The sequence below is a fragment of the Brucella daejeonensis genome, assembly GCF_014199265.1.
In the GTDB taxonomy this organism is placed as follows: domain Bacteria; phylum Pseudomonadota; class Alphaproteobacteria; order Rhizobiales; family Rhizobiaceae; genus Brucella; species Brucella daejeonensis.
In genome coordinates this window covers 1-52,657 of record NZ_JACIJG010000024.1, presented here as the reverse complement: position 1 = coordinate 52,657, position 52,657 = coordinate 1, and the positions used below count along the sequence as shown (strand labels likewise).

The following is a 52,657-nucleotide window of genomic DNA, read 5'->3' as shown; positions in this document are numbered from 1 at the left end:
CGAGGCCGAAGAACGATATCACGCCATGCTGGACGCGCCACCCATGGCCGCATAACTTAAACCAAACGGTCTCCGGCAAACCCGGCGCGGTTCACACCGATATGCAGCGCCGCGCCCAGATCGGCCTCAACAAGGGCGAGGCTCATCATGCACTCAAGAATGCCTTGCGGATTGGCAGGCAGGGTGAAATCCGGGATCGAACCACGGAGGGGCAGCATTACCGGATCGCCGGGCTGAACCTGCTCACAGCGATCATCATTTACTGGAACACCGTCCATCTCAGCCACGCAGTGGTCGAACGGCGAAACGAAGGTCTTGATGTGCCGCCCGAGCTATTAGCCCATATCTCTCCTCTGGGCTGGGCGCACATCCTGTTGACGGGCGAATATTTCTGGCCCATCGACGCAAACTCTTAGGGTGTCATTTCGCCCCGATCCGGAACCGACCCCTGTTGCTCTGTCGATTCCTCGGGGTTGGAGTGCCGGGAGTCCGAACTATCGGCCTCTCGTTCCTGTTGTGAGCGTCCGGTCCAGTCAGGTTCTTCAGCGAAAGCGAACGAGCCAAGAACCAAGACGCCGGACATCGCCAGTTGAACAAGCTTTCTCATATGCATGATGAGCATCCTTTTTCGCGTTGACGCAAATAGGACGGCCTACGGCCGGCTTTTATTCTGCGATGGCATGAGCGAAGCGATGGCATCGCCGCGTCAGTCCGGTCGTCACCCGCATGGGCCGAAACGGACGTGCCGGGAGCCTTGACGAAGCAGGCAAGTGACGGGCTTGCGGAGCAAAAGACCGGGAACGCCGTTGCTAAGGCTGGCGAGCGGTGCGGATGGTTCGGTGAGCCGGTAAAGCCGGCGAATAGGGCGGCGGTGCCATAGGCAGACGCAAACAATCCTGCGATACCTCACGCTTCCCTAAGTCGCCTTCTCAAAACGGAAACTCATATATCCAGTAACGCAAGCAAACCGGCCGTTAGGTTCCAAATCGCATAATTCTGCATGAAATATCAGCGGTCTAAACTGTGCGCAAAAACCGCATCAACTGGCAAATATTTCCAGCCAAAGGCCCTCACCCATCACTGTTGCAAGAGCGCTCACCAAAACTATGCTGGACGCTTCCTGAAATCGCAAACGGTGGACCAGACCAGGCGCATAGCTCAATAGCCCGCCAACGATAGCCACAGCCAAAAGCGCAAACCAACTCAAAACAGGTTTATGAAATCCGAGTGACGCAGCACCCACGAACGCCGTTGCAGCAGCATATCCAGCAATTCGTAACAAGTTTCGATCGTCAACCAGCATTAATCCCTCCAGTTATCGTTGATCATCTTCGTTCATCAGATCCTATCATTCGATATGAAAGCGTCCAATTCACACGACCTCTCATTGCCACTAGGCTTTACTTTGGATCAGGACGTCGATTTGAGGAATTGCACAGTCGAAACGGCGAGCACGATCGGCGCCAGAATAGGAGAGATAGCAAAGGTCAGTGGAAAGACGATCCAATGACCGCTTCTGGACGTGTACAACCTGTTTCGCGACCATATGGCGACTATTTCCGCAAGAAGGCCGGTAAACAGGGCTGCAAAGCACATGCCGACGATGATGACCGGAACTGTCATGGCAGTCCCGATATGCCCCTGCAGGAGGAGTAGGAAGAGCGTCGCGGCGATCAGAAGCCCGGCGAGCGCAGCGCGCCGGGCATAGATCCGCCGCGAAAGCCTGGGGCTGCTAACCGCGTTCGCAAACGCTTGCCAGCCCTCCCCTACCCGGCCGCCGGGCATTAGCCCTGGGCGGCCGCATGTTCGGCCGCGCGAGCGCGAGGGTCTATGCCCTCGTCGAGTTCTTTCTGAAGTGCGCCAAGTGCGAGTTCCAGGACCTCGGCAATCGCGTTGCATTCCAGGCGGTCGGCAAACTCATAGATCAGGTTGTTCGTCTCAACCTTCAGCTTCACGGCAAAGGGAGTATTACGATTGGTGGTCCGTTTTCTACCACGGCGACGTGCTTCGCCCTCTCCTTCTGATGCAACTGGCGCTACCGGCGCGGCCGGTGCAGGTACGGAGTCAGGTTTCGGGGAAGGTTTCGGCTCATTGCGGGTCTGTTCCGGTGCATGGCGCGTCTTGAAACCGGTTGCCTCGGCAAGCTTTTCCACGGACGCCTTTGCAGCAGGATCGGCCTTCTTGGCCTCTGGTTTAAACTCATCCAGATCAAGGCGAATATTGTGCGTGCTCATGTGCGGTGCTCCTTCAGCAAGGCGATGATTTCACCGGTGAACGCAGCGGCGTTAGCCCGAGCCTTCTCAAGTGAGGGAACCTGATCTTCGGTCAGGTTCTCCAGCGTCCTGCCGTAGTTGAAGATGCCCCTGAAGGCTTCTCGTTCGATCAAGCTGGTTTCGAGAAAGCCGATTCCTGCTTCCTCGAATTGCGAGCCGATATCGCGAGCGCTGCGCGTAATATAAGCGGCTGGCGTGCGAGCCCAAAATACCCGTGCAGGCATTGTCTTCCCACTGCTTTTACCCTGTCTGAGGATGAATTTCAGTGTTTTGGCCGCTTCGTTGGCATCGAGTTTGGACGGCTGCAACGGGATAAGTATCAGATCGCTTTGGGTCAGCGCATAGCCGGTCGATAGGTTTGCCGAGCCTTCGAGATCGACAACCACAAACATATGCTTGGCAGATTGTTCTTCGATCGTTTCGATGATGTTGTCCTCATGTACATCGCCGATCACCGTCAACGATTTAGGATGAACCGCCTCTGTTGCCCAACCAACAAGCGGCTGGTTGGGGTCGGCGTCGATCATGCATACCGAAGCGCCCTGCTCTGCGAGTACGGTCGCAAAAAGCGTGGCGCTTGTGGTTTTTCCACCGCCGCCTTTGGTGGTCATGAAGGAAACGACAGCCATACGATCATCTTCCGTATCTAGTTGCTATTCGGATAGTGGACGCATCCGAAACCATGCGAATGTCTTCACTATCGCTTTTATCATCGGATTATGAACGGATGGTAAACGCAATCCCTACGTTTCGCAAAGGTTTTATTATGGTATACCTATTTAAAACCTATGGAAAACGTTTTGCTTATATATGCCATTCGGAAATGAATGCGAAGCAAAAAAATAGCCGCTTATTCTGCGGCTAATGGGAGGCTGCCCGCCTGTGTCTCGACAGGTTCGGGCTCCGTTACTTCCGGAGCCTTCTGAGCGGGTATCGGGGGAGGGGAGGGGGAGCGGCGATATTCGAATCCGTAGTCTACTGCTTCGCGATAACGTCTCTGATAGAACGCCGGCCTCCTATGGCCGGCAAAGGTGGCCCTGATCGTCCTGAGAGCACTCGGGAAACGATATCCAGCCCGTTCAACGAGCCAGAACACAAGCATTGCTGCCAAGAGAAGAACGGCGGTCCAGACCGCAAGATGGACCGCCAGAAGCAGGAAAAAGAAGACCAGGCGGGCATCAAAGATCATGAGACGGGGTTCTCGCATGGAGTCGCGCCAATGGACCTTTCTTTTGAAGCGGTTGCCGTCTTCGAATTCCTGTTCACTCATCGCGTAGCTACCGAATTAAGCGTGCCCTGAACATTGGGTACGCCCTGCATGAATAGGACGCCAATGGTGTAGCCGCTGCCAAGCTTGACGAGCGGTCCACTCGGGGCCATGTCCTCGATTTCGCTGGCGAGCTGATCGCCAACACGGCCAGCGCCGGCATATAGCGCGTCCTTCAGCTCGGTTTCGCGATCAACGACAGTCGTGGAGTTATTGCCGATGATGATTTCCTGGCTTGGGCGCGACATGGTTTCGCCAAGGCCGGAAATGAAGGCACCGGCAAGTCGCGGCCCGTAGCGGGCAAGCCACCGATGATCTACATCTGATTTGACGGCGATGGAGCCTTTGGCACCATCAACGGCATATGCCGAGATCGGTACTTCGGTGCCATCGGCCATCACAAGGCGGCTGAATTCGACAATCAAAGCGTTCGTGTTGCGGTTTTGCTGAAATGACCCGAGCATTCGGGCACGATACAGAGGGCCTTTCTGGAAGATTTCGGCGACGACGGGACCGGGCGTATCGGAGTCGGACGCATTGACGGTGCGTGCAAAGAGGATCTGACCGGCTTTGATGAGCATGTTTGCGCCGTCAACAACGCCGCCAGTGCCTGATAGGGCGGCCTGTCGCGCTGCCTCGGCCTCGGCCTGTCGCTGTTCGGGCGACTTGTAGAGCGTCTGATTGAGAACGATCGTATTAACAGACCCCTTGGGAGACCATTGCGACGCTAGACTTGCAGCTTGGGCGGCCATCGCACCGGCAAGCGTGTTGATGTCACTGTAGTCATCCGGGGTCATGGCCTGACGGCGGTCAGGAGTGAAATTCTCAACCCGCTGCGTCGGAACTTCGTTGGCAGGAGCCACCGGACGTTGGCGAGGGTAGGGCTCCTTCGTGACGTCGCGAATATCGTCAATATTGCGCAACGGTTCGTCTGGCGTAGCGAGGAAGCTGCCCCCGCTTTGATCAGCCGTTTGCGCGCCCTGCTGGTTAACCGCATCAAGCGATTGCTGATACCGTTCGGAATCGGCCTGCTGCTGTCCGGCTGGCGTAGCATCGACATTGGGGCCACGCGAAATACGGGATGGTGCAAGGTCGCTTTGCTTGAACATGGAGTAGCCGACATAGCCGACGGCTGAGGCGAGCAAACCGATTACGACGTAGGTCTGAACTCGTGATCCGCGTTTGCGGCCCGAACGGTTGACGGTTGCTGCACCGGCCAGGTCCGGAGCGGCGTCCTCGCGCTCGGCCGAATTCTTAGCGTTTTCGTCGCTTGCGTCGCTCATTGGGAAATCCTCACTCTGGAAATCGTGCCATTGCGCGAGATCAGCACAACGGGGGAGGGCTTGATTTTCACGGCATGGACGCCTCCCGGTCCCGTCAGCATGGCTTGTGGGGACGGGGAGGTGTATGTGTCAGATGTCCGGAGATAATAGGCTCCATCGAGAAGCCAGGCCTCAACATTGCTGTCAGATGTCCGCAATTTGATTGCCGATCTTGGTAGATCCGCACCTTGTGCGAAGGCCATCATCGTCCCGTTGGAAGGCGGTTCTTTAACGGAAACTTCCGTCGGCGAGACCGCGGCATTTGGGCCGTACCCCTCAACGGTGATGTCACGGCGGAAATGCGTCTTGGTATCGCTTGTCTCGAGATTGATCACGATCGGGCGATCTTCCTCGACAAGCGAGATTATCAGGTTCGAATAGCCGTGCGTCACGAGCGGCGTGACTGCGATCTGGTTCGAACCTTCCTGCAGCGCATAGACTTGGAAAGAATCGGCTCGACCAACGACAAAGCTGGCAATCGGCCATGCTTTGCCTGTGCGGTCGTAGAAAGCCATTACCGATACCGTGTTTGGCGTCGTGTACAGGGTTTGGAGCGCCTGATTCGACTTGAGCGACATACGCACGGAATCAGATATTGGCCGTGCTCTGAAACCGCTTGGCGGCATCGCCGCGGCCTTCTGGCTTTCATCGACCCTACGCCGATAATCGCGGATGATTTCCGGAGACATCGGCATTAACGACTGAACAGTTGCGCCATAGGCCGTAATCTCTTCTGGCGTCAGGGGACGGTCCAGTTCGGAAAGTGACTGCATCAGACGGCGGGCGCCGATGATCGGGACATTCGGGGCTTGTCGTGGCTGGCGTTGCGCGGCCTGTCCGGGCATTGCTTCGCCGTATTTGGAGTATGCAGGTTGGCCTTGCCCTTGAGTTTCCTGCTCGTCGGCAGGTTGAGATACCTGCTCTTGTTGCTGAGGCTGTTGGACAGGCAGTTCGGCGGCGGCCTCTGGCGTTGGAGGCGTGTATGTTTGCGCAGGCTGAGCAGCCTGTTGAGCAAGTGCGGACCCACTCAAGGCAAGGAGAAAAGCGATATTGCCGGCGAACATTCTCATCAAGCACCTCCGGGGGCCGCGAGGAAGCGGGAGATAGCCGCGCCGCGCGGGTGTTCATAGCTTTGCAAACGCTGCAGGGTGATCGTGACCATCAAATTTTGGCCTGTCACTTCCGATGCAGACTGATAGGTGACGCGTACCGGCATCTGAACGATCCACTCGTAGACGCCATTGGCATTGACGCCTTCTCGCACGATAACTGCGCGTTGTGCGATCGCAGTCGTGTTGAGACGGCGGTTTTTCACAAGTTCGAGCGTTCCGGATTTCTGAACAGCATCAACGAATGAATTCCAGCCTTGCGGCTTGGTGAAATACTGCTGCGCGTCCTGAAAATCCTGCTGGTACGTGGCGAATGAATAGGTAAAGGACCGGGTGACGGCTTCTGCCGCATAGGTCGCTATCTCAGCGGCGCTCAAATGTGGTTGATCGAGCGGTATGAGCGGCTGAATGCGCCCGTCGGCTGTCGTTGCGAAATATCGCGGCTCCGGCCTTGTCAACGCGAGGCTAACCGCCGCCAGGACGGCGATCACGGCGACGACAAGCAAGGCAAGGGCGATGATGCTCATGCGACGATAGGCGGTCCGATAAACGTCCGCCCGCATGAGGATTGTTTCGATCTGGCCGTAATCGGCGTTCTGGCTCATTGGGCGGCGGTTCCGGCGTTGTTGGCGGTAGCGGCTGGCTGCGCGTCGGGGAGAGCGGTTGCTAGTTGTGCATCATTGAGAGCGCCAAAGGCGAACTGAGCACCTTCCTTCGTGCGATAGAGATAAAATGGGGTTCCGGGAACGCCATTGAGACGCATCCAATCGACATTGCGTTGCATAGCTGCGACCACGGCGTTGTCGAAGTTCTTCGGATCGACCTTCGGCGCTGGCTTGCCCGATCCGATCACGGATGCGAGCTGGTCACGCAAGCTCGTAGCAATATCCTCCTGATGCATGATTGAAGCCGCGATCTGCGCGGCCTCGGGCGAAAGGATCGGGGCCATGATGACGCGCAGGTCAATCGTGTTGTCATCGATCCGCTGCTTCAGATGCTCGAACGACCATGCGCAATGCGGGCAGGTGGGATCAACGAAGACGTAGACGAGAGGCGAACCGGGCTTTGGCTTATTGGCAGGGAACCACATAGCGAAATCCTGAGCCTGCTGCATAAGCTGTTCAATGCTGGCTGCCTTGGGAACGTCTGGAACGGTTTGCGAGCCCACCGATGCGAGCTGTTGCGGAGGGGTAGCGGTTTGCGCCTGCTGTTGCGGCTGAGCCTCTGGTGGCGGCGTTGCGGCGGTAGGGGCCTGCGTGGATTGAGCGGCTTGCGTTGCGGGTGCTGCCGATGCAGCGACCGAATTGTTGCTTGCTGGCCTCTCAACAGACGGGGCAGCCGAAGCAGCCTGTTGCGGCTCTGCCGTGGATGGTTGTTCAACCGGGGCAGGGGAGGACTGTCCGATTTGTGGTGCGGCGGCCGCGGCCGCTATCTGCGCGGCGGTTCCTACTCCGGGAACCGACCGGATAACATTAGCGGCAGCCTGAGAGGTCGTCGTTGATGAGGTGGCTGGCGACTGCGGATCGAACGGCGAAGGTTCCGGTGTGACGGTTGGTGTGGTCGCCAGAAGAGCGGCGGAAATGTCTTCACCCTGCGGGCCGACGATGCGACCGTAAATCGTCAGACCGTCCGGTGTGGTGAGCGCGATTTGCTGGCCGCCATCAGCAGTTGGAACCGCCCATGCGTTCATCCCGGCAATTTGCATGAGCGGGCGAACCTTCGACGCGTCCTTGAAAAGGACCTGCGTTGTATAGGGTGAAGATGAGACCGAGCAGCCCACAAAATTCTGCTGCCAGAGATTCAATTCCGCCTTGGCGGGCAGACCTGTAGCGAAAATGGCACATGACGCGAGGAGGATTTTGTAGGCATTCATTCCCGCATTTTCCTTTTGCTTTATATTGCAATATCGTCTGAATATGCCATAAAGAGTCTCATTGTCACCCCCAAAAGGCCACAATCGAAAATTGTTCGATTCGTGTTGTCGAAAGCACACGCAGAGCACAAGATGAGTATAGGCAGGCATGATGACAATCTATCTCGGCTACCTACGGAGGATAGCGACAGAGGCATGCTATTCCGGGTAGTCTTGATAGTCGGAATTTGTGCAATTGCTGGTGGCGGACTATATTTTGCTGCGGGTAGTGCGCACGGCGAAAAATCAGATTCAGTCAAAATAGAAAAAACATCTACGCCAACCCCGATTGAGCGTGAAATTATTGCGTTAAAACGTCAGGTAGCTGATTTGCGTGCCGACAACGATGCATTGCGTGCGGAGGTCACAACGCTGACTTCGCAGAACGGCGTTGTGGATACGATCATCACGCATCTGCGAGAACTCAAGGCACAGGATCAGGCAATTATCGGCCTGATCCAGCCGGGAGGAAACGGCTATTCCGCTCAAGCTGGCAATGACGGGGAAGCTCCGGCAGACGAGGCGGTTTTCGGCAATGCCCGACATCAGATTGTGACCCCGAAGGCGAAGGCACCACCCGTTCCAACTCCGAAGCCGGAAAAGGTAGCGGAAGCGAGCGCCGCCGGAGATAAACCGAAAGAGGATGCTGCGACGACGCAGTAAAATGGGTGAGCCATGGGCGGAAACGGTGAAGCACTGAATGGCTTGGTGGGATTGGTTCAGCGGCTCGCTGACCTGATCCCGCCGGCACAGGCGCTTGTTGCCGCGACATGCTTCATTATCGGTATTGTTCTGGCTCTATCATCTATCCAAGGGTTCGCGTTAGCGAGCGAACGTCGCTCGTCTGGTCAATTCATTGGGCGAGGTGATTCTGTAGTTTGGGGGCCAACGGCAGGGATCATCACTGCCGTCCTGCTAATTTCCCTGTCATCTACAATATCGGCATTCCTGATGTCGTTTTTCCAGGTGGACGAGACGGTCGCAGCCTCGGAAATTTTTGCTTACGCGCCAGAAATGCTCGCTCCGCTCGATCATGAACAAGCACGGTCTGTTCTGATCGCTCTCCTGCGGGTTGTCCAGTTTATCGGATTACTCGGATTCATACGCGGTCTGCTGATGTGCAACAGGTCTGTAACTGCGCATTCGCCGGGCCTTCTAGGCTTCGGCATCGCACACCTAATCGGCGGCACACTCGCGATGAATATCGTGATGTTCGTCGGCTATATCGAAGAACTTGTGCTCGGCTAAGAAAGGAAAGCACTTATGAAGAAGGCATGGATACAAACGGCGGCACTCTTTGCCGGGACGTTTGCTTACCAGACCATGGCGCTCGCTCAATCGAGTGGCGGCCTTGGCGAAGTTCTGACGAATGTTCGCAATGATACGCTCGGCCCTGCCGGTGACTTCCTCGGCGCGGCTTCGTTCATCATTGGTGTTGTGTTCGCCATGCTGGCGATCAACAAGCTGGTGCAGCACAACCGCAACCCGCATGATACGTCTTCAAGGCCAGCTACGGCGATCTGGTTCGGCGTTGCGGCCGCACTGTTCATTGCCGTTCCGGAATTTCTCGGCATGGGTGTGACGACGTTCTTCGGCTCTGGTGCCGATACCACGTCGGTTGACGGAACCTTGCGGTCGATCAACTGATGATGGGAGGGATCGGAATTCTGGACACGCTGGCGGCTGTTATCGGTCGGTCGGCGCTGCGGAAGTCGCTGGACGGCTATTGCCGGCTTGTGACATCTGAAGGCGAAAACATGCTTGTTGCCGATGACGGTTCGTTGGTGACGGTATTTCGGCTTGAAGGCTTCCGGTCCATGCCGGGCGAGAAGGAAATCAGCAAGGCGGTGACGGATCTCCGCCTTGCCTTCAGCTCGCAATTGGGAACTGCCGGCTATACGCTTCAGTTCTGGTTCGGGCACACCCCGGAACTAGGTGCGGCCGACATCAATCGTGCACTTGCGGTAACTGAAGGCGTTGCGGCCGATACGGGCCTCGATATTCACGATCTCATAGACGAGCGGCGGCAATTGTTGCCGAAACGTCTGACCGGCGAGCGTTGTTTCATGGCGCTGTGGTCGCGGCCTACCTTGCTCACGCGCCAGGAGCTGAAAACCAGTTCGGAAAAGGCCCGCAAAGATATGCAGGGTGCGCCGCAAATGCGGCATGCACAGTGGCCGGCGCTGGCGATCGACGCCCTCGTTACAAGGCATCGCTCCTTCTGCGAGGCTATGGTGCGAGAAGCCAACATTGTCGGTATCGAAATCGAGCCGCTGGAAGTGCATGAGGCCCTGTCGCAGATCAAAGGCGTGCTGAACCCGGAATATCTGATCGCGGGGGATAGCTGGAAGGCGATCTTACCCGGAGATTATGCGCGGGCTCGTATGCCCAAATCTGTCAAAGAACTCAAGAAAAGCGAGGTTTCGAACCTCCTTTGGCCGTTGCTTTCTCGACAGCTCATCAATGAGCATGGCGAAATCATTGACCAAACGACGGTGCAACTTGGTGAAACAGTCTTCTCCGGTTTCGACATATCGCTTGGACCGGAAGTCGTTGTGCAATTCAATGACCTGATCCGGAGGGTGCTCGACAGCAATCAACGCATTTCCTGGCGGATGTCGATGCTGATCGATTCCGGCGGTTTCCAAGGGCAGATGTTCAAGGAAACATATACGAATATCATGACGTGGACCGCACCGATCCACAATTCACGCATCAAGAAGGCTTTCGAGAAACTGCGTCTTGATGACGGCGCGGATGATACCGTCGTTCGGTGGCGCTGCTCGTTTGCAGCATGGGCGCCAAAGACGGATATAGAGACGCTGCAGCGGCATGTGGCGACCCTGCGGCGGACGGTAGAACGATGGGGCAACTGCCAGACGGACGCACTGGTCGGAGATCCCGTCCAGTGCGTGATGTCGTCGGCTCTAGCGCTCAATGCACAATCGACAGCACCGGCGGCCGCCGCCAGCCTTGCCGACGCTTTTGCCCTTGCGCCGATCGCACGACCTGCAAGCCCATGGCAACAGGGTTCCGTCATGTTCCGGACGAAAGACGGCAAGCTGTGGCCGTATCAACCCGGTTCCTCGAAACAGTTGGGCTGGGTTGACCTGATCGTCGGCACGCCGGGTTCCGGCAAATCGGTCCTGATGAATTCGATCAATCTCGGCGTGGCGTTGTCACGCCAGTCAGGTCGAAGCAGGTCTAACGAGGGCCTGTTGCCGCGTATTTCGATTATCGACATTGGTCCATCGTCGTCAGGCCTGATCAGCCTCATTCGCGATGCTCTACCGGTCCAGCGCCGCCATGAAGCCGTCTTTCATCGGCTGAAAATGTCGGAACAATATTCGGTCAACCCGCTCGACCTGCAACTGTGCATGCGTCACCCCTTCGAATATGAGCGAGCTTACCTTGTAAACCTGCTCTGCCTCATATGTACCCCGGACGGTGAGGAGGCGACCTATGACGGTATCAGTGCGCTTGCGGGCGCAACGATCGACGAAGCCTATAAGTTCTTCAGCGATAGCCGCTCACCGAAGCGCTATTCCAAATCCGATTCCTTCGAGGTTGACGCCGCGCTCGAAGAGCTTGGTTTCGAGATCGACACCGCGACGACATGGTACGAGATCACCGACTATCTGTTCTCGAAGGGGAGATATCATGAGGCTGCACTAGCGCAGCGCTATGCCGTCCCGACCTTGGCCGATCTCGTGAATGTCTCTAACTCCGAAATCGTACGAGAGCCATTCCGAGATATGAAGGCACCAACCGGCGAGGATGTGCTGAAAGCTTTCCAGCGCATGTTGACGGCGGCTTGCCGCGATTATCCGATCCTGGCCCGACCGACGCGGTTCGATGTTTCGAACGCCCGCATCATCGCGTTCGACCTTGCCGGCGTAACCGCGAAGACAGGTCCACACGCCAAGCGACAGACCGCCATCATGTATATGGTCTCGCTTCAGACCCTGACCACCGATTTCTGGATGGATGCTGACGAGATCCGTGCTCGTGATCTAAGCGACGAGGTTCGCGCCTATCATCTTCAGCGGATCGAGAACAACCGGCAGATGGGCAAGCGCCTCTGCGTCGACGAATATCATTTGACTGGCGGCCTGGACAGCTTCCGCGACCAGATGATCAATCTCGGCCGCGTCGGTCGTAAGGCCGGCGTGCAAATCACGCTTGCGTCTCAGCTTCTCGAAGATTTCGACACGAGCATTCAGAAACTCGCCAACAGCTTCTGGTTCTGTAACGTGCCGACGGAGGAATCTATCCGTCAGATTGCATCGACCTACAATCTTACCCCATCGATCATGGACATTATGCGCGGGCTTCGTGGTCCGATCGAAGGGGAGGGCGCACCGCTGCTGGCGATGCTGAACCTGCGGTCAGGCACGTATGTCCAGCACGTATTCAACCAGCTCGGCCCGATTGAAATTTGGGCGCTCTCAACGACGGCTGAGGACACCTCGCTACGCACGATGCTTTACGAAAGCCTCGGTTCGAAGGCAGCCCGGCGCATTCTCGCGCGCCGTTTCCCTTCAGGTTCGGCAAAGGACACGATCGAGCGCCGTCTTGCAGACATGGAAGATCGTGGCGTCGCAATTGATGACAAGGTTCGGGGCAACGCAATTCGCCAGCTCGCGGACGAACTGATCAAGGAGGCCTCGTGATAAAGGCAATTACAGCCGCGCTGTTGGCAAGCGCGATTGGTAGCGTTGCTCTGGCTCAGTCCAACATTGACGACCTGGTGACGGAAACCATCAATTTCGAAAAGCAGGACTCGGATGCGACGGCGACGGCGCGGAAAATGTATGGGCGTGATTTTCGTATCGTGCAGGCAAAGCGCGTCTGGCTCGAAGAACCGACAGATGGTTACGACCAGATGGTGGTCTTGCTCGGCGAGGCCCGCGGTTGTGCGACCGGGTGTTTCGTGTCCGCTTTGTACTATGACGATAAACAATGGCTTGAGGTTTGGCGGGTGCCGGGCAAGTCCGTTGGGCTTGGTCCCGTTGCAGCGACGGGCATGAAGCCGCTCTATGATGGTCATCGCCTCTGGCAATGGTCGGGAACGGCTTATATGGCTCAACCCGTACCCCAAGAGCGCAAGAACAGAACTCCGACAGAAGATGAGCTGAAGGCCGCAACCGAAGCGCTGAAAGAGCGCTTCAAGGGAGGGTCAGAACCGCTCGAGCCGTCGAATGTTCTCGCTCAAGACGTCAATATTAAGGATGGTGACGAGACCGCTATTCTGGTGCGGTCAAATTACTATTGCGGCAATTCGGCGTGTCCCGTGATCTTTCTCGATGGGAAAAAGCAGCTCATCGACGTTCTCGAAGCATGGGGACCAGATTTTTCAGTCATTGACGAGCGTGACGACAATAATCGTCATCTGATCGAAGTCGCGACGCAGGACGGCGTTGCGACCTATTCGCTTGGCGACAAAAACCCGCGCTCCGTCATCAACGCCATGAAGATCACGATAGCGGGGCAGAAGCGATGAAACGCTCGATTATGGTCATACTGTGCTTGGCATTGCTGCAGCCGTTTACTGCGTGGGCGGACTATAATGAAAACACGTCCAAGCTCGAAGGCGGCAACTCCTATTCAATCTTCAACGGAAACGGCGGTAGTGCCGTCGGTCGTTATCAGATCACGGCCGGCACATGGGAATCTCTCGGATATTTCAAATATACGGGTAGTGGTTCCACCGGCAATTGGAACAATTATGTCGCTACCGACAAGGCCAGAGCCGCAGGCGTCAATAGCCTGAATGATCTTCGCTATTCGAGCGCGGGGGCCGCTCTTCAAGATGCGGCGAATATGGAGCTCGCTTCCCGCAATTGGTCATCCCTGAGCAGTCAGGCGCGCGGCCTCGTCGGACAGACGATCAACGGTGTCGAGATCACCCAGGACGGATTGCTCGGCGCGGCTCACTTCCTCGGCGCCGGTGCGCTCAACGATTGGGTCGCCAGCGGCTTTGACCCCTCTGTCTTGCCTGCCTCGTATCTGACGGCGAATGGCTTCTCCTCCTATGCAGAGCTTCAAGCTCACTTGCTGAAACGCATGGCGGCCATGAACGGTCAATCCTTCGCAGGTTTGGAGGGCGGATTAGGCGGAGAGACTGGCGGCGGCATGTACGACCAGACCGAAGGGTTCCCCGGAATCGGCACAAAACGGCCGATTCTCATCCGAGAAATCCCACCATTCCAAGGGGAGAAAGCAACGCTATGAGAATCATCCGACTTCTATCGGTCTGTGCCGTTAGTGGCCTGGCAATGGCGACCTCGCCGGCTCATGCAGACCAAATCGAGCAGCTTTTCAAAGATAGCGGCAAAGGCTGCGTCGATACGGTGAAAATCAACCTCGTCGAGGCCATTCGCGCGGGTATCGACAAGGAAGTGAAGCGCCATGAAGCAGCCCTTCAAAAGCCACCGTCACTGGATTCGCTCGGCTGCCTCGACAATCTGATGAAGGTCAATCTTGATTTTGCAATCCAGGTTCCGGACCTGAGCCAGATTTTCAATCAGGCTTTGTCGAACGCCGAACAGCAAATCTGCTCCTATGCGCAAGAGCAATGGAACAAGGTGACTGAACCGCTCCAGTCCGCGCTTCAATTGCCATCCTTCGATTCCTTGCAGTTGCCCGGCGGTATGGGCGGCGGGTCTGTGCCGACGTTGAACTATGATTACAAGGGCGGCTCGCTAAATATGGACCAGCCCTCGGTCAACAACTCCGGGCGGCGTGAGAATGACGGCTCGCTTTTGAATAATCTCTATAACGATCTCTATGGACCGGGAGGCCTGTGATGAAGGCAGTCATCAAATCGTTGCTGTTTGCTGGAACGGCTTTCGCGTCCCTTTCCGTCGGTAATGCGGCACTGGCCGCTTGCTCCTGCGGCGGTGTTCAAAACATCGTCTACCGCGCTCAGGAGAACATCAATTCTCATACGACTGACGTTGGCAACCAGATTGCGCAAACCATTCTGAAGGGCGTCGCGCAATTGAGTGCCTATCAGAACCGCGCGATCGAAGCTAACTCCCGGACCCAGGAAGCCGCTCAGATGGCAGAAACCATCCGTGAGCGACAGAAGGCCCGAGCTGCAGCGGAAGGCGGTCGGTACGATCCGGCTACCTCGGCCTGCCTCGACTTGTCGGGCATCTTCAGCATGGGCAAGCCAGGGCAGGGGGTCGCGGGCTACGGCGGCAACGATGTTGCCAACGCATCCCGCAATTGGTCATACGGCAACGAGGATATTGGCAAACCGGTAACGGAAGGTGGGTTGGCGGTCGCAAACGCGATCATTGCAGACCGTGACGAGTTGAGGAATGTCGCCGGCTTCGCTGATCCGACTTCAGATGTTCGCCTCCTAACCGACGCGATCACTCTCGATACGTCGGATGGAGAAGTATCCAAGGCTTACGTCCGGATGATCAACAACATGGTCGATCCGATTCCGCCAAAGCCGATCACTCAAGCGGAAATGAGATCGCCGGCCGGCAGGGCGCAAGTTGCGGCTCGTCAGGTCGATGCTACCCGCCGTTCGGCAGCACATTCGATCTACAGCTATCTTGGTGACATTGCGGCTCCTACGGGTGGCAAAGAACTTGCGGATTGGGCGAAAAAAGCCGTGACGGAATCCTATCCCTACGAAGTAGGCGAGCATGTTTCCGAACTGCAGGCGGTAGATATTTTCGTCCGCTCCCGCTTTTCCAATCCAGAGTGGCACAAGGAACTGGCTGGCATGTCTCCCGCCGCTGTGCAGCGCGAACAACTGCTAACCCAGGCTCTCAACCTTCATGTCGATTGGATGAGGTTCAATCTCGAGCGCCGCCAAGCATCGGCAATTGCAGCGCTGTTGTCGAACAGCCTTGACGAGCGCGACAGTCGCACGACCGTAACGACAGCGAGCGCAGCGCAATGAGTGAGCAAGGTCGCATCCGTCGTTTCGCCTCTTGGAACCTGAAACGGGCTTTCGGCATCAAGGTCTTTTTCAACGCAGCATCACATGCTGCGGAAGATGCTGCCGACAATGTTCAGAACACGATCGACGAGTTGCGGCCGAAAGGCCGGTTGAAGGCGAGAAGCTTCGGAGATCGATATGCCGATGGCGGCATTCAGCGCTTCAAAGAACTGAGTGACGGGCTCGACGCAAAGGAAATAGATGCAGCGCTGGCGGCGTGGGACAGGGATTCCAGCATCTACATGGTAGCAGGTTGCATTGCACTCGCTGCTATCCCGGCTCTCTACGTTCTCGGCTATCGGTCCTTCTATCTTCTCATCGGCGGGTGCCTGGTGGCAGTCATCACCTTCGCTTTGGCGATGAAGGCTGACTTTCGGGCATGGCAGATCCGTCAAGGCCGGATCGGCGCTGTGCGCGATTACTTTAACGACCGTCTGCCTTCAAACATGCAGATCCTATCAAAGGACGATTAATCATGAACCGGGTGGGACTTCTCGCTACTTTTTGGATGATCTCGGCAAGCGTCGCGCACGCCGACGACATCAATATTGCCGATATCATCAAGGGCGAGGGAGACGCACGGTCCAATTCCTTCTTGAATATGATCTTTGGGCCGCTCTTCACCGGCCCTAACGACGAAACCCTCATTTCCTCGCTGATCGCGAATTTCAATGTTCTGTTCTTCGCGATTGCGGCAATCCTGTTCATCTACAATGTTGTCGTAGGCGTCACGGAAACCGCCCACGAGGGCGAGATACTTGGAAGACGGCATTCGGCAATGTGGGTGCCGTTGCGCACTATCCTCGCGGTAGGTGCCCTAATTCCCATGCCAACCGGATATAATGCCGCTCAGCATGGCATTGCCTACATGGTCAACGTGAGCACGGCCACCGCCTCATTCTTCTGGAATGAGACGGTCGATCTCATCGTTGAACAGCGATTGCCAGTCGTGGGCGGTGACTATGACGCCCTTGACGGTCAATTCTTGCAGGGATTGTGGCGGGCCGAACTTTGCCAGGCGGTGTACAATCTCGAAGTGTCCAAAGGAGGTGATGGACTAGACGGAATCTCGCGCGGGTCTTGGCGAACGGTATCAGGTGTACCGCAAATGGCATATAGCCTGCCGAATTCTTATGGTGCTTGTGGCATCGTCAGCCTGCCCGGCCAAACGACGGGTTTCCAGCGACTGGCTGAAGCTGCCGGCAAGTCCTATAACGACTACATTCAAGCCATGCAGCAAGCTGTTACCAAAACCGCTGACAGCTTCTCTGGCACTGCTGCGCAGCTCGCCCAGGCGATCAGCAAGCGTGAACAATTGCCGGCCTATCGTGATCTTCGCAAAGATCTCAACGACTGGCGCAAGCAGCACGCGGATATTCTGAAGCAATATATCGGTGATGATAAATTGCAGAAAGCCGGCAAAGACGTTGCGGAAGCAGATGATCCACTGCAGGTGACGCCCGTCGGAGATTCACAAAGCCAGGCACTAGCCGGCAATCTCAAGAACGGCGGCTGGTTGCAAGCGGGATTCTATTATCAGCTCATCGCACGGCTGTCGGCTGACTCTAATTCGGTAGCAACTGCGCTTCCGAAAGTGACGCCAGGAGGAGCGATCGGCGCCGCGTCGAATCCGGGTGGATCGGTGCGCAATGCGATTGCTTCCCAATACGCGGATAACAACTGGTACTTACTCGGCTCGGCTGACGGCGACGCCAAGAAGTTCCTCGACCAGATTTCGGCGACTTACAACGGTACCGTTGAATGGTGGAACGAAAGCGTCGCCAGAAGCGGGATCAGGGCGTTCGTAAATGAACGCGTCGCGTTCGCGGACAGCGGCGGCGATATTTCCGACTGGATGCCATCTGCTGGTTCGCTTTACGAGGCACTGGAGTTCCTTAATCCTATGAGGCCCACCAACGATCCAATGATCGGTCTCGTCACGTTTGGAACGCAGGTCACGTTCTATACGACCGCTGCGATCATCGCGTTGTCTGTCCTTGCAGTGGTGCCATACGTGGGAACCGGTATAACAGTCCTTTCGAACTTCGTCGGTTGGGTCATAAGTGGCATTGGGGCCATGGGCATGTTCCTTGCCTTCGTGCTTCCAATGGTTCCGATGGTGACATGGGTGATCGGAATTGGCGCGTTCTTCCTTCTGGTAATGGAAGCCATCTTCGCCGCCCCACTTTGGGCGATCGCGCATCTCTCTATGGAAGGGAAGGGGATGGGCGGCAGCCAGGCCCGGCGCGGTTATGTCATGGTGCTGGCGCTCACTCTGACGCCGGTCCTCATGCTTTTTGGGCTCCTCCTCGGAATGATCCTTTTCCGGATCATGGGTGTTCTCATTAATGGCGGGCTCTACTACGCTCTGACCTCTGCTCAATCACTCGTGGGAGATAGCTTTGTCAGCTTGGCATGGTTCCTCGGTATTTTTGTCGTCATGTTTTTCATGGCGGCGGTCTATCTCGTCATCATTGAGCGATCGTTCTCCCTGATCGCAGAATTTCCGGGCCGGGTGTTCCGGTGGTTCGACCATATCGGCGACGACCTCGATGCACATTCTGCGATGCGAGCTAATATTGCAGCCATGGGTACGACCAAGGAACTCGGCCGACTTTCTGAAGGGGCGAAGCATATCCCAACTACAGTCGGAAAACTCCTGCCTCGGAAGTAACAGGTGCCGGCCGAACCTTCCTATAAAAGCGGTTCTGAGTTATGGTTCAATGATGGCAACAACGGCGCGAAAGGAGCCGATATGACCTTACCGAAGTATCTGCGTCCCATTTACGACGTTGACGCCCACGGTCTGACAAAGACTGAAAAAGTGGTGCGGATGGTGATCTTCACTCCGCTGCTTATCGTTTTCTCTGTCCCGACGGTCCTCGCCGTCGTCTTCGTCTGCTTGGCCGGCTATTGGGCTTTCATGCTGCTAACGAGTGGAGTTGGAAACATCTTTGCTAATCCCGCCCAATATAGCTTCGAAATATCGATTTTTGCGGCACTTGCCGCGTTGCTGATATTCTCAAACGTGATCGCCAGGAAAATTCGGCGTCATTTCCTGCCGTTCGGCTAAGAACGGTCGTCCAAGCGCAGAAGGCCCGCCTTGCGGGCCTTCTTCATTTCCGCCACCAAGCAAACGGCCCATACCGTTGCATAAGAAAAAATTCCTCTTGACGGGAACCGCCTCTCCGTTGTTCTGTTTTTGTTCTATTCAGGAGCGAAGACAGAATGCGCAAGCCGGAGACGATCGAACGGCTCTACCTAGATTTTGACGGATTCTTCGCAAGCGTTGAGCAGCAGTGTGACCGACGCTTGAGGGGGCGGCCGATCGGCGTCGTGCCGTTCGCCGGCACGACCCGCACGGCAGTCATCGCGTGCAGTCGTGAGGCAAAGGCCTACGGCGTCAAGAATGTAATGCCGATCGACGAGGCAAAGCGGCTCTGTCCAGACCTGGTGCTTGTTCCACAAAAGCCCGACCTTTATCGGCGGGCGCATAACGCGCTCCTGTCCGAAATAGAGACCGTTATTCCGATCGACGCGGCTAAATCGATTGATGAGCTGACTTGCCGCCTCGATGAGACCGGCCGCAATGACCCGGAAGGGTTGTCGGCTCGCATCAAGGCCGCGATCGCAGAGAATATCGGTTCCTTTATCACCTGTTCGATCGGCTTCGCCGCTAATCGCCAGCTTGCGAAAATTGCCTGTAAGGAAGGTAAGCGCGGGGCAGGGCGGTACGGCGACGGATTGGCGATCTGGCGGCCGGCTGACCTGCCTGCGCCGTTGTTCGCGGTTGCGATGGAAGATATTCCAGGAGTCGGCGGGAATATGGCGAAGCGGCTCTATCGATCGTCCATCTACACAACCGAACAGCTTTATAATCTCCAGCCCAAGCACATGCGTCGGCTTTGGAACAACGTCACTGGGGAACGACTCTGGTATGCTCTCCATGGCTACGACATACAGGCCCAGGCATCGAGCCGGGGCATGTTCGGCCATGGGCGCGTGCTTCCTCCGGAATCGCGCACCATGGCCGGCGCGCGCGAGATCTCACGGTTGCTTCTGATAAAAGCGGCGCGGCGTCTGCGGCGCGAGAATTTTTATGCCGCCGGCCTCTGGCTCTGGCTCTCGATTCGTGATGGATCGTGGATGGGAAAGCGCCACCTACCGGTCGTCAACGACGACCAGGCCATCCTTGCCGCCCTTTCCGAACTTTGGGAAAAGGTCGCGCTGGACTATCCGCGCGGACTCACGATCTTCCGGATAGGCGTCACCCTCTATGATCTGACGCCTGCGCATGAACGCCAGCTTGATCTACTTCACAATGATGACCGCCAACGCCGGCGTTGGGAAAACGCCAGCAAGGCAATCGACAACCTCAATGCGCGCTATGCTGCCACTGTTGTCAGCCTCGGCCAATGGCGGCCGCCGGCCGGCGGCCACGTCGGCGGCAAGATCTCGTACACGCGCATTCCATCCGCGGAGGATTTTTGGTGATGGGCTGGAAACAAAGCGTCAAGGTCGGCGACCTGGCCGACAATCAGAAGCTCGAGGCGCGGTGCAAGAAATGCGGTCATGTGCATTACCTCACCCGTGCCATCGTATGCGTCTCGCCGGAACGCGAATTCCTGTACATCGACGAGCTCGAGCGCGAAACAATCTGCAGAGCGCGCGGCTGTCGTGGCACAGTACGGATTTCGATGGTGCGGCTTGATGAGTTAAGCGGGTTTGTCGGCGGCCTTGCGTAACGCCCTTACGACAAGAACAGCCACGCCAAATAGCAGATTGCTGCCAGAATCATTAATCCAACTGGTATTTCATACCACCGCTCGCCGGGCCTCTTGCCACCACACTTAGGACAGTATGGAGCGTTGCTGGCGACAGGTGAGTACGAACAATGACGACAAGAAGTAGTAGCCATATTTATTCCAATAAATTCAATGGCTTAGTCGCATAACCCTTATTATGGAACTAAGCCTTTGATATTGCTGAATATTTTTGATTCACCGGGGCGAAAAGCCCTTATCGGCCAATGCTCGTCGGATTTCCGATCCGGCGTCCCACATACGGTTGGCTTCGGCTTTGTCGACGGAGCGCCGCTCAAAATCCTCTGGCAAGACGCGTTTCAGGAACTCCGCGAATGCCCTAACCTGATCATCTGAAAGATTGACCGTTATTTCGTTCAATGACCCACCCCATTATTATCCGCGCGGATCAACTTGCGCAGAATTGTTACCATTGTCACGGATTTTCCCGACTGTGCTTTGCCAACGATGAGGCCTGTTTTAGGCACAGGCGGCGTTCCAACGCTGTTCTTTGTCATTTCTTCACCGTTCCAAAAAGGCGAGCCCCTTGTCGGTCGGATTCAGCGACCGCACACTTCCTTGCGTCATGACAGGATGTGAAATCTCAGCAAGCTCGTGATCGAGGAGCGTGCGCAGCCGGCCCCAGGTTAAATCTCGATCTTCGCCGCGTATGATCAGCGTCAGATCTCCCCGCGCATCTTGTTCCTGGGCCTCGGTCATGGGCATAACCGTATACCAATCCTGATCAGCCATCCCGTTTCTCCTCTATGCAAGGATCTCGAACATCGACCGCGGAATAAAGCTCCGTGCCTCGCTCATCGTGATCCAGCCTTCATCGACGAGTTTCATGGTGGATTGCGCGAGCGGTCGTGCAATCACCTTGTCGGACTTCATGCCTTCCTTCAGGAGCTGGCGCACCACAGCGGACCATCCGTCGATCGGCTTATCCAGAAACCGGTCGCGAACATCATCATCGAACACAAGGAATTCGCGGACTGCAAAGCGCCTTGTGCCGTCCGACGTGCGGATAAGATGCTGTGAGATAAAGATCTGCAACGAGCTGATCAGGTCGAATGCTCGCGCTGCCTGCTCCTCGGCCGGGAACTCCATCGCCATGCGCCGTAGGCCCTCGGCAACCGACCCGGCATGAGTGGTCGTATTGACGATGTGGCCCTGAATGCTGGCCGCGATGCAGCCGCTCATAGAGCCATGATCGCGTGCCTCACCGACATTGATGATCGCCGGCGCTCGCCGAAGGGATGACCAGATTCCGGCTGCAAAGGTCGGAAGATCACGGCCCTCCCCGATCTCTGATTGGCCAATCAGGCTCGCAGAATCGCCCTGCTCGCTAAGAATGTCGGCAAAGGTGAATTCTATCGGAGCCTGGAAATCCACGATCTTTCGCGGATTTTCGTGGTTTTCGAGATGGTGACGGGTGATCGCGGCCATGGTTGTTGATTTTCCATGACCTGTACCGCCGGCGATGACGATAATGCCGGATTTTGGATTGAGGAACGGCCTCAACTCTTGCTCAAACTGAACATCGTCCAGGGTCGGCGTGCGCGACGGCAACGAGCGCATCGTCAATTCGACGCCGGAGCCGCCGTTTTTCGTGATCGGTGTTGCATTGACGCGGAAGCGATGCCGCTCATGGCGACTGACTTGGACCTCATAGGAGAAATCGAGACAACGGCCCTGCCGCAAAATGCTCGGTGCATCGCTCGATCGCCAGATGTACGACAGCAGCAGATCGACCTCTGAGCGCAGTAACATGCGCTTGGTGCCGAAATGCTGGCGAGAATTGATCTGGATGCGCGGCCGGGCTTCCGACTGGATGGTAATGTCAGACGCCCCGCGCTTGCCGGCCCCAACGATGAATGTGTCGAAAATCTCGGGCGAGGAATCAAACCGCGTCGGCTCTTCCTTCAGAACGGGTACGAAGGAGTCGGTTGGCTTGAATGGAGTATCGTCCAGACGCGATTCGTCAATCATTTCCCTCGCCTATAGAGCCAATAGCCAGCAACCACAGCAATCAGCGCTACGACGATGAAGAGACCGCCATACCCCCCTTCCTGCTTGCGAAGGCCAAGGGGGTCGGCGGGATCGACCGTGCTTGTCTGGCTCGATATAGAATTTCCGTTCACTTGGAGACCTCGAATCTCCGAGTGATCGGTTTCCAACGCCGCGGGTCGGAAACGAATGTTGCGGCATTCTCGATCTTCACCCGGCGCTGGCCGATAAACAGCTCTTCCGGCGTGCCCTTGGCACGAACCTCGCTCGACGTCACTACAAGGCTCTTGACCAGGCCAGCATCAACAAGACGCCGATATTCGACCATTCCCAAATAGTCGCGGCGAAGAAGGTTCATATTCTCCTTCAATGCTTCCTCGGCCTGCATCCGCCCCTGCCGCCAGCCTTCAGCCATATAGCGGTCCCAAATCTTTCGCTCTTCCTTTCCAGAAGGAAGGAACTGGTCTGAGGGATCAGGCGTCTTATCGACGCCGATAACCAGATAATCGCGCCAGCTCGGTATCACGGCCACGAGTCGACCCGGCTTCTCGATGCGGTAATATTCATCAGCCGCAACGCTTTCGCGGCCGCCGTCCGTGATGGTGATCGCCTCCTTGGCCCTGCTCACGACAGGAGGAACGACATAGCCCGCCTCTTTCGGTGCCTTGTAGACCACATCATTGAAATTGAACTCTTGCGAAAGCCTCGACGACTGCGCCTCAAGCTCTCTCAGGATCTCCCACGAACGGCGCTCATAGGCGGCCTGAGCGGCATATGAGAGCGCTGCGTCGCGCAGTGCCGAATACCGCTCTGAATCAACCGCGTTCGCGCCGGTCCCGCTGCGCGTCTTACGGGCAAACTGCTCGTAAGTCATCGGTGCGGCCGTCCCGCCAGTTAGGTTGTCCACTCCGCCAAGGGTTGGAGGTGGAGGCGGCTCGTCCGGATTTGATGAACCGGTCGTGGTGCAACCGGCCAGGGCAACGGAGACGGACAGTGCGGCAAGGATTGTTGGAAACTGCTTCATAGCTTGGTGTCGTCCAGGTGCGGGACCGGGCTTTTTTCAGGCCGGGCGTAGTGGATGGTCATGACGCGTGCGAACTGGTCAATTTCCAGCCATGCACGCCCCTTTCCTTGGCCGAAGGCTTCCCGCAAAAGGCCAAGAAGCGTCATGTCAGCCCAATGGACCGAAACCAAGATTGGAGACCCTGAACGTTCTCCATTCGCCCTAACGGAATAACCGGCCATGCGGGCCGCCTTCCGTGTGATATCATCCAGAGTACCGTTCCAACGGGCATGGACCGGCTGTAAAAGCTCTTGTCCGGCGGTCTCCGGATGCAGCCTGACAGTATTACTTGCGTGAGGCTCTAGTGCTCTCGGATATAGCGAAGCATATCGCTTTTCCTCGTTCACAGTCGCCAACGACGAATCGAGATATTTTCTAACCGATAGAGTATCGAAATTCTCTTTCTTGTTCGCGCAGGCACCCAATAGGAATGCCAGAGCTACAATTACTGAGTTCCGCATCAAAAGTCGCCTTGTCTCTCATTATGGACAAGCGATCAATGGAATGATCACCCTCTCAAAATCAGTCCTACCCAATTTGACGGATTTTGCAATATACAGCATCACCAAAGCGGGCATTTTCCTGCAATCTTAATACGAGATTCCGTGCCCCTTCTCTCGTCCGCGCGTTTGCTGCTGCTCGTGTGCCATCTCGATTTTCTGCGCCTGTTGAGCGGCCTGAACGGTCGTCGCAAGCTGGTCAGCTTTCGCGTACCCGGCTGCGAACGCTTCAACCCGCTGCTGATCAGCACCGGGCATCGCCTGGGCGAGGCGATCGCGATCAAGCTCATTCGTTCCCGACAGGCCGAACCGGTCGCGAACTGTCTCGACAAACCGTCGCAACTCACCCATTGCCTGCATGTCATCTGCTGTTCTGACCAAAGTGCCTAAACGATCGGGCGGGCTCTGCTCAATGCGGCCGACCAGCTCACGCGCTGCCGGCGAAAGATCCTCAATGGGCTCTCGCATCAGGGTGCGGAACCGCTGCTCGTCCTTGGTCAGATCATTCCTCAGATTGCTTCGAACCTGGCCGTAATCCTGCAAGGCCGAGATCGCCGGCGAGACCGCTGCCAGCGCCTTCTCTCGCACGCCGTCATTTCGGCCGAACATGCTTCTGCTGCCGTGAAGCTCGCCAACAGATGCTGGATTATCCCGAATGGACTGCGCGAAATCGGCGACTGGAACCCGCCCGTCATCTATCCGGTTCCGCAGCGCAGAAAGCACGACTTCCGGCCGCTGCCAGACGGCTGCAACCGCCGTCTCGAGACGGCGTGTTGCTGATTGCATGACCGGCCGGGTTTCCATCCGTGCCGCAACCGTCGCCTCGATGCTATCGCGCCAGTCGGAGATTGCTGCAACAAGGGGTTTTTCTGGTGTCGCAAACATCGCCTGCCTCTTTTCATACTGTTCGACTACCAGCCTCTCTTTCGCTTCGCTGTTGAGCGTCTGCGCGAGTTCGAGGCGCGTGAGATCCTGACCGGCTTTCTGCCCGGCATGGATCAGCGGCCAGTTGTCAATGAAAGCCTCTCGAACCGACTCCGGTATCAGCGACTGAACCTGATTGCGATCGTCGGCGCCGAGATCCGGACCGCTGGCAACGACAGTCGCTTGCGGAATAATGGACGCAATTTCCCGATTGAAGCGCTGAAGATCCGTCGCGGCTGAACCGTCCCTTAATTCATATCCAGCACTCGTGAACCAACGCCGACGTGCTCGATCCGTATCAGAGATTTCGGCATGTCCTAGATTATGCTCCAATCGGGAAAGGGCTTGACGAACCGCAGAAGTCATTTCGGGGAATGTGATGTCCGGAACCGTTACGACCTGCCGCTGTGACGGTTGATATTCCGGCCGATGTTCGGCGGCTTTTCCCTGTTGTTGCTCGGGCCGAACGACATGGGCGAATTTCTTGCCAATGGCTTCCAGCCGCTCGGCAACCTTCGTGAAGCGCTCTCGCAATGCCGCAAGCTGATGACGGAACATATCCCCAATTTCGCTCAATGATGGGATGCCGCGCCGTTCAGCAAATTCCTTCACGCTCAGACGGTAATCGTCAGTCCGTTCATAAGCGAGCGTGGTATCCTTCATGCGATCGCGTGAAAGTGTGTCCACCAGCTTATCCAGAGTTCCGAATTCATCGGAACCTGCATAAAGAGTCGCACTGTCTCGATGCCGGCTCATCGCCACATACGTCATGTGCGCGTCCATCGTCGGGCTCGCTAGAACGTGGGCACGATCGACCGTCGCGCCCTGGCTCTTGTGGATCGTCGCTGCATAGCCATAATCGATATTCGCGTAATCGTTCTGTGCGACGATGACGCTTCGACCGTCAAACAGACCAATCACGAGACGGCCGCGACTAGCCTCCTCAACATTGCCGAATGAACCGTTCTCGACGCCAAGCTCACGGCTTTTCTCTAGAAATACGATACGATCCCCAACCGCAAACTGACGCTGGCCCCGATCAGTCCGGAACCCATGTTCCTCCTGAAGACCGCCTCCCTCTTTGATAACGTTACGGGCAGCCATATTCAGAGCGAGGACATCGACATTGCGATGCGCAAGCATCAACACATCGACGCCGGCCTCCCAATCACTCCGCCAATTGCCGATCAAAGAATTCCGAGCCGATGCACTGTCAGGTTCGAGCTGGACAAGATCATGTTCGACGTAGCGCCCGATCGCGTCCGCGGTATTCCCCTTGCCGAATTCAATGGTCGCATTCTGCATCCATTCTTCGCGCTGGCGGCGAACGCCCGTAAGCTCGATATACCCTGCGTCATCGGCAATAGCCCGGAAGGCGGCACCAGCTTCAATCGGCTGCAACTGGCGCGCATCACCGAGTAAGATGAGCTTCGCTCCAGCTTCTTCTACCGCAGAAACAAATCGCTGCATCTGCGCTGAACCGACCATGCCTGCTTCATCAAGTACGAACACATCGCCCGGCCCCAACTGGCGAAGGCCGTTCTTCCAAGACGCCTCCCAGGAGGCAAGTGTGCGGGATTCAATGCCCGCACTTTCCTGCAAGCCGACAGCAGCCTTGCCGGCCAACGCTCCCCCTACGACACGCCTCCCCTCTCCCTCGTAAACCGCGCGAACTGCGTTCATCACAGTCGATTTGCCGGCACCTGCATAACCGACCATGACGGCGATACCCGCATTTTCAGTCAGGCGAGAAATGACAACCTTTTGCTCTGGATCGAATTTGAAACCGGCACGTTTCTCAACATCTGCGACAACCTTATCAGCGCTCTTCTGATTAACCGCAAAACCGTCCCGACCGACTAGCGACCGCGCAGAAGCGATCATAGTTCGTTCGGTATCGAGCACTTCCGTCGTTGTATATTTTGCGCGCTCAATGATCTTGTCTGTCATCGGATCGAAGATCGGTGATGCAATCATCACCTGATTTCCAAGCGCGCCTACGCGAAGGAACAGCGCCTGAAAATCCTCGTAGGAATCGGTGTAGCGATGGACTGTTCGCGCAACGTCGCGCTCATCGAAGACAGACTTTTCAGCGGTGATCAGCTTCAGGATGATGGAAGGATCTGCCATCACCTGCTGGCGGCGTGTCGCTTCAATCTCTGCATTGATCTCTATGCGATCCGACTTCACCCCTTTCCGGTCCATCCCCTCGGCGGTAGGCCCGCGGTGCATGGTTGGTTCGATCGCAATTCCCTGCTCAGAATAGGAGCGGTGGTCAACACGAATATCGAAACCGTGTGAGGCAAGATGATGGTTCTGCACATCCGCCCATGCTTCTCTCAGTGCAGGGATAAGTTCCTTGTCTCCGGCGAACTGGCGATAGAGGGCATGGCCGTTCTTCGAGAATTTCGGCTCACCATTCTCATCAACCGCGCGAACGTTTTTTGCTCCAAATCCCTCATCTGTCAGAGGCCGCAAAGCGCTCATGATATGAACGTGCGGATTGCCCTTGATCTCGTGATACGCCCAATCCGCCACGACCCCCTTCTTTGAAAAGTTCTCCTCCACGAATTCGCGGACCAGGGCAATGTTCTGTTCCCGCGAAAACTCAACAGGCAGGGCAAGTGTCATTTCGCGAGCAAACTGCGCGTCTTTCCTGTTCTCGGATGCCTCAACTTTATTCCAAAAAGCCTCCGACGCTTGAACCGGAGAAAGGTTCGCAAGAGACCGCGCCCAATCAGGTGCATTAGCCGGTATCGCGAATTCGCTGTGAACGTTCCCACGCTTGTTCGAGAAATCGTAAGACCGCTCATAGGTCTGATTGGTCATTGCGGCACAATGGCGGTACGATGCTGCTGCGACCGCGCTTTGCCCGGTCGCCCTGCTAAGAACCTTCGCATGAAGATGAAATATCGCCATGCGAACACACATAACAAGCAGGTATCGACTTGTCGATACATAAGTGCGCCCTTAGAAACCGGAGCGCTGCGCGGCTCCGGACGGGACTGACAATGCGTTGGCTACGCCAACCCTTTGTTTTTCTCTGTGTCTCGCTATTGCTCGACAGCTTATCGAGTGGAATTCAATCTTGCCGTATAGAGCAACTGGCGGTATCAATGACGAGTGTACAGCGCAACAACGGAGGTTATTCGTGGCTCGCACATCAAAGGTATCGAAGATCCAATACGAGATTGCACGTCTCCAGCAGCAGCTAGACGCTGAGCGCGCAAAAGAAGCTGAAAGGTTGGGAAGCCTAGCGGTCAAAGCCGGCCTCGCTGACGTTGAAGTCTCCGATCGCGATCTGCTCAAGGCTTTGAAAGAGGTGGCCGAGCGATTTCAACAAACACCAGCCGAGTGAAGCGGGACGCTTAGCGCTCCTGCTTGGTAAGCGACAAAGGGAGTATCGAGACAAGATGGCGGCAAATCGGCAAAAGGATGCGCATGAGAAAATCATGCTTGGTGGGCTCGTCGTGAAGGCAGGTCTTCGTGGTGAGAACCCCGCCTTTATCCTCGGTGTGCTGCTGACTGCTTTTGAGCAAAAGGATAACGAGAAGCTTCGCATTGCGATGATCGAAAAAGGCAGGAAGGCTTTTGAGAAATGATACGGAAACCGCCTGAACCTGCTGTTGGAGTTCTCGTTATCACTGCTATCGTGGCGGCGGTCATGACGCCGCTCTTGTGGTACTTCCGTTTCGTAAACCCATCATGGCCTACGGCGAACGGTCATTTCGTCCAACTCTCATTTTCGCAGGCATGGGATTGCCTGACGATATGGAAATGGGGCGCTTGCCGATCCCATCTTGAAGCGATCGGAAGCCCCCTCGCCGGCTCAGCTATTCGCAACCAGGTAGTCGTTATTGCGCCTCTTATAGTCGCTCTCGCCCTCCTCGGAGTATTCATTTATCAGAAGTGGCTCGTGGTTCGGCAACGCATCATTATCTCGGGAATGGTCGTAGAGGGAATGGACGCTTTGTTGCGTGCTGCTCGTTACGAGCAGAAGCACAATCGCTATCCGAAGACTCGCGGAATCCATATGTTCAATGGATGGCATTACACGCTCCCTCGCGAGACAAATCACACATTCATCCTTGGCGCTCCGGGGGGTGGCAAGACGGTAACTTTTCGTCGCATGATCGGCTCCGTTGTCGAACGCGGGGACAAAGCTATCATCTTCGATGAGAAGGGTGACTATACCCGCATAACACCTCCATCGGTTCGTGACGGAAAAGAGGTTCCTCCGCTTCTTCTGGCGCCACAGGATGACCGTTCGGCGGTTTGGGATATTGCGGCCGATTTGATCGTGTCACAGGACGCTGTTGAATTGGCGCAACGTATCATTCCCGATGACGGACATCCGTTTTTTACGCAGAGCGCTCGCGCTGTCCTCGCCGGCTGCGCTATCAAGCTGATGGCGGAAAAACCGAAGGAATGGACATGGCTCGATCTGCTCAATGAAACGCGTCAGGATCAGGAAAAACTGCTCCGGATCATGCTCAAGTATCAGCGCGGAGCCGACATATTTTTGACCGCCGATTACAAGCAGGTCATGTCCACTCTCGGACAGCTCGAAACGAATATGCGCCTGCTCGAAATGCTGGCGACGGCATGGCCGACCTATGAGGGAAGACAGCGATTCCGGTTGCGTGAATGGCTGGTCAACAAGACCGATCAGAGAACTGTCATTGTCCAGCACTCCGGTCGATATGCCGAACTGTCTGACGGCTGGATCTCCGCGCTTTACGCGGTCGCAGTCTCTACGGTAACGGACAGTAACCTGCTTTCAGACCATGACCTGCGCCGTATATGGTTCTTCCTTGACGAATGGGGTCAGCTTCCTGAAATTCAGGATTTCGAGCGCTTCGTTACTCTCGGTCGGTCCAAGGGGGTCTGTGCCGTTCTCGGTCTGCAAGACCTGTCACAGATCGCCAAAAACTACGGACAGGAAGTTCTTGACGTCCTCATTGCGTCTGTTGGCACAAAGGTCATAACTCGTATCAACTTTGGCCCCACAGCCGAACGCATGGAACGTGACCTGGGCGAGACGACATTCTATGAGTATCGCCGGGACATGATGACCGATGGCACGACGAAATGGCTGAAGGAGACGCATCGCGCCAGCCCTATCGAACGATCGGAATTCAGCACGGAATTGGGCGTCGATGATAAAGGTGTGACCGCCTTCGTTACCGGGATCGGCAAGAACGTCTATCAGGTCAAATTCCCCTTCCCTGAAGACGCAAAGGATCATCGCCCGTCGAACGTTCCGGCCGAGTGGACCTACACCTTTAAACCAACCGGCACCTTCACCAGTGACGCCGATATCGACGTCTATGTGAAGGCGGTTCTTGGTAAGAACTCGCCGCCGCCACGAGGTGCGCTCCCTTCGACCGAAGATACCGAACAAGAGGACTTGCCGCTTGAAGAAGCCTTCAAAGCGGCGGCCGCGGCCGCACGCGAAAATGCGAGTGCTCCGGCACATCCAGAGACGGCCGGAGACAAGCCCGAACAGGTCGATCTTTTTGAGAAGTACCGCTAGTCGTCCTAGTGGTAGGCCTCCATATCGGACGCCGCCCGCACATCAATCGACACGTGCTTTATGACATTCCCGTCCTTGTCTTTCGCGACAAGCATTTTGGGATTGTAAGCATAAACGCCGTTGTAATTGACGCGATAGATCACGCCGATCTTTTGCCAACGCTTTTTGGCGCGCATCACTGTATCTCGAAAGACTTCGAGTTTAGCCGCCAGCTCGTCATTTGTCGGAGTTGTCCCATCCGCTCGCGGATTTAACACCAACTCCCGAAGCATCTTAGACCAATGCCTGTTTTTTGGAGGAGGGTTATCCGCGAGTTCTGTCAACCAAGAGAGATTCACGCCGGCTTCACCCGGTTTTATTTTCTCTGGTTCAGGTGGGCCGTCAAACGTTATTACCTTTGAGATGCCCTTCATCTGTTCCGCCAGTCTGTCGTTCCCACGTTCGATTTTATTTGGTGCGCTTATTGGTGTACTTTTATACAAGAGAACGTCCTAACCGTTATCATCTCCCTTAATGGAGTCAATGTTTTGCTCCATCCAGCAGAATCATTTCACAATGAATCCTGCGACATTTTCAATGTCAAATACGACTAGCTTGGCAGGAGCTTTTTCCCCTCGGTCCGCAAGGTGCCGTCTGGCCCGACATGCCGATAAAGGGTCGATCGGGTAATGCCTAATTCTCGGCATAGTTCCCCGACCTTCGTTCCCGGCTGGCTCATCGCAGCCATAGCCAAACGTAACTTCGCCTTGGTCATTTTCGGCGGTCTCCCTCCTACTCTCCCGCGCGCTCGCGCAGCAGAGAGGCCCGCCACAGTACGTTCTATTGTCAGTTCGCGTTCATACTCAGCCAGAGCGGCGAAGATCCCGAAAACCATCTTGCCCGCCGGCGTCGTCGTGTCGATTGATGCGCCATGTCCGGTTAGGACCTTCACGCCGATGTCTCGCGCTGTAAGATCATGAACCGTGTTCACCAGGTTGCGCAGATCGCGGCCGAGCCGGTCGAGCTTCCACACGACAAGCGTATCCCCTCGCCGCAATGCTTTCAGGCACGCCGCAAAGCCCGGTCGATCGTCGCGTTTCCCCGACGCCAGGTCCTGATAGATGTTGTTCGGATCGACTCCCGCTTGCACGAGACTATCTCGCTGCAGGTCGAGACTCTGCGAGCCGTCCACCTTCGATACACGCATGTAGCCGATTAGCATTCAGCCCCCTGTGCCAAAAACGGTCATTTTTGGGACAAATGTCAGTGTGTGCCATATCACCTCCCGAATCTGTCAGAAAACCCGTAACAAAAACAACATATCAAAAACGCCAGTTTTGGGACAGCGTTTTACGGCGGCCTTCGGCCGCAGGGTTTTCCCACAGGCTCCGGCCTTCTCTACGGCGCCATTGGGGGCGCGCTCAGGCCTCCGCCTGCTACGCCTGCTTTCCCTCGAAAGCAGGCTTCGGCCCTCCGGGCTGGAAAAACCCTTACTGCATGGAAGGCCGGCTTCGCCGGCGACTATTTCCTTGTTGAAATGCACCGATCCTCGATCCGGTCAAATTGCAGAGCCTCGCCATGCTCGCGGGCTCGCCGCTGCGCGTGGCTCCGGTTTCGGTCGCAAGCGACCGAATTTGACCGGATCGGGCGGTTCGGTGCCATCCTGACCTATCGGGACGAGGGGCATCGCCCCTCGCCCGTTGGCGAGAAAGTTCGATCCGCCTCCGGCGCGGATCGAACAAGGGGCAAGTCCTATTCGAGGAGAGACAGGGCACGTATGAGCCCGCTTTCACTGTCGGGCGTCCAGCGTTGATAGTCGTAGACGCGGACAATGGTGCCGGCGGGTTCATCAGCGCTCGAGATGAGCGGAACGATCAGCTCGGGCAGCGTATCGAGCGATACACACGGATAGCAATCCAGGGCGCCATTTGGGCGTTCGAGCTCCACACGAAACAGGTGGGTTTGGGAATCAGTCATTGAACTCTCCGTCTCAGGGAAGGCGAAAGGGAAGCCCCCGCCGAAGCGGGGGCCGGGTGGATCAATCCCAGGGGATGACCGCCATCAGGCTTTCGTCATCCTGCCCCGGATAGCGGCCCAGGTTCGCGTTCAGCTTTGCAAAGCCGGTGTTGACGGTGAGCGTATAGTATTCGCCGCCCCTCTGGTTCTTCTTTTTCCAGATGCCGCCGATCTCGATCCGGCGGTTGCGCGGGGACTTCGCGTAAAGCCGGTAGACCGGAGCCTGAGGGTTCGTGCTCTCAATCGGCTCGCCGGTGATGTCGATGTCGAAGGTCAGCGTTGCGAGGTTGCCGGTCAGCGTGTCGGTTTCGGCGTCGATCTGGATGAAGTTTACGAGGTCAGACATTGCGCGATCTCCTTTGCTTGCGTTGTCGATGGACACGAGAAAGGACCGCACAAAGACCGGGCTGCACCCGAAGGGCCGCAGCGCAGCGGAGGACGGCATTGGCGGGCGATTTTGACTCGCGAGGAAGCGCCGCAGGCGCGGGGAAAATCGTTCGGTTATGCTGTTGCTGGCCGGGCGGACGGTCCTAGTGGCCTATTCGATCGACAACGCTGCCATGCAAAGGGATTTGATCGCTATGTCTTTGCTCTCGTCCCATTTCATTCCATAGCCGAAACCGGCATTTTGACCGGCACGGCTTCACAGTGTTCGTCCCGACGACATTGACATCAATGGCCTAGGCGTCGCGCGCACGAAACTTCCTGCTCCGTGCCGCCAGCTACGCTACACAGCTTTCGCGCCCGTCTATCGAAATGACAGTCGGCAATCTGGAACATGAACCAGGCCGGTAGCTTGGTCCTTCACCTCAAACTGTCAGCGCCGCTTTGCAAAGCGTGCACAGCTCCCTACATCTTGCCGGCAGGACCTCGATGCCAATGACCATCATCGGTATTCGCGCCGTCCCCCCGGCCTGCTTCGGCGGGGGCTTCCCTTTCGCCTTCAACAATTCGAGCGCCCTAGTTCATGGCAGATTTCGCCAAGGCCCGCAGTGTCGGCGCGAGGTGCAATTCACCCTTCGGCGAGCGGTACAGCATTGACAGGAAGTAGCGCGCCGGCTTCGCGATCTCGGCCGCGCCCGGCTTCAGCGCGGCGGACCGCACCAGCTTCTCAGCCACGATCGCGAGCGCCGCGGCCGCGTTCATCCGGCCGGCGACCTGTACGCCCGCGACCCATGTTTCGCGCGGTATTTGTATGAGCGCCCGGATTGTGTCGGCCTGCCCCTCCAAATCGCGCCAGGACGAGAAACTGATGCCATATTCGGCCTGAAGCTGGCGGCAAGCTAGCCGTAGCAGATCAAGGGTGGTTGCAGGATCATCATCACTACGTTCCCGGTCTTGCGCAGACGGTTCCGCTCGCACAGGCTCTTTTTCGAGAGCCCATTGATCGGCGGAGCCGATCTCAGAACTAAACTGAATCGATCGTGCGTTAGCGCGATGCCGTTCTCTTCTTACTAATGTCGTGGGGGTTGTAGTTGTATATGGGGGGACAGAATTGTCCTGCGCGGGGGACTCTTTACGGCTTTGATCGGCAGAATCATCATTCTGTGGCGATGACCCCGAAGGTTGCTCGGACGGCTCATACAGTGCAAGTGCGTCCTTTAGGAGGTCGACGAGCTGCGCAAGGTAGTCAGGATTTGCCCTCTGTTGGTGAAAATCGACTACGAGCGCATTGAACTTCTCCTCGAAACCCTGCGTCTCATGACCATCACGGCGAAGCTGTTCGAGCGCATCGACGATCTGCCGGGCGACACCTTGGCTTTGCCGTGTCGTCTCGCGCATCGATCGCCACTCATCGACATGAGCGCTCGCCAGTTCTTCGAGTTCCGCGAGCCGCGCTCTGGCGGGCGAGAAATCAAGGCCGAAGCTGCCCCCGCCTTCCCGATTTACATAGCGGCGACCGGTCGGGCTGTCGCGATAAGCGACAATGCCCGCCTCCACGAGCGAACGAATGGCGCGGGTGACGGTTTTCTCGCAGACGCCAAGATCATAGGCCAAACGGGCATTTGATATGGCGACGACGGGACGCTTGCCCTCTGTCCAGTCCTCTGCCGGGGAGATAGCAAGAAGCGTGTCGAGGATCTGGTAGGGATAGCCTTTTATGCCAAGGCGACCGGCGCATTTCTTTAGCGCGCTCGCAACCTGCGCCTTGGTCGCGGGGCGGTTGTCTTCCCTCATGGCAAGGGCAGCGCTGGCAAGAATGCCAGGCGTCACCCTTCTGAAACTGGCGATGGTCTGCATCGGATTCCTTTCTGAAATCCGGGCAAAGCTCACCCGTTCGCAAAAGCTGCGCTCGATATTGACAGTGAGGGAAAGGAGCCTTAGATTGAGACTTGAGTTTTTGAGATGGGTCTCTCGGAGCGACGGCAATCGCTTCTAAGATCATTCTTTCCCCCCGATGTAGCTTGCTGCGTCGGGGTTTACTTTTTCCGGGTTAGGGTTTCTCCTCGTTCCAAATCACACGACTCGCAATCGCGTCAGCCGCAAACGCTAACCGATTTGCTTGATAAAGCAAAATGATTCGGGAAATTTTCCGAGCTACAGCTTTCAAGCGAACCGGTCACAACTTGACAAGCGCTTGCGTCGTAAGGGTTTTTCCTAAACCCAAAGCCTGTGGGATCGCATTGTCGCACAAGCGCAATCGCATCATCGTGGCCGGCTTTACGAACACTTCCGGCACTGATCATCAATGACTGATTCTCTCGGTACTGGCGAATCTGCCCGCATCGTTACCCACTGCCAGGGAGAGGTGGAAGGGTTTGGGAAGGAGGAGGAGGGAACCGTCCCTCCTTCCCATGGGAGGGTGTTTGAGGGAGGGGCGTACCGCCCTTCCCTCATGGGGTGAGATTGAGAGGGGGGCCTGTGCCCCTCTTTCATAAGCTGTGGCGATCGGTCGATCCGATCGGCGCGGCTCCCCATAAGACAAAGACAGGAGACGGCGAATGCCGGCTCCTGTCTGCGAATGGCTCAAAGGTTCATCTCATTGAGCAACGCGTCAATTTCGGGATCGAAATTGTCTTCACGGCCCTCGAAATAGCTGTCCGGAAGATCCCCCTCTGCGTAGTCGCATTCGGTGCAGATGATCGTATGGTTTTGATTGATAGAACCGCCTTCGCAGGTTTCCCAATAGCGTTCAAAAGCCTCCCCGGCGCACTCGGGGCAAGCGACGACCTCCAGATCATTGTCAAGGTCGAAGCCACCGGGTTCAACGCATCCGCCGTAAACTCTGGTCATGATGATCTCCTTTCGTGAACTGACGAAAGGAGCCCACGCTGTAGGCCAGAGGGGTCAAGGACCGCGTAGCGGCCGCAATGCGGCGAGCGGGGGAACCGATTTTTTCAGAGCGGAGAGAATCGAAGCGGCGGAAAAATTGGGGGAGACCGCGAAGTCCTTTACGCCGGATGGCCGGGCGTATCGTGGGCCAGTCAGAGAGAGAAGAGAACCACGGCGCCGACCAGGCGTCGTGTCCATGTGGGCCGGGGATGGTTTGGAAGGGGGTCTTCACCCCCTTCCATGGGAGGGTGTTTGAGGGAGGGGCGGGACCGCCCTTCCCTCATGGGGGAGAGTTAGAGAGGGGCGGCTTGCCCCCCCCTCTTTCGAGGGGTTTGGTCCGGTCGATCCGGGACAAACTCCTGTGCCCGCGATTTGAACCGGGCCACTAGCGCCCGTTGGATACGCGGCGGCCAGCACGATAAAAGCGCCTGCGTCAAAGGGCTGTCAGGATCGCGGTCCATGACCTCCTTTGTGTAACCAAGATTCCAGCGCTTCCACTGAAATGAATTCTTCATGTCAGCCTTCGGCCTCTATCGGACTTGAGGACGGGCAGCCTCGATAAAGGCTGCGATGGCATCTTTCCGCGTGGCGAAACCGTCCCGCATAGGGCGATCATCATTGAAGATCACAAACCATTCGCCGGTTACGAAAGTGCAATCGATAATGCCGCCTGCGTCATGTGGGTTCGTCATCATCCCGTTCGGGATTTCGCTCCATCCCGGCACGAAAGAATTCAGGGTCTCCAAATCAGTCATAGGCCGTCCTCCTTCATGGCATGGCGAGCAAGCTCCGCCTTTTCCGCAATAATCCGGTGCAGTTCCGCAACTCCGGCCTCAAGGCAGGCTCTCCCTTCGAGATGCCGGAATTGCATCCAGAAGGCGGCGCGTTCCTCGCGCGCCGGTCCTATGCCTGCCTGTTGTTCCAATTCTCCAATGGTGCCCATGGCTCATCCTTTCCCGCGCCGCTCAAGCGGCGCGACGTTCCTCGATCTCGTCAACTTCGGCTGTGATCTCGCCCGCGTCAGGCTGAAGGCTATGCAGATAGGTAACGGCACGCTCTGCATGGGATGCCGCCTGAAAAATCGCCCGTTTGTCGTTGTTCAGGACCTTGAGCCAACTCGCGATATAGGCGGCATGATCGTCGCGGGGATCGATGGCAAGGCCAAGATCGGCGGCTAAAAAAACGCTCCCAAGTTCGGCACACAATTCTTCCCGCGAATATCCCTCATCGCCCCATTCTTTGCGGCCAAAATCCCGAGCAAGGCGCGACGGGTGGCGGGTCCAGTGGATGCATTCGTGCCCAAGCGTGGTCGCATGTGCCTCGGCCGAAACAAAGGCGTCAAAAACCGGCATGCCGATAAAATCAGCATCGATCCGGTAATACGCCTTGTTTCCACCTTCGCGGATGTCAGCGCCAAGGTTGGCGAAAAAAGCATCCACTTGCGGAATGCGTTCCTTGCTCTCTGATCCTTCTGGCGCGGTCGCCTTGGCGTAATACTGCTCTGGCAGGTCATCGATCTGATCGGCGCAAAAAACGCTATATCCTTTCATGAAAGGAATGCGCTTTTCGATTTCCTCGCCGCTTTCTGTCGTCTCCGTGCGCTCGATGGCGTTCGCATAGACGACAAGAGCCGATTTCTCGCCTTTGCGCACTTGCCCGCCAAGCTCCTGCGCCTGCTTGTAGGTCATCCAAAACGGCGAAGAATAGCCGCGCTCGCTGGCTTCCATCCACAAAAGCACGGTATTGATACCGCGATAGGGAACGCCATTATGCCGCAACGGGCGGACCGGCGTTCCGCAAGCGCCCCATGGCTGCATCCATGGGCGAGTACCCTGCTCAAGCTGTTCAATAATCCGGTTGGTGATCCGCTCGTAAACGTCAGCGCGGGGCTGTGTGCTGCTGCTTTTGGACTGTTTGCGCATGGTGTTTTCTCTCCTGATCCGCGAAGCGGTCTTCCTGTCCCGGTGAGGGGCAGGAGCCCGGCTCCTGCTCCCGAGCAGTCGGCGATCCGACCGGAGAGAGGGGGGCAACAGGCAAAACCGGAGGGGGATCACCCGCCCGAAGGGACAGGTTGCGAGGATCCGCGCGGGACGCGCAAATCCGCGCACCTGGTCCTGCACAAGGGGGAGTTCGCCGGCAACGCCGGCGAGCTCGCCCGCGGAAGGACGGGGAAACCGGTTTTGCCTGTTGCGGGGGAGAGACCGGCGGCCGATCTCTCCCCCTCTAATTAACAGCGTGAGCCGCTAAGCGGCTCGCATCGTCGAGGCCGAAGGCCGGGAAAAGGCCAAGGCCGCCGAAGCGGCCTTGGCTGCACCGCGTTAGCGGTGCTGGTCCCGATCCCACTCGGTTTTGACCGTCAGGTCTGCCTCGAAGAAGAAGGGCAGTTTCACCGCGATTTTCAGGGCGATACTGCCCCGGCGGAAGAAGTTACTGACGATCTTCGCGAGGAAAGTGCGGAGGCTGCGGCCGGTGGCTTGGAGATATTGGATAAAATTCTTCATGGTGGTAGCTCCTGTGATCTGCGTTATTGCGGAGTTACGCGAACGCCCGGACAGGGGCTTGCACCCGGAGGGGCGCAGCGCAGCGGAGCACCTTGGCGGACATGAATTTTGTTGCGCGAGGAGCGCCGAAGGCGCGGGGAAAATTCTTGGCTGACAAGGTTGCTGGCCCCTGGCCGGGTGGTAGTCTACGCAGCAATGAATAACGCAGCTCACAGGAGCGGGGCATGAAGCACATTGTTCCCTCCAAGCCACCGGCCGTAGCCGGTTTCAACGCGGCAGGATTGGAACATTATTGCGCTGGCCCGACGGCCTCATGCGGTGAAACTGCCCTTCTTCTTCGAGGCTGCGCGCAGCGCGTGGGATCGGGACCTGCGGCGCGATCGCGCCGCACCCAATGGCTTCGGCGGCCTTGGCCAGCGACCATATTCCGCGTCAGTCCGATCGTTACCCGAATGGGCCGAAACAGGCTGGCCGCGCGCCCTGTCCGGAACAGGCCGGGATCGGCACGCTTGCGTGACGGTACTGGCCGTTGTGTAGGCAGGCGCGCGGCCTGACTGGTTCGGTGAGCCGGTGCGCCAGAACCGGCGAATAGAGCGGCGGTGCCGTAAGGCAGACGCCCAATAGACGCCCCTGCTTTTTTCTAATTGTCATGAGGCTGCGGATGGTCATATTCAAAGTTGATGCGGCAATACAACTTATGCTTTCCAAGGGTCGCCGTTCGTGATGTACGTACCGCGATCCGTCATGACGTTAATTACTCCGCTCCATTCGGTTTGCCTGACGAGCGGAATCTAGGACCGAACGGCCCTGCGCCAACGCCTGCGCTGACGAATTTCCCCGCGCCTGCGGCGCTTCCTCGCGAAGCAAATTCGCCAGCCTTTCGGCGTCCTCCACGATGTTGCGGCCCTAACGGGTGACGCATGTCCCGTGTTCGCTCCGGTGTTTCCGCATCGGCAACCGAAAAGAGGAGTAATACCGATGACTGACCTCGTGAATTACATCAAGATCGACGGCGACAAGGTCGCAGGTAACATCGCCACGATCACCTTTGATATCGACGTGACCGGCGAGCCGGTCCACAGCGAAAACCCGGCGGCTCCGGTCTACCGTCTTTACGGCAAGTCTCCGCGCAATCGCCGGATCGAAGTTGGCGGCATCTGGAAGAAGAAGAACCAGCGAGGCGGCGAATACTACACTCTTTCGGTCAACACCGGTTTCGCGAAGCTGAATGCGAACCTCGGCCGCTATCCGGGACAGGACGACGACACCCTGATGGCGGTCATTCCTTGGGACTGACGCGGAAGCGGGCGGCGCTCAGCGCCGCCCGCCTTTGGCTGCTTATCGCAGCCGCGTCGATCTTCCCCCTTGCATGCGCGGCATAAAGTTGATTCTGCTTTATAAAGCGAAAATGCAAAGAGGAAGCTCGGAATGAGATTGCCGCGACTGCTGTTGATTATACCCCTCCTGTTCGCCCTCCCCTCGGGCGAAATGTCGGCGCAAGCCGCCGATACGAACTGGCCGATTTGCGGTCGCGGCAAGCGTATCACCTGCATAGTGGACGGCGATACTTTCTGGATGGATCGGGTCAAATACCGTCTTCAGGGCGTGAACGCTCCTGAAGCTGGCGATGGCGCGCGCTGCGCCAAAGAGCGGAACATGGCAGACGCTGCCACAGTGCGGCTCCAGGAGCTTATGCAAAGACCGGGGCTGACGTTTCAGCGCCGGGGCAATGACCGCTATGGGCGCGTGCTTGTGACTGTCCGGACCGCCGACGGCGAAGACGTCGCGGCGCTGATGGTCAAGAGCGGACACGGGCGAACCTATTACGGCGGATATCACGATCCTATGGAGTGGTGCCGTTATTGAATGCACCAGTGCTCGGCTTGTGCAAGTGGTGGGTCCTCGCCATGCTCGCGGGCATTGCCCGCTGCGCGTGGCTCCGGTCCCGGCCTGAAGGCCGCCCTTGCACAAGCCTGCGCGCCGGCGCGGTGCTGAAAGCATCGGGACGAGGGGCATCGCCCCTCGCCCGCTGGCGAGGAAGTTCGATCCGCCTCCGGCGGCGCGGATCGAACAAGGGGCATGAGAAAACTGGCGGAACGCCAAGCGCCCGGGCAGGTTCGATACCTGGCCGGGCGCTAATGGGTTTTTTGGGGGAGCTGGCCGCGCCGGAGAGGAGCGCGACCAGCTAACGGCTTATTCAGCCGCTTCGGGGAACTGTTGCTCGGCTTCGACCTCGGTCATGGGAATGCGAACCGGTTCGGGAAGCCAGCCGGTGTTTGCAACCATCCGCTCGCCAATGGCAACGGCCTCGGCCTTCTTGCCTGCTGCTCGGATAGCCGTCGCGGCTTCTTCCCCTTTCACCTCGGCAACCACAGCCTCGATGCTCTTTTTGTTGAGGTGGGAAAGATAGGCATCGCCGGTCGGTTCAAACCAGTTGCGCATATCGACATTGAGGGCGCGGCCTATTTCGTTGGCATGAGCAAGAGCCTTGTCGCGTCCATGAAATTTCGCTTCCACGGCATTGAGGCTATGAGAGGCGGCGAACGCCAGCAAGACCAGCAACTGGTCGCGAGGCTGATCAAGGCACCATTCCCATAGATCGGCGGGATTGCCGGGGATATGATCGCCATAGCGTTCCTTCAACTCCTGAAACGCAATCCCGGCCTTGCTGTTTTCGGGCTGCTTCATTGACCCTTCCAAGGGCTGATAGGTCAGCTTGATTTCCAAGGCGGTGTGTTCACTCGCATAGCGATAGACCGCGCTCAAAAGCAGGGCATGAACCACGGCTGCGAGGGCTATATCGGGATTGTCGGCCAGTTCTACGCGAAGGGCAGCGGTCTTCTGCGCTGTCAGGTCCTCGACCAATGCCGCCGTATGGGTCAGCTTGATCGGCGCCGCCTCGCTTTCGCTGCTACCCTCATTCTGGCCGCTGTGCTGGCCTTCCTCCTGCTCCTGCTGTTCATCCTCATCGTTGACAAGGCCACGATGCACGGTCGCCCGCCCGTAGTAGTCGAGGCAAACGATCGCCCCGGCGCGCGCCAAATCCTCCGCCTTATAGGCTTCCTGCCGGTCCTTGAGGCTGTCCATTTCCTTTTCGATGGCTTCAAGCTTCGGTTCGGCGTCCTCGTCGGCGTCTCCTGCCTCGATCAATTCGGCAAGGCTGTCATATTCCTCGGCAAGCTGATCAAGCCGCTCCTGATCTTCTGCGCTGATATCTACAGGCTCCGGATAGACGCGGCTCATGCTGTAAATGTCGTCCGGCTGTGCGGAATGGACTTCAACCCATTTCCAGCCCTCAGCCTTGACGCCTTCGGCTTCGGTTTCAAGCTTTTCGAGCACCAGCCTTTCGACTAGGCCGGAATCGGTGGCATAGCCGCCGCTCTCACCGTCGAACAGATCGCGGCGAACGGTCCCGCCAGCCGCTTCAATGGCATCCAAGCCGCCAATGAAACGGATACGCTTGTCGGAAGCCGGGATTTCCTCGGAAGCGAGCATGCGCTTGATGGTGTGGGCATAACGGTTGTAACTGGCGAGGCTATTCCAAACCTGCTCCTGCCGTTCGTGGTCATCCGTGATGGTGAAGGCTGCAAGCTCGTCATAGCTCATCTCACCATTGCGGAAGAGATCGAACAGGACCGGCGACACGCGTGCCAGCGCCATGCGGCGCTTCACGTTTAGCTCCGTGGTCCCGAAACGTACTGCGATTTCGGCGGGGCTTTTTCCCTCTTCGGCCAAAGTCTTAAAGGCCATGAACTCGTCGGCAGGGTGCATTCCCTTGCGGACGAAATTTTCAGCAAGGCTGATTTCGGTCGCGTCGTCGCCATCCCACAGGCCGCAATCGACGCCATGGGTCTTTCCGATTTCGCCCTGCTCTGCAAGCAGATTGAGGCCAGCCAGACGCAAACCGCCAGCGGTGACGAAATAGCGGCCCTTCTTTTCGCCCGGACGAATGACAAGGTTATGGATCAGCCGAAAATTACGCGCCTTTATTGAAGCGGCCATTTCCGCGATTTCTGCCGCCTCGTAGGTCTGGCGCACGTTCCGGGGGTCGTGGTCGAGCTTGTTGAGCGGCACTGTGATGTTGTTGGTATCGGTCATGATGTTATCTCCTATTTCCCTTTTCCCGCGAAGCGGTCTTCCTGTCCCGCAAGGGGCAGGAGCCCCGCTCCTGCTCCCGAGCAGTCGGCGATCCGACCGGCGAGAGAGGGGGGCAATGGTGAAAACCGGAGGGGGATCACCCACCCGAAGGGCCAGGTGGCGAGGATCCGCGCGGACCCGCGCAAAATCCGCGCACCTGGTCCTGCACAAGGGCGAGTCTGCCGGCATCGCCGGCGAGCTCGCCCGCGGAAGGATGGGGAGACCGGCTTTCGCCATTGCGGGGGAGAGACAGCCGCACGGTCTTTCCCCCAGAGCGTAATCAACACGCTTGCGCAGCAAGCTCCGCTATCATCTCTTTGAGACAAATCGCTTCTTCGAGCGTTAGGGCGACATGGCGAAGCGCTTGAGCGATATGAGAAAGCGAATGAAGGTCAGCGACCCGATGCCCCGGCGCATCGAGCCATGCCTTGCGCTGCTTGTTCCCAAGCCACCGGCAGCGGCGGACTGGTCATTTGAAATCAAATGGGATGGCTACCGCCTTGCGGTCCATGTCGAACCTGATGGCGTCCGAGTGCTGACCCGAGGGGGGCACGACTGGACGCCAAGATTCACACACATTGCCGACGATGCGCAGCAACTCGGCCACGATACAATGATCCTTGACGGCGAGGCCGTGGTTCTGGATGAACAAGGCCGATCAGATTTCGGATTGCTGCAGCAAGCCCTCGGCGGACGGGGCGGCAAGCGTTTTGCCCGCGAGGCAATATTCTTCGCCTTCGATCTTCTCTATCTCGACGGCCGCGATCTTACGCGCGATCCCCTGTCCGAGCGGCGGCAGATGCTCGAAAAGGCACTGAATGGCCGTCAGGGCATAATACGGTACTCTGAATCGATAGACGCGGACGGAAACCAGCTCCTCGAGCGCGCTTGCGAACTCGGCCTTGAGGGAATTATCGCGAAGCGCCTCGATCGTCCGTATCGTTCCGGCCGTCATGGCGAATGGCAAAAGATCAAATGCGTGCAGAGCGACACATTTGCGATCGTCGGCTACGAGCCGTCAGAAGCAATGCGCGGCGCGGTCGCCCGTCTGCTGCTTGCAGCTCGTAAGGGTGCGGAGCTGGTCTATGTGGGTGGCGTCGGTACCGGCTTCACGCACAAGTCCGCACGCGATCTGAAAGCCATGCTGGACAGGATTCCTGCCGGAACGCCCCCTGTGGCTCTGAAGCGAAAGAATGCGGTGTTTGCAGAACCACGCTTTTTCGCGGAAATCGAATATCGCGGGTGGACGCGCGAGCCGAAGCTACGCCACGCCTCATTCAAAGGGTTACGAGAACCTGCCGATAATTCCGAAGTGTTCGAACTGAAAGACTAGCCAACGCCGGAACCTTTCCTATTTTGCTTAGTTAAGCAGAATCGCTATGAAGGTGGGAGTGGGAGGATTGCAGGGGAACGGTGTTGAAGGGCAGGTTTGCCCGAAGGTATTGGTTGTCGAAGATGAACCGCTAATACGTCTCGATGCGGCCAGCTATCTAGCGGAGGCGGGATTCACGGTCTGCGAAGCAGCGGATGGCGAACAGGCATTAGAGCTTCTGAACTGCCGCGATGATATTCGGGCAGTCTTCACGGATATCGAGATGCCAGGATCTATCAACGGTCTCGATCTGGCGGCGGTTGTCCGTGAGACCTGGCCGGATATAACAGTGATCGTGACTTCCGGCCGGGTTCGACCGAACGGTGAACTGCCGGAAGGAGCCGATTTTTTTGAGAAACCTTACGAGCTGTCGCGAATCGTTGACCGGCTCAGCCGGATTGATGGTCGTAACCTATGAAATTCAACAGACGGATATTCTTGCTCGCAGCCGGCTCGATGCTGACTGGCTGTGCTTCCTCGGAAACGGAGCGGGTTGGATTGGATCGGCCAGCACCTTCGAACCGAGGCGGACAGACAGTGGACTATGAAACAAGCGAGCCGGCCGGAACGATCATTGTCGAGCCATCACGGTATGAACTGCTGTTGATACAGGGCGGCGGCAAAGCCCTCACCTATCCGGTCGGCGTCGGGAAAGCAGGCCACAGTTTCAGCGGGCGGGCGACAGTCGGCCGCAAGGAAGAATGGCCTAAGTGGACGCCGACGGCGAACATGATTGCCGCCGATCCTGACGGCAAGGGCCGACTAGCGGGCGGTGTGCAAGGGGGTGCGGCGAATCCTCTTGGCGCTCGCGCGCTCTATCTGTTCCAGGGCGGTCGGGACACGCTTTATCGCATTCACGGCACGAATGATCCAAGTTCGATCGGCAAATCCGTATCGAGTGGATGCATTCGCATGTTTGACCGTGATGTGATCGATCTATATGAGCGCGTGCCGATCGGAGCGCCGGTGATCGTCAGGGGATGACGGTGTTCCTGGGATCGTTTGTGGTATTTCGGGCTTCCGCGAGCGATCTTACCATAGGTAGCTGCAACATGTATTGATCCACGACCATAGCAACCACAGGAGAGGTAACACCTGCTCCGTTTGACCTCAAAAGCGCGCTTGCCAGATCATTTATCGCTCTTTGCCAGTTTGGCGTCTGAATGTCGTCGTATAAGGCCTTCTTAATCTCGCTCTCTGGATCAGGGCGGTGTGTAATGAATCTCGCGAGTGAGGCCATGGCCTGCACTTTCGCCAAATCCTTAGACGCTCCCATTGAGTAAGCTACAGCATCAATGTTTGACCATTTCCGCTCTGCCATTCCCCCGGCCAAACAGACGGCTATTTCTCTGACCAACATTTGCCAAACATCCTCAAGCGTATCTGCAGCAATCACTGGATTTCTATGAACGGACAATCCTAGGTCGCCATCAACTGCCCTGCGATAAACAGATACGCCCACAATTTCCGCACCGAGAACTGATGCAACAAGGGCGTGACCGGCTTCGTGTTTCGCGGTGGAGCGCCGTCCTTGCGGTGTATAGAGCCACCAAATCCATCGCGTGAGCCGTCGAAGCCATTGGATGCATATAACAGCGCTCAGCGTCAAAAGCACGGCTAACACCGCGCCTGTAAAAAAAGCAAAGTTCAATGCGTGATCGACGTCAATTGGAGCGTCAGATGCAGGTGGCGGTGCAATCATGCTATTATAGCGCCTGTGCAATTAGATCAAAGACGCGGCTTGGCAACCTTGTCCATATCGACACCCTGTTTCAGCTTTGCCTCGATCGCGGCGTCCAGGGCGGTCTGATGACCATAGGCCCGCTTGACATCGACAAGGGTGAATTCTGCCGAGTTTAGTTCGGGCTGGAATGTGCTCATGCTGACGACCATGATCCCGTCGCACCGGTCATCCTTAATAACAGAATTTCGCTCCCCAACCTGATATTTCCCTAAGTACTGCCATTGACTGTGAAAGAATGCTGCGCATGGCTTCTGCGCGATCTCAATGTTTCGATTATCGGATGACCGCTGGACTTCTACAAAATCGCAAAGGCTTCCTTCGTTGACGCGATTGCAATTTTCCTTGGTTTTGGGAGCTTCGGTATCCGAGACCAAGCGGCCATTCGCGTAGAGATAGTATAGCTTGAGGAATCCGCCTTCATCTTCGACAATAGAAGGCTGACCGTATTTCTCGGCAACTTGCTTTCGGAAAACGTCTGCGGTCGTAAAGGTCTCAAATCCCACGATACGACGAATCGAAAGCGCTCTGTTATCGTAGACCTCGGAAGCAAAATTCACGTAGACCTGATTCTTTCCGTCACTAGTTCCAGAAGCGATCTCGTTGACGAACTCAATCTCGGCGCGTGCGCCTTCAGGCGTTGATACCGATCCCTTCAGCCGGGTTTCTTCCGGCTCACGACCGTCCGGAAATTCGGCCTTCAGCTTCGTCTTTACGTCCTCTATCGTATCGCCGGGGTGAATACCGAGAATATCGAAATTGACCGATTTCTCGAAGCGGTCGCCGGCGGGGCTCCTATCGACGGTCTCGAAGGTCTGCGCGATCGCCGTCGAAGCGGTCAGCGCCGTGATGGTGGCTGCGATGATAAGGCCGGTCCTCATGTCCCCTCCCCTCCCTTTTATCGCCAGACAAGCGGAGTAGGCTTGCCGTCAGCGATCGGCATGTCCGACTGACCGCATGTCTTGCCCTTGTAGGTCATACCTTTGGAGACTGGTTTTCCTTCGTCAGTGAGGCAAACTGCGGTCAGGTCATAAGGATTTTTTTGGGCGGTTGTGCAGCCTGCAAGGCCGACCATGGCAAAGGCGATGTAAGCGAATTTCATATGCGGCAACCTCGTTATAGCTGACGGGAATAGCGATACTTAGCAAACTGCCGCATAAAGCATCAACCGTATCTGCTACATCTCGAAGGTCTTGCCTCTTTCATGGCCCTGCTGGTGGCCTTGTGCCACCTGCAGGGTGTTCGCCTGCTCGAAGGATTCGGCGCGTGAGACGATGAACTGCGCGCGCGAAAAGCCCGCCGTGAACGCCTCAAGTCGTTCCGGCGAAGCATTCGGAATCGCACGCGAAAGGCGGTCCCGGTCGAGCTCCAGCGAACCGGGAGCGCCAAAGCGGTCACGAATGTTGGCGATAAAGCCGCGCAATTCGGTCAAGGCTTGCTTATGGTCGCCCTGTCCGAGCACCGCGCCCAGCTCGTGGGCGGGTGTCTTTTCAATCCGGCCGACCAGCTCGCGGGCAGCGGGTGACAGATCGTTGACCGGCTCGCGCATAAGAGTGCGAAAGCGCTCTTCGTCGCGACGAAGGTCCACGGCCAGGGAGCCACGTACCTGCCCGTAATCATGGAGCGCAGCGACGGCGAGCGGAACGGCAGCAAGCGCCTTTTCGCGGGCCGCGTCATCGCGGCCGAAAAGGCTGCGGTTGCCGTGGAGCGAGCCGAAAGCCTCCGGATTGGTTCGCATTTCCTGCGCAAATTCGGAAACGGGACGGCGTTCAACCTCGATGCGGTTGCGCAATTCGGCAAGGACCGCTTGCGGATCTTGCCAGACTGCCGAAACCGCCGTCTCAAGGCGGCTGTTCGCGGCCTGCATGGTCGGCCGGGCCGAAATCCTCTCCGCCACGGTCTCATCGATGCTTCGCGGCCAATCGGTAACGGCGGCAATGAGCGGCGCTTGTGCCTGCTCATACGCGGGTTGGAGTTGGCGAGGATCGGAAGCGGTGAAGGAGAGCCGCGCGCCTGATTCCGGGCGCGGCTCCGGCAGATCGACCACGTTGCCTATGATGATCGCGCCATCATCCCTCTGCATCATGAAGTTGCGACCGGCCGCACCGCTGAAGACGCCGCGATAATCCTGCCCCGGTTCGGTCGTCGCCATATATATACCGTCCCATGCCGTGACGTGCGGGGCCTGCACAGGGCGGAAGCGCTCAATAGCCTGCTGCGCGACCTCGAGCGCGTTCACGCGATCGGGGTCGGTGATTTCCGCGAACATGCGACGCATGGGCGCCAGGTCGCCGCGTTCATGGGCGGCGACTGAGACGAACGTCATGCGTTCGTCGGAAATCACGCCGAATTCGAGCGGATGCCCTGCCCTTTCGGCAAGGGCCGCGAAGAATTCACGCTGAGTCCGGCCGTTGCCTTCGCGAAAAGGATGGATGGAATTCATCCGGGCGAAGGCGTCGGCCGCTTCCGTTGCGAAGGTTTCGCGATCAAGGCCACGCAAGAAGTTGCGGGATTCGAGATCCGACATGAGGCTATTCAAGCCTCTGTCGATCTCGTTGCCGATCGCGAAATCCTTACCGCCAATCTTGTGCATGGCAGGCATTGAGGCCTGCGTACCGTCAGCGAAAGTGAATGGATGATGGCGCAGCTCGCCCGCCCATTCGAACACGTCCTGAAACAAGTGCTTATGAAGCGCCTGAAGATGGGCCGTATCGAAAGTGGGTTTTGGGCCGAGACCGCTTCGCAGTTCGAGAAGCCGGATCGCAAGAACCGGGTGCTCGGCCGCTTCTAGCGCCTCGTGTGTCTCGGCCCCTATCTTGTTTCGAAGGGTCTCGCCGTCGGCGAGCGTAAACGACATGCCTACTGGATGCCGAGAATGGACTTAACGCGCGGCATCATCTCGTCAAGCTCGATCTCGCCAGCAATGAACGCGTCAAATACCGGCTGGCATGCCGGATTCGGGCGAAGACCTTCCATAGCGTTAGAACGAAATGCGCTGCGAACCATCTTGCGACGGCGCTCCATTTCCTCGGCGGTGATGGCCGGGGTCTTCTGCTTGAGGGCAAGAGCCATGATGTCCTCTTGATCGTTGCACAGTATGTGGAAGTCGGTCACATCGGCCTCGCCTTTCGCAAAAGCGAGCGCCTCCTTTGCTCCTTGCAAAATCCGTGATCCGGCCTTGCTCATCACTTTGTCCTGTCAATGCGTCCGCACTTTTCTCGCAAATAGCGGCGGAAACGTATCAAAATCTGATCCATGAACGGGCCGCTGAACCGGCCTCGCGGCTTCTGGTTCGGATCGAAGTAAAACGATCTTTCCAGAACATCATAATTGTACTCGCTGACCGTAATCCAGCCAGCCTTGAAATCCGCCAAACCGGCCCGGCGCAATTCCAGCGCAGGGATTACTAACGCATCCTGATCGGGACGCGGTTGGGTCGAGGATATAGGCAAGATGATCAGATGCGTGATACCCTGCTTGCTGTCCTTAACGACCATTGCCAAGCAGACGGGCCGCCCTTTTTCTGCGTTCGTGCGACCTTTCTGCGCCTGCCACTCCCACAGATATTCATACTCCACGATCTCGCCATCGTCGAACTGCTTAGTCATCCTGCGGCTCGTCCGATACATGCGCGAGGCGCTTATCCAGTTCCGACAAGAGCATGTCGGCCAACTCGGGCGGGGTCTCGCTCGTCCGGTAGACCTTTCGAGGATCTTCCGTGCCCTTTGTCATCCGCTCATATAGCTCCACCGGCATGACAACCACGGAAGCGCGACCATGTTTGGTCAGAACGATCGGCTCACGCATGGCCTCATCGTGATAGCGCCCGAAGTGCCGAACGAACTCGACAGAGGAAATTGTTCTGTCATTCATGGTTTAGCCTTCATTCCCTCGTTTTCTGGAAATTCTGTAATAGACAGATTTTACAGAAAAGTCAAGCCTTTTCGGTGGCTTGGCCGGCATGGGTGGCCTATCTGATCAATCCCAACCGCTCGCCTACACTCGGATCGGATTTCTGCCCTGCCTCTTCGAGCATCGATACGATGGCCGAATGCTTCAGGCCGCGAATCTCGCAACCCTGCCTGTGGGCTTCCTCAACAAGAGATTCCAGCGTGGGAAATTCCTCAAGGAAGGCTCCAAGCCAGACTTCCGGCTCTTCCAGGTCCGAATCCTCGGGAATGAACCCATGCAGGAAGAATGTCCGCAAGGGTTTGTCATAGCCGATAACGGCTTCGTTGTCGGTGCGCCCTTTATTATCCAGTTCAATAGAATAGCGGCTCATGTTTTTCCTCAACTCCTGATTTTAGGCCGGTAACAAGTCTAGTTGCTCTGGCGGTTGATCTTCCTCCGGCCCTTGCCAGATGATGCGATTTCCTTTCCAGATCGTCACGAAAGCACCGCCACGCTTTGGCGCTTCCTGTGGTTTCGCCTCGAAATTTCCGCATCGATAATCGCCGTTCGTTGCTGAGAAGGAAACCTTTCCGCCTATCAACACGCGGTCGCATGTCCCGCTCGGCCGCTTCACCCGTCGCCCTTTCCCGGTCATCTTGAAGAGCCGATATTTGCTCTCCCAGGACTCAGACGGCGCGCACCAATGCCGACACAAGCGGCATTTCCCGTCGATTGCGGGCCGCTCGCTATCGAGCGATGGCCCGCCATTATGTCCCATACCGCTCATAATCGCTCTCTCAGAGCCGAAGCGCGATGCAAAGGGCCTGATTGGCCCGGTGACACGCAAGCGCATAGGCGACGATCTGTGCGATTATATCGGGATCGGCTGCGCCTGCCCCTTCTGCCCTGCTCCGAAACTCGGCGGAAAGCTCGTTATCATCAGTTCCAACATGGCGGTTTCCGACAAGCCAACGAATTTGACCGGTCGGGACCTCGGCGCGGGCGGTAACGGGCAACGCTGACACGCGGCCCTTGCGCCCACTGGCGGCGGCTCCCGCCTCCTGAGCCTCGATTTCGGTCGGGAAATAGGCTTTGACCAGCTCGCGGCGCTGCGCCTCGTGGCTGGCGACAAAGGTAAGTCCGCCGTCTTCTTGATGGTACAGGCACCAATCGGCGGCGTTTCCGCCGAAGAATGGATCGCCTGTCCCGAAAAACTCCATCGCCTGAAAAATCGTGATGCTGCTCATTGTGGGTTCCTCGCTCATGGCTTGCGCAAGCGCATGACGCGCCGATTGGTGAGAAGATCGCGGCGGGTCTGGAACGTGTATCCGTCCCAATCCTTCCAAGACTCCCAACCGCTAGGCGTTGCGCGCCCGTACCAGACGCGCACCTTGACCGTTTCCGCGTCGATCTCGCTCGTAATCGAGACGGTGAAACTTCCCCCTAGATTTGAGGGGGTATCGAAAACTGTGATGCTTTGCGGCTCACGCATGCCCCTGCCCTCCCCCGATCCTGACGACAACCTTGCTGCGTCGGATCATGGGCCGTCCTTGCATGTCCCTTTCGCTCCGCTCGATCACAAGGCGGACAATATCGCCGGTTTTCTCTGTGATCTTGTATCGGCGCTGACGGGTTACGCCCTCGCGCCAACCTCGTTCGACAATCGCCGCGATATGGCGTTTGTCGGTTGCGGTGATGTGATAGCCTTCCAAAAGGCTGATGCTGATTTTCGACATTGCCCGCCCTCCCCTCACAGCAAGGCCAGTTGCTCGGCCTGCCGCATTATTTGCGGCATGGGTCGGGCGGCGATCCGGTCACGTTCGGCCTTCATGCGTTCGCGGCATTCGGCAAATTCAATGCAAACGATCTCGCAAAGGGGGGCAACGTCCTTCCATTTGTCTTGATAAAAAGCCGTGTCGATACCTGCGCCGCCCACCATTTCAAGGCCGGTCTGACGCTCGAAATCGACGCCGCGCCCCTTCTCAAGACGTTGGTAAAGCTGCGTTCCGGAATAGCGAAAGCTGGCGGACTGCTGCGGCACGATGAAAGCGCCATAGTCGGCAAGCTCAGAAGCGATATCGATAACGTGAAGCTCGAAGTCCTGACCGCGATAACGCGGGCCATTCCCCTGCCGCTTCACCCTCCCGAACGGCGGGTTCCCTATGGCGCAATCATACCGGCCTAGATCAAGCTCGCGCCAGTCGAAGACATCGGCATTGATCCAACGGGCCTCCGGCAAGAGTTTGCGCCCGATCTCCACATAACGGGGGTTGATCTCAACGCATGTGATATCGGCTCCCCTACCGCCGCCCCACAGGCTGCGATGATGGATGAAATAGCTCAACATGCCGATGCCTGCGCAAAGGTCGATCACGCGCCCGCTGCGCGTATCGATCTGGAAATCTGCTGCCAAGTCCCACGGCGTGAAGAATGCGCCAGCCGCGCCGGTCTCGAAGTTTGCGCCCTCATGCCAGTTCTGGAAAACAAAATCCTTTTCGTCCTCGGTCAGGCGGTCCTTTGTCAGGATCGCCTCTGCCTCGGCATGGGCCTTGCGCTGTGCTTTGCTGAGTTTCGCCATGGTGTTTTCTCTCCTGATCCGCGAAGCGGTCTTCCTGTCCCGGTGAGGGGCAGGAGCCCGGCTCCTGCTCCCGAGCAGTCGGCGATCCGACCGGAGAGAGGGGGGCAACAGGCAAAACCGGAGGGGGATCACCCGCCCGAAGGGACAGGTTGCGAGGATCCGCGCGGGACGCGCAAATCCGCGCACCTGGTCCTGCACAAGGGGGAGTTCGCCGGCAACGCCGGCGAGCTCGCCCGCGGAAGGACGGGGAAACCGGTTTTGCCTGTTGCGGGGGAGAGACCGGCGGCCGATCTCTCCCCCTCGAGACAAACAAGCAAGAGCCGCAACGCGGCTCTCCGTTCCTGATTATTTGGGCGATCTTGGCGGGGCTGGCGGCGGGAGAACAGGCTGTTGGGGGTCGGTTCCGGCTGGGGGCGAAATGACACTCTAAGCGCCCTTGGGAATCTCCTTCAACGGGAATTTCTCGATTGAACCCGAAGTAGTCACAT

General features: G+C 57.2%; 61 protein-coding genes. 22 read left to right on the top strand and 39 right to left on the bottom strand.

Annotated features, from left to right (window positions below; translation table 11 throughout):
* Positions 1-416, top strand: a 416-nt coding sequence (locus FHS76_RS20040; RefSeq protein ID WP_235992798.1) for a Tn3 family transposase, incomplete at its 5' end; no start/stop codon positions are given.
* Between the two features lie 623 nt (positions 417-1,039).
* On the opposite strand, the gene FHS76_RS20035 is transcribed toward FHS76_RS20040, so the two are convergent.
* The 9 genes from FHS76_RS20035 to FHS76_RS19995 form a co-directional block, all read right to left on the bottom strand.
* Entirely contained in the window at positions 1,040-1,303 is a 264-nt protein-coding gene (locus FHS76_RS20035; RefSeq protein ID WP_113397793.1) for a hypothetical protein, read from the bottom strand.
* A 107-nt stretch (positions 1,304-1,410) separates the two neighbouring features.
* Positions 1,411-1,623 carry a hypothetical protein gene (locus FHS76_RS20030; protein WP_162751127.1) on the bottom strand — a complete coding sequence of 71 codons (213 nt, stop codon included), beginning with the start codon at positions 1,621-1,623 and terminating at the stop codon, positions 1,411-1,413.
* 161 nt (positions 1,624-1,784) lie between these two features.
* Positions 1,785-2,234 carry a hypothetical protein gene (locus tag FHS76_RS20025; protein ID WP_183657180.1) on the bottom strand — a complete coding sequence of 150 codons (450 nt, stop codon included), beginning with the start codon at positions 2,232-2,234 and terminating at the stop codon, positions 1,785-1,787.
* Positions 2,231-2,902, bottom strand: coding sequence for a ParA family protein (locus FHS76_RS20020; protein WP_100560340.1), 672 nt, complete (start codon positions 2,900-2,902; stop codon positions 2,231-2,233). The genes FHS76_RS20025 and FHS76_RS20020 overlap by 4 nt, the downstream gene beginning before the upstream one ends.
* Before the next feature lie 221 nt (positions 2,903-3,123).
* Positions 3,124-3,462 carry an IcmT/TraK family protein gene (gene icmT, locus FHS76_RS22475; RefSeq protein ID WP_235992803.1) on the bottom strand — a complete coding sequence of 113 codons (339 nt, stop codon included), beginning with the start codon at positions 3,460-3,462 and terminating at the stop codon, positions 3,124-3,126.
* 77 nt (positions 3,463-3,539) lie between these two features.
* Positions 3,540-4,823, bottom strand: coding sequence for a DotG/IcmE/VirB10 family protein (locus FHS76_RS20010; RefSeq protein WP_183657177.1), 1,284 nt, complete (start codon positions 4,821-4,823; stop codon positions 3,540-3,542).
* A complete protein-coding gene (locus tag FHS76_RS20005; protein WP_198513220.1) occupies positions 4,820-5,932 on the bottom strand; it encodes a DotH/IcmK family type IV secretion protein in 1,113 nt (370 codons plus the stop codon). The genes FHS76_RS20010 and FHS76_RS20005 overlap by 4 nt, the downstream gene beginning before the upstream one ends.
* Positions 5,932-6,576 carry a type IVB secretion system apparatus protein IcmL/DotI gene (locus FHS76_RS20000; RefSeq protein ID WP_100560336.1) on the bottom strand — a complete coding sequence of 215 codons (645 nt, stop codon included), beginning with the start codon at positions 6,574-6,576 and terminating at the stop codon, positions 5,932-5,934. Before FHS76_RS20000 ends, FHS76_RS20005 begins: the two co-directional genes overlap by 1 nt.
* Entirely contained in the window at positions 6,573-7,844 is a 1,272-nt protein-coding gene (locus tag FHS76_RS19995; protein ID WP_183657172.1) for a thioredoxin fold domain-containing protein, read from the bottom strand. The genes FHS76_RS20000 and FHS76_RS19995 overlap by 4 nt, the downstream gene beginning before the upstream one ends.
* A 195-nt stretch (positions 7,845-8,039) precedes the next feature.
* Between FHS76_RS19995 and FHS76_RS19990 the strand changes: the two genes are divergently transcribed.
* The 13 genes from FHS76_RS19990 to FHS76_RS19930 all read left to right on the top strand — a co-directional run bounded on the left by FHS76_RS19990 (position 8,040) and on the right by FHS76_RS19930 (position 20,591).
* On the top strand, positions 8,040-8,546 hold the full coding sequence (locus FHS76_RS19990) for a hypothetical protein (RefSeq protein WP_183657169.1): 507 nt from the start codon (positions 8,040-8,042) through the stop codon (positions 8,544-8,546).
* Between the two features lie 12 nt (positions 8,547-8,558).
* Positions 8,559-9,131, top strand: coding sequence for a hypothetical protein (locus FHS76_RS19985; RefSeq protein ID WP_183657166.1), 573 nt, complete (start codon positions 8,559-8,561; stop codon positions 9,129-9,131).
* 15 nt (positions 9,132-9,146) lie between these two features.
* Complete coding sequence (locus FHS76_RS19980; RefSeq protein WP_100560328.1) at positions 9,147-9,530, top strand: hypothetical protein; 384 nt, start codon at positions 9,147-9,149, stop codon at positions 9,528-9,530.
* On the top strand, positions 9,530-12,556 hold the full coding sequence (locus tag FHS76_RS19975) for a hypothetical protein (RefSeq protein WP_100560326.1): 3,027 nt from the start codon (positions 9,530-9,532) through the stop codon (positions 12,554-12,556). Before FHS76_RS19980 ends, FHS76_RS19975 begins: the two co-directional genes overlap by 1 nt.
* Positions 12,553-13,386, top strand: a complete 834-nt coding sequence (locus FHS76_RS19970; protein ID WP_183657164.1) for a hypothetical protein — start codon at positions 12,553-12,555, stop codon at positions 13,384-13,386. Before FHS76_RS19975 ends, FHS76_RS19970 begins: the two co-directional genes overlap by 4 nt.
* Positions 13,383-14,117 (top strand): hypothetical protein, encoded by a 735-nt coding sequence (locus FHS76_RS19965; RefSeq protein WP_100560323.1) that lies wholly within the window; start codon positions 13,383-13,385, stop codon positions 14,115-14,117. Before FHS76_RS19970 ends, FHS76_RS19965 begins: the two co-directional genes overlap by 4 nt.
* Entirely contained in the window at positions 14,114-14,692 is a 579-nt protein-coding gene (locus FHS76_RS19960; RefSeq protein WP_100560321.1) for a hypothetical protein, read from the top strand. The genes FHS76_RS19965 and FHS76_RS19960 overlap by 4 nt, the downstream gene beginning before the upstream one ends.
* Complete coding sequence (locus tag FHS76_RS19955; RefSeq protein ID WP_100560320.1) at positions 14,692-15,807, top strand: hypothetical protein; 1,116 nt, start codon at positions 14,692-14,694, stop codon at positions 15,805-15,807. Before FHS76_RS19960 ends, FHS76_RS19955 begins: the two co-directional genes overlap by 1 nt.
* Complete coding sequence (locus tag FHS76_RS19950) at positions 15,804-16,319, top strand: hypothetical protein (protein ID WP_100560318.1); 516 nt, start codon at positions 15,804-15,806, stop codon at positions 16,317-16,319. The genes FHS76_RS19955 and FHS76_RS19950 overlap by 4 nt, the downstream gene beginning before the upstream one ends.
* Positions 16,320-16,321: 2 nt before the next feature.
* Positions 16,322-18,520 carry a DotA/TraY family protein gene (locus FHS76_RS19945; protein WP_100560316.1) on the top strand — a complete coding sequence of 733 codons (2,199 nt, stop codon included), beginning with the start codon at positions 16,322-16,324 and terminating at the stop codon, positions 18,518-18,520.
* A 3-nt stretch (positions 18,521-18,523) separates the two neighbouring features.
* On the top strand, positions 18,524-18,919 hold the full coding sequence (locus FHS76_RS19940; RefSeq protein WP_100560314.1) for a hypothetical protein: 396 nt from the start codon (positions 18,524-18,526) through the stop codon (positions 18,917-18,919).
* Positions 18,920-19,074: 155 nt separating this feature from the next.
* Positions 19,075-20,340: a Y-family DNA polymerase gene (locus FHS76_RS19935; RefSeq protein ID WP_183657162.1), complete on the top strand. Its 1,266-nt coding sequence runs from the start codon at positions 19,075-19,077 to the stop codon at positions 20,338-20,340.
* Positions 20,340-20,591 (top strand): hypothetical protein, encoded by a 252-nt coding sequence (locus tag FHS76_RS19930; RefSeq protein WP_112700661.1) that lies wholly within the window; start codon positions 20,340-20,342, stop codon positions 20,589-20,591. Before FHS76_RS19935 ends, FHS76_RS19930 begins: the two co-directional genes overlap by 1 nt.
* A gap of 255 nt (positions 20,592-20,846) precedes the next feature.
* On the opposite strand, the gene FHS76_RS22975 is transcribed toward FHS76_RS19930, so the two are convergent.
* The 7 genes from FHS76_RS22975 to traA all read right to left on the bottom strand — a co-directional run bounded on the left by FHS76_RS22975 (position 20,847) and on the right by traA (position 28,064).
* Positions 20,847-21,029 (bottom strand): DUF7706 family protein, encoded by a 183-nt coding sequence (locus tag FHS76_RS22975; protein ID WP_445433050.1) that lies wholly within the window; start codon positions 21,027-21,029, stop codon positions 20,847-20,849.
* A gap of 141 nt (positions 21,030-21,170) precedes the next feature.
* Positions 21,171-21,401 carry a hypothetical protein gene (locus tag FHS76_RS19925; protein ID WP_183657160.1) on the bottom strand — a complete coding sequence of 77 codons (231 nt, stop codon included), beginning with the start codon at positions 21,399-21,401 and terminating at the stop codon, positions 21,171-21,173.
* A 12-nt stretch (positions 21,402-21,413) separates the two neighbouring features.
* Positions 21,414-22,640 (bottom strand): type IV pilus twitching motility protein PilT, encoded by a 1,227-nt coding sequence (locus FHS76_RS19920; protein WP_183657158.1) that lies wholly within the window; start codon positions 22,638-22,640, stop codon positions 21,414-21,416.
* Entirely contained in the window at positions 22,637-22,792 is a 156-nt protein-coding gene (locus tag FHS76_RS19915; protein ID WP_157803363.1) for a hypothetical protein, read from the bottom strand. Before FHS76_RS19915 ends, FHS76_RS19920 begins: the two co-directional genes overlap by 4 nt.
* Complete coding sequence (locus FHS76_RS19910) at positions 22,789-23,682, bottom strand: type IV secretory system conjugative DNA transfer family protein (RefSeq protein WP_100560303.1); 894 nt, start codon at positions 23,680-23,682, stop codon at positions 22,789-22,791. Before FHS76_RS19910 ends, FHS76_RS19915 begins: the two co-directional genes overlap by 4 nt.
* On the bottom strand, positions 23,679-24,182 hold the full coding sequence (locus tag FHS76_RS19905; RefSeq protein ID WP_100560301.1) for a DotD/TraH family lipoprotein: 504 nt from the start codon (positions 24,180-24,182) through the stop codon (positions 23,679-23,681). The genes FHS76_RS19910 and FHS76_RS19905 overlap by 4 nt, the downstream gene beginning before the upstream one ends.
* A 129-nt stretch (positions 24,183-24,311) precedes the next feature.
* Positions 24,312-28,064 carry a Ti-type conjugative transfer relaxase TraA gene (gene traA / locus FHS76_RS19900; RefSeq protein ID WP_183657146.1) on the bottom strand — a complete coding sequence of 1,251 codons (3,753 nt, stop codon included), beginning with the start codon at positions 28,062-28,064 and terminating at the stop codon, positions 24,312-24,314.
* Between the two features lie 232 nt (positions 28,065-28,296).
* On the opposite strand from traA, the gene FHS76_RS19895 reads away from it, so the two are divergent.
* The 3 genes from FHS76_RS19895 to FHS76_RS19885 all read left to right on the top strand — a co-directional run bounded on the left by FHS76_RS19895 (position 28,297) and on the right by FHS76_RS19885 (position 30,681).
* Positions 28,297-28,503, top strand: coding sequence for a TraC family protein (locus FHS76_RS19895; RefSeq protein WP_183657143.1), 207 nt, complete (start codon positions 28,297-28,299; stop codon positions 28,501-28,503).
* Positions 28,504-28,597: 94 nt separating this feature from the next.
* A complete protein-coding gene (locus FHS76_RS19890; RefSeq protein ID WP_407924993.1) occupies positions 28,598-28,747 on the top strand; it encodes a conjugal transfer protein TraD in 150 nt (49 codons plus the stop codon).
* Positions 28,744-30,681, top strand: coding sequence for a type IV secretion system DNA-binding domain-containing protein (locus FHS76_RS19885; RefSeq protein ID WP_100560293.1), 1,938 nt, complete (start codon positions 28,744-28,746; stop codon positions 30,679-30,681). The genes FHS76_RS19890 and FHS76_RS19885 overlap by 4 nt, the downstream gene beginning before the upstream one ends.
* 5 nt (positions 30,682-30,686) lie before the next feature.
* Here FHS76_RS19885 and FHS76_RS19880 read toward each other — a convergent pair whose 3' ends face one another.
* From FHS76_RS19880 to FHS76_RS19835, 10 genes are all read right to left on the bottom strand, one after another.
* On the bottom strand, positions 30,687-31,163 hold the full coding sequence (locus FHS76_RS19880) for a hypothetical protein (protein WP_146617407.1): 477 nt from the start codon (positions 31,161-31,163) through the stop codon (positions 30,687-30,689).
* A 107-nt stretch (positions 31,164-31,270) separates the two neighbouring features.
* The gene (locus FHS76_RS19875) at positions 31,271-31,882 is read right to left on the bottom strand and encodes a recombinase family protein (protein WP_100560289.1); all 612 of its coding nucleotides are present in this window, start codon (positions 31,880-31,882) and stop codon (positions 31,271-31,273) included.
* 530 nt (positions 31,883-32,412) lie between these two features.
* A complete protein-coding gene (locus FHS76_RS19870) occupies positions 32,413-32,637 on the bottom strand; it encodes a hypothetical protein (RefSeq protein ID WP_100560287.1) in 225 nt (74 codons plus the stop codon).
* 61 nt (positions 32,638-32,698) lie between these two features.
* On the bottom strand, positions 32,699-33,022 hold the full coding sequence (locus FHS76_RS19865; protein WP_183657140.1) for a DUF736 domain-containing protein: 324 nt from the start codon (positions 33,020-33,022) through the stop codon (positions 32,699-32,701).
* 614 nt (positions 33,023-33,636) lie between these two features.
* The gene (gene repC, locus FHS76_RS19860) at positions 33,637-34,917 is read right to left on the bottom strand and encodes a plasmid replication protein RepC (protein WP_100560285.1); all 1,281 of its coding nucleotides are present in this window, start codon (positions 34,915-34,917) and stop codon (positions 33,637-33,639) included.
* 726 nt (positions 34,918-35,643) lie between these two features.
* Entirely contained in the window at positions 35,644-35,910 is a 267-nt protein-coding gene (locus tag FHS76_RS19855) for a hypothetical protein (protein WP_151591908.1), read from the bottom strand.
* Between the two features lie 569 nt (positions 35,911-36,479).
* Positions 36,480-36,704, bottom strand: a complete 225-nt coding sequence (locus tag FHS76_RS19850; protein ID WP_100560283.1) for a hypothetical protein — start codon at positions 36,702-36,704, stop codon at positions 36,480-36,482.
* Positions 36,701-36,892: a hypothetical protein gene (locus FHS76_RS19845; RefSeq protein WP_100560281.1), complete on the bottom strand. Its 192-nt coding sequence runs from the start codon at positions 36,890-36,892 to the stop codon at positions 36,701-36,703. The genes FHS76_RS19850 and FHS76_RS19845 overlap by 4 nt, the downstream gene beginning before the upstream one ends.
* A 22-nt stretch (positions 36,893-36,914) precedes the next feature.
* On the bottom strand, positions 36,915-37,871 hold the full coding sequence (locus tag FHS76_RS19840) for an ArdC family protein (RefSeq protein ID WP_183657137.1): 957 nt from the start codon (positions 37,869-37,871) through the stop codon (positions 36,915-36,917).
* A 396-nt stretch (positions 37,872-38,267) separates the two neighbouring features.
* Positions 38,268-38,450, bottom strand: coding sequence for a hypothetical protein (locus FHS76_RS19835; RefSeq protein WP_100560277.1), 183 nt, complete (start codon positions 38,448-38,450; stop codon positions 38,268-38,270).
* A 978-nt stretch (positions 38,451-39,428) separates the two neighbouring features.
* On the opposite strand from FHS76_RS19835, the gene FHS76_RS19830 reads away from it, so the two are divergent.
* A complete protein-coding gene (locus tag FHS76_RS19830; RefSeq protein WP_100560273.1) occupies positions 39,429-39,746 on the top strand; it encodes a DUF736 domain-containing protein in 318 nt (105 codons plus the stop codon).
* A 132-nt stretch (positions 39,747-39,878) separates the two neighbouring features.
* The gene (locus tag FHS76_RS19825; protein ID WP_113731491.1) at positions 39,879-40,316 is read left to right on the top strand and encodes a thermonuclease family protein; all 438 of its coding nucleotides are present in this window, start codon (positions 39,879-39,881) and stop codon (positions 40,314-40,316) included.
* A 327-nt stretch (positions 40,317-40,643) separates the two neighbouring features.
* Here FHS76_RS19825 and FHS76_RS19820 read toward each other — a convergent pair whose 3' ends face one another.
* Positions 40,644-42,548, bottom strand: a complete 1,905-nt coding sequence (locus tag FHS76_RS19820) for a ParB/RepB/Spo0J family partition protein (RefSeq protein ID WP_183657133.1) — start codon at positions 42,546-42,548, stop codon at positions 40,644-40,646.
* Between the two features lie 424 nt (positions 42,549-42,972).
* On the opposite strand from FHS76_RS19820, the gene ligD reads away from it, so the two are divergent.
* The 3 genes from ligD to FHS76_RS19805 all read left to right on the top strand — a co-directional run bounded on the left by ligD (position 42,973) and on the right by FHS76_RS19805 (position 44,943).
* Positions 42,973-43,920, top strand: a complete 948-nt coding sequence (gene ligD, locus FHS76_RS19815) for a non-homologous end-joining DNA ligase (protein WP_235992792.1) — start codon at positions 42,973-42,975, stop codon at positions 43,918-43,920.
* Positions 43,921-43,966: 46 nt separating this feature from the next.
* Positions 43,967-44,377: a response regulator gene (locus FHS76_RS19810; RefSeq protein WP_183657131.1), complete on the top strand. Its 411-nt coding sequence runs from the start codon at positions 43,967-43,969 to the stop codon at positions 44,375-44,377.
* 119 nt (positions 44,378-44,496) lie between these two features.
* The gene (locus FHS76_RS19805; protein ID WP_235913277.1) at positions 44,497-44,943 is read left to right on the top strand and encodes a L,D-transpeptidase; all 447 of its coding nucleotides are present in this window, start codon (positions 44,497-44,499) and stop codon (positions 44,941-44,943) included.
* Here the strand turns inward: FHS76_RS19805 and FHS76_RS19800 are convergent.
* From FHS76_RS19800 to FHS76_RS19745, 12 genes are all read right to left on the bottom strand, one after another.
* On the bottom strand, positions 44,933-45,661 hold the full coding sequence (locus FHS76_RS19800) for a M41 family metallopeptidase (RefSeq protein WP_183657129.1): 729 nt from the start codon (positions 45,659-45,661) through the stop codon (positions 44,933-44,935). The two genes, FHS76_RS19805 and FHS76_RS19800, sit on opposite strands and share 11 nt — an antisense overlap.
* 26 nt (positions 45,662-45,687) lie before the next feature.
* A complete protein-coding gene (locus tag FHS76_RS19795) occupies positions 45,688-46,581 on the bottom strand; it encodes a hypothetical protein (RefSeq protein ID WP_183657127.1) in 894 nt (297 codons plus the stop codon).
* Positions 46,582-46,598: 17 nt separating this feature from the next.
* Positions 46,599-46,802 (bottom strand): hypothetical protein, encoded by a 204-nt coding sequence (locus FHS76_RS19790; RefSeq protein WP_113731766.1) that lies wholly within the window; start codon positions 46,800-46,802, stop codon positions 46,599-46,601.
* A gap of 75 nt (positions 46,803-46,877) precedes the next feature.
* On the bottom strand, positions 46,878-48,557 hold the full coding sequence (locus FHS76_RS19785; protein ID WP_183657125.1) for a Fic family protein: 1,680 nt from the start codon (positions 48,555-48,557) through the stop codon (positions 46,878-46,880).
* Positions 48,558-48,559: 2 nt separating this feature from the next.
* Positions 48,560-48,886 (bottom strand): antitoxin VbhA family protein, encoded by a 327-nt coding sequence (locus FHS76_RS22645; protein ID WP_235992790.1) that lies wholly within the window; start codon positions 48,884-48,886, stop codon positions 48,560-48,562.
* Positions 48,886-49,329 carry a hypothetical protein gene (locus tag FHS76_RS19775; RefSeq protein ID WP_235992789.1) on the bottom strand — a complete coding sequence of 148 codons (444 nt, stop codon included), beginning with the start codon at positions 49,327-49,329 and terminating at the stop codon, positions 48,886-48,888. Before FHS76_RS19775 ends, FHS76_RS22645 begins: the two co-directional genes overlap by 1 nt.
* Positions 49,301-49,573, bottom strand: coding sequence for a type II toxin-antitoxin system Phd/YefM family antitoxin (locus FHS76_RS19770; RefSeq protein WP_183657108.1), 273 nt, complete (start codon positions 49,571-49,573; stop codon positions 49,301-49,303). The genes FHS76_RS19775 and FHS76_RS19770 overlap by 29 nt, the downstream gene beginning before the upstream one ends.
* A gap of 97 nt (positions 49,574-49,670) precedes the next feature.
* Complete coding sequence (locus FHS76_RS19765) at positions 49,671-49,982, bottom strand: hypothetical protein (RefSeq protein WP_183657105.1); 312 nt, start codon at positions 49,980-49,982, stop codon at positions 49,671-49,673.
* A 406-nt stretch (positions 49,983-50,388) separates the two neighbouring features.
* Positions 50,389-50,838, bottom strand: a complete 450-nt coding sequence (locus FHS76_RS19760) for a hypothetical protein (RefSeq protein WP_235992787.1) — start codon at positions 50,836-50,838, stop codon at positions 50,389-50,391.
* Between the two features lie 14 nt (positions 50,839-50,852).
* Positions 50,853-51,083 (bottom strand): hypothetical protein, encoded by a 231-nt coding sequence (locus FHS76_RS19755; RefSeq protein ID WP_183657102.1) that lies wholly within the window; start codon positions 51,081-51,083, stop codon positions 50,853-50,855.
* Entirely contained in the window at positions 51,076-51,327 is a 252-nt protein-coding gene (locus tag FHS76_RS19750; protein ID WP_183657100.1) for a hypothetical protein, read from the bottom strand. Before FHS76_RS19750 ends, FHS76_RS19755 begins: the two co-directional genes overlap by 8 nt.
* Positions 51,328-51,341: 14 nt before the next feature.
* Positions 51,342-52,169 (bottom strand): class I SAM-dependent methyltransferase, encoded by an 828-nt coding sequence (locus FHS76_RS19745; RefSeq protein WP_183657097.1) that lies wholly within the window; start codon positions 52,167-52,169, stop codon positions 51,342-51,344.
* Positions 52,170-52,657 lie beyond the last annotated feature (488 nt).

Coding starts and splice junctions, on each gene's coding strand:
- FHS76_RS19960 (WP_100560321.1), top strand. CDS start 14,114: ATGAGAATCATCCGACTTCTATCGGTCTGTGCCGTTAGTGGCCTGGCA.
- FHS76_RS20030 (WP_162751127.1), bottom strand. CDS start 1,623: ATGACAGTTCCGGTCATCATCGTCGGCATGTGCTTTGCAGCCCTGTTT.
- FHS76_RS20005 (WP_198513220.1), bottom strand. CDS start 5,932: ATGAGAATGTTCGCCGGCAATATCGCTTTTCTCCTTGCCTTGAGTGGG.
- traA (WP_183657146.1), bottom strand. CDS start 28,064: ATGGCGATATTTCATCTTCATGCGAAGGTTCTTAGCAGGGCGACCGGG.
- FHS76_RS19785 (WP_183657125.1), bottom strand. CDS start 48,557: ATGTCGTTTACGCTCGCCGACGGCGAGACCCTTCGAAACAAGATAGGG.
- FHS76_RS19995 (WP_183657172.1), bottom strand. CDS start 7,844: ATGAATGCCTACAAAATCCTCCTCGCGTCATGTGCCATTTTCGCTACA.
- FHS76_RS19810 (WP_183657131.1), top strand. CDS start 43,967: ATGAAGGTGGGAGTGGGAGGATTGCAGGGGAACGGTGTTGAAGGGCAG.
- FHS76_RS19795 (WP_183657127.1), bottom strand. CDS start 46,581: ATGAGGACCGGCCTTATCATCGCAGCCACCATCACGGCGCTGACCGCT.
- FHS76_RS19855 (WP_151591908.1), bottom strand. CDS start 35,910: ATGACCAGAGTTTACGGCGGATGCGTTGAACCCGGTGGCTTCGACCTT.
- FHS76_RS19910 (WP_100560303.1), bottom strand. CDS start 23,682: ATGAAGCAGTTTCCAACAATCCTTGCCGCACTGTCCGTCTCCGTTGCC.
- FHS76_RS19760 (WP_235992787.1), bottom strand. CDS start 50,838: ATGAGCAGCATCACGATTTTTCAGGCGATGGAGTTTTTCGGGACAGGC.
- FHS76_RS19755 (WP_183657102.1), bottom strand. CDS start 51,083: ATGCGTGAGCCGCAAAGCATCACAGTTTTCGATACCCCCTCAAATCTA.
- FHS76_RS19890 (WP_407924993.1), top strand. CDS start 28,598: ATGCTTGGTGGGCTCGTCGTGAAGGCAGGTCTTCGTGGTGAGAACCCC.
- FHS76_RS19985 (WP_183657166.1), top strand. CDS start 8,559: ATGGGCGGAAACGGTGAAGCACTGAATGGCTTGGTGGGATTGGTTCAG.
- FHS76_RS19845 (WP_100560281.1), bottom strand. CDS start 36,892: ATGGGCACCATTGGAGAATTGGAACAACAGGCAGGCATAGGACCGGCG.
- FHS76_RS19770 (WP_183657108.1), bottom strand. CDS start 49,573: ATGAATGACAGAACAATTTCCTCTGTCGAGTTCGTTCGGCACTTCGGG.
- FHS76_RS19830 (WP_100560273.1), top strand. CDS start 39,429: ATGACTGACCTCGTGAATTACATCAAGATCGACGGCGACAAGGTCGCA.
- FHS76_RS19775 (WP_235992789.1), bottom strand. CDS start 49,329: ATGTATCGGACGAGCCGCAGGATGACTAAGCAGTTCGACGATGGCGAG.
- FHS76_RS19980 (WP_100560328.1), top strand. CDS start 9,147: ATGAAGAAGGCATGGATACAAACGGCGGCACTCTTTGCCGGGACGTTT.
- FHS76_RS19930 (WP_112700661.1), top strand. CDS start 20,340: ATGGGCTGGAAACAAAGCGTCAAGGTCGGCGACCTGGCCGACAATCAG.
- FHS76_RS19920 (WP_183657158.1), bottom strand. CDS start 22,640: ATGATTGACGAATCGCGTCTGGACGATACTCCATTCAAGCCAACCGAC.
- FHS76_RS20000 (WP_100560336.1), bottom strand. CDS start 6,576: ATGAGCCAGAACGCCGATTACGGCCAGATCGAAACAATCCTCATGCGG.
- FHS76_RS20025 (WP_183657180.1), bottom strand. CDS start 2,234: ATGAGCACGCACAATATTCGCCTTGATCTGGATGAGTTTAAACCAGAG.
- FHS76_RS19825 (WP_113731491.1), top strand. CDS start 39,879: ATGAGATTGCCGCGACTGCTGTTGATTATACCCCTCCTGTTCGCCCTC.
- repC (WP_100560285.1), bottom strand. CDS start 34,917: ATGCAGACCATCGCCAGTTTCAGAAGGGTGACGCCTGGCATTCTTGCC.
- FHS76_RS19965 (WP_100560323.1), top strand. CDS start 13,383: ATGAAACGCTCGATTATGGTCATACTGTGCTTGGCATTGCTGCAGCCG.
- FHS76_RS19950 (WP_100560318.1), top strand. CDS start 15,804: ATGAGTGAGCAAGGTCGCATCCGTCGTTTCGCCTCTTGGAACCTGAAA.
- FHS76_RS19945 (WP_100560316.1), top strand. CDS start 16,322: ATGAACCGGGTGGGACTTCTCGCTACTTTTTGGATGATCTCGGCAAGC.
- icmT (WP_235992803.1), bottom strand. CDS start 3,462: ATGATCTTTGATGCCCGCCTGGTCTTCTTTTTCCTGCTTCTGGCGGTC.
- FHS76_RS19990 (WP_183657169.1), top strand. CDS start 8,040: ATGCTATTCCGGGTAGTCTTGATAGTCGGAATTTGTGCAATTGCTGGT.
- FHS76_RS19885 (WP_100560293.1), top strand. CDS start 28,744: ATGATACGGAAACCGCCTGAACCTGCTGTTGGAGTTCTCGTTATCACT.
- FHS76_RS19745 (WP_183657097.1), bottom strand. CDS start 52,169: ATGGCGAAACTCAGCAAAGCACAGCGCAAGGCCCATGCCGAGGCAGAG.
- FHS76_RS19790 (WP_113731766.1), bottom strand. CDS start 46,802: ATGAAATTCGCTTACATCGCCTTTGCCATGGTCGGCCTTGCAGGCTGC.
- FHS76_RS19835 (WP_100560277.1), bottom strand. CDS start 38,450: ATGAAGAATTTTATCCAATATCTCCAAGCCACCGGCCGCAGCCTCCGC.
- FHS76_RS19870 (WP_100560287.1), bottom strand. CDS start 32,637: ATGACTGATTCCCAAACCCACCTGTTTCGTGTGGAGCTCGAACGCCCA.
- FHS76_RS20020 (WP_100560340.1), bottom strand. CDS start 2,902: ATGGCTGTCGTTTCCTTCATGACCACCAAAGGCGGCGGTGGAAAAACC.
- FHS76_RS19800 (WP_183657129.1), bottom strand. CDS start 45,661: ATGATTGCACCGCCACCTGCATCTGACGCTCCAATTGACGTCGATCAC.
- FHS76_RS19850 (WP_100560283.1), bottom strand. CDS start 36,704: ATGACTGATTTGGAGACCCTGAATTCTTTCGTGCCGGGATGGAGCGAA.
- FHS76_RS19925 (WP_183657160.1), bottom strand. CDS start 21,401: ATGGCTGATCAGGATTGGTATACGGTTATGCCCATGACCGAGGCCCAG.
- FHS76_RS20010 (WP_183657177.1), bottom strand. CDS start 4,823: ATGAGCGACGCAAGCGACGAAAACGCTAAGAATTCGGCCGAGCGCGAG.
- ligD (WP_235992792.1), top strand. CDS start 42,973: ATGAAGGTCAGCGACCCGATGCCCCGGCGCATCGAGCCATGCCTTGCG.
- FHS76_RS19935 (WP_183657162.1), top strand. CDS start 19,075: ATGCGCAAGCCGGAGACGATCGAACGGCTCTACCTAGATTTTGACGGA.
- FHS76_RS19905 (WP_100560301.1), bottom strand. CDS start 24,182: ATGCGGAACTCAGTAATTGTAGCTCTGGCATTCCTATTGGGTGCCTGC.
- FHS76_RS20035 (WP_113397793.1), bottom strand. CDS start 1,303: ATGCTGGTTGACGATCGAAACTTGTTACGAATTGCTGGATATGCTGCT.
- FHS76_RS19865 (WP_183657140.1), bottom strand. CDS start 33,022: ATGTCTGACCTCGTAAACTTCATCCAGATCGACGCCGAAACCGACACG.
- FHS76_RS19875 (WP_100560289.1), bottom strand. CDS start 31,882: ATGCTAATCGGCTACATGCGTGTATCGAAGGTGGACGGCTCGCAGAGT.
- FHS76_RS19955 (WP_100560320.1), top strand. CDS start 14,692: ATGAAGGCAGTCATCAAATCGTTGCTGTTTGCTGGAACGGCTTTCGCG.
- FHS76_RS19840 (WP_183657137.1), bottom strand. CDS start 37,871: ATGCGCAAACAGTCCAAAAGCAGCAGCACACAGCCCCGCGCTGACGTT.
- FHS76_RS19975 (WP_100560326.1), top strand. CDS start 9,530: ATGATGGGAGGGATCGGAATTCTGGACACGCTGGCGGCTGTTATCGGT.
- FHS76_RS19765 (WP_183657105.1), bottom strand. CDS start 49,982: ATGAGCCGCTATTCTATTGAACTGGATAATAAAGGGCGCACCGACAAC.
- FHS76_RS19750 (WP_183657100.1), bottom strand. CDS start 51,327: ATGTCGAAAATCAGCATCAGCCTTTTGGAAGGCTATCACATCACCGCA.
- FHS76_RS19820 (WP_183657133.1), bottom strand. CDS start 42,548: ATGACCGATACCAACAACATCACAGTGCCGCTCAACAAGCTCGACCAC.
- FHS76_RS22645 (WP_235992790.1), bottom strand. CDS start 48,886: ATGAGCAAGGCCGGATCACGGATTTTGCAAGGAGCAAAGGAGGCGCTC.